The organism is Corallococcus sicarius (genome assembly GCF_003611735.1).
Taxonomy (GTDB): domain Bacteria; phylum Myxococcota; class Myxococcia; order Myxococcales; family Myxococcaceae; genus Corallococcus; species Corallococcus sicarius.
Genome location: NZ_RAWG01000060.1, coordinates 1 through 41,160 on the forward strand (window position 1 = coordinate 1; position 41,160 = coordinate 41,160).

Below are 41,160 nucleotides of genomic sequence, written 5' to 3' on the forward strand. Positions count from 1 at the left end.
GTGAGGGTCCGGGCTCGTGGGCTCGGAGATGTGTATAAGAGGCAGGGCCAGGGGCGGCGGGCCGCGCTCACGCAGGCGCTGGCCTTCGTGGGGGTGGCGCTGCCGCTCGCGGCGCTGTTCCTCGCGTGCAACCAGGCCCAGACGGGCTCGCCCTGGGTGACGGGCTACCACGCGGCGATCCGGTACGCGCGGGACAACGACTTCCGCTACTTCTTCTTCGCGCCCGAGTACACGAAGGGCGAGGGCTTCCTGTACTTCTTCGTGGACCGCAGCCCGCTGCTCGCCGTGGGCCGCGCGGTGATGGCGTTGTTCCGCCTGAACGTGGATGCCTTCGGCTGGCCCCTGGGCCTCCTGCTCGCGTGCCTGGCACGGAGCGCGCCCGCGCGGTGGCTCGCGGCGAGCCTCGCCGGCCTCTGGGTGGTGCACCTGCCGCTGGCCGACGCGGGCATCGACACCTTCGGGCCGGTGCACTACGCGGAGGCGATGCTGCCCCTGGTCCTGCTGACGACGGACGGGCTGCGGACGCTGTGGCGCTGGGCCTGGGCGCTGGGGCGGCCGGGGCTGGTGCCCGGCGCCGTCGGGGGGCTCTTCGTCGTCTGCGCCGCGATGTACCTGCCGCCGCGCTGGGGAACGCTGCTACGGCTCGCGCGGGACATCCGCGGGCCCACGGAGCTGGTCGAGCGGGAGGTGTCCGGCCGGGCCGTCATCTTCACGGGGCGCCCCTTCGCTCCGGCCTGTGGCGGGGCGCCCTCCCGGCACTTCGTGCTGCTCCGGCCGAACAACAGCCCCGACCTGGACGAGGACGTCCTCTGGGTGAACCACGTCAGCCTCGCGCGCGACCGCGAGTTCGCGCGGCGCTACGAGCGCCCCGGCCTGCTGCTGACGGTGTCGCGCAAGGACTGCCAGCTGCGGCTCGTCCCGCTCGAGGAGGCCACGGAGGAGCAGTTCCCCCCGGCGGTGGCGGAGCGGCCCTCGGACTTTCCCCCGCCGTCGCCATGAGCCGCCGTCGCCCCTGCCGAGGTTCCCCATGTTGAAGGCCGAAGCGCGGTGGCTCTCCCGCGCGCTCCAGGCGCTGGACGTGGCACGCGTCTCTCCGCTGCTCAACGTGGGCAGCTCCACGCGCTACTTCCGCGAGGTCCAGCAGCCCTACATCGACCGGGACCTCTTCGCGCCATGGCGCCGCAAGGGCGGCCACGTCGTCCACCAGGACCTGAAGCCGGACGAGGGCGTGGACGTGGTGGGCAGCCTCGTGGACCCGGAGTGCCTGGCGCGCATCGGGGCCCTGGGCGTGAGGTCGGTGTGTTGCACGAGCGTGCTCGAGCACGTCGAGGACCGCGCCGGGTTCGCGCGGCGGCTCTCCTCGCTGGTGGCTCCCGGAGGGGTGCTGCTGGTGACGGTGCCCCGCGCCTTCCCCTGGCACCCGGACCCCATCGACACGATGTTCCGGCCCACCGTGGACGAACTGGCCGCGCTGTTCCCGGACCTGCGGCGGGTCGCGGGAGAGGTGGTGCCCTGCGGAACGCTGGGGCACCTCGTCGCGGCGGACCTGCCCGGTGCGCTGAAGCGGCTGCTGAGGCCGGGCCGGGGCGCCGGGGCGGAGGTGGTGCCGCGCGCCGGAGTGGGCCAGTGGCTCTGGCCCTGGCTGGTGCGTCCGTTCGAGGTCACGTGCGCGGTGTTCGAGCGGCCATGAGTGCCGGGCGTCAGTCCCCGCGCGTCAGGGCCTCCAGCGTCCGCTCGTAGTCGGTGACGAAGCGCTCCAGGCCCCAGCGCTCGCGGCCCCAGCGCGCGACGTGCTCGCGGGGCGGCGGCGAGGCCAGCGTGTCGCGCACGGCCTGCGTCAGGGCGTCCGCGCCTTCCACCAGCGTGACGCCGGGCGCCTGGGCGACATTCGCCACGAAGGATGGATCCGTCGACACCACGGCGGGCAGGCCCGTGAGCATGCCCTCCTGCAGCGTGAGGGGCAGGCCCTCGCCCCGGGAGGGCAGCAGCAGCACGTCCGCGGCGGCGTAGAGTTCGTGCATCCGCGCATGCTCCACCTGGCGAAGGTGCAGCGTGCCGGGCAGGCCGGCGATGTCCGGGGCCAGGGGCCCGTCGCCCGCCACGACGAGCCGCACGCCCTCGGCCGCCAGCCGCTGTTGCACCCGGATCACCAGGTCCACGCCCTTCTTGGGCACGAGCCGCGCGGCGAAGAGGACCAGGGGCCCCGTTGGCGGCAGTCCGAACGACGCGCGGACCCGCGGCCGCTCGGACTCCGGCAGCGGCTGGAAGCGCGGCTCGAAGCCCAGGGGGATGAGGCGCAGCGGACGGCGCACCCCGACCCGCGCGAAGTACGCCTGCACGTGCGGGCTGTACGTCACCACCTCGTCCGCGGACGTCAGCACCGCGCGCCCCAGCGTCCGGTAGGCCACGCCCTGCACGGTGTCGAGCACGCCGCCGTAGGGCACCTCGCCCACGTGCTGGGTGATGAGCAGGGGCTTGCGGTGCACCCGGCACAGCGCCGCCGCCACGCTGGAGGACAGGTAGAGGCAGTCGTGCGCGTGGACGACGTCCACCTCGCGGATGAGCGCGTGCAGTTGCCGCCATCCGGAGGGTGCCCAGACGGGCATGGGGACGTGGAGGTTGCGCTCCAGCCAGTTCCAGGCGGGCACGCGCACCTGGGGGCCGCTGACGCCCGGGGCGGCGGGCGTGGCACCGGCGATCCACCGCACGTCGTGGCCCCGCTGGCGCAGTCCCTGGAACAGCGTGTCCACCATGACCTCGATGCCCCCGGGATGGGGGGGCATGAAGTTCGAGACCTCGAGGATTCGCATCGGAGGTGCTCCTGAAGCGCAGCCCGTCTGCTTCGGGCAGGGCGGGCGACCGTGCGCGCAAGCTCTACCATGGCGGCGAGGACCCGCGAGGCGCGGGACGGCCCATGCTAGTTTTCCGCTCCCAGGTGATGGACTCCCGCTCCCCGCTCCCCGTCCCGCCGCGCCCTGGCCTCCAGTCCCTGCTGGTGGCGCTCGCCGCGTCGCTCGTGTTCGCCGGCACGCTCGCGAACGGCTTCGTCCACGACGACGTGCAGCTCGTGGTGGAGAACCCGTGGCTGCGCTCCCCCTCCGCGATGCGGGAGGTCTTCGGTCAGTCGCTGTTCGGCTTCCTGGAGTCCGCCACGGCGCAGGACGCGCATCACCACTACTACCGGCCCCTGATGCACGTGTTCCTGTTCGTGCTGCGGCAGGGCTTCGGGCTCCAGGCCTGGGCGTACCACCTGGCGCTCCTGCTGGCGCACGCGGCGGTGTCGCTGCTCGTGCTCCAGGTGCTGCGTGCGTGCCTCTCCCAGCGGCGCGGGGCGGTGCGTGGGGCGGCGACCCCGGCCCCGGACGACGCCGCGGCTGCCTGGGCGGCCCTGGGCGGCGCGCTCCTCTTCGCGCTGCACCCCGTCCACACGGAGGCGGTGGCGTGGGTGAGCGGCGCGATGGACGTGGGCATGGCGCTGGCGGTGCTGCTGGCGGCGAGGCTGTGGCTGCCGGCCCCCGCTTCGCCCCTCCGGGCCCTGGCGGCGTCGGGGGTGTGGTTGGGGGGGCTGCTCTTCAAGGAGACGGCGCTCGTCCTGCCCGTGCTGCTGTGGGCCCTGGAGCGCGCCACGACGTCCGCTGAAGCGCGGGGCGGCCTGGGCGCGCAGGTCCGTCGCTACGCGCTCCTCCTGCCCGGCTTCGCGGTGTACGCCGGCCTGCGCTGGGCGGCCCTGGGCAGCGCGCTCCCCGCGAGCAACGCCCCGGGGGGCGCGGCGCGCGTGAGCGGCGTGCTGGCCTTCCCCGCGGACCTGGGGAGCAAGCTTTTCTGGCCCTCGCCCCTGGCCCTGCTGTCGCCCGGCGGGCCGGTGACGTCCCCCTTGGATGTCCGCGTGTGGCTGGGCGCGCTGCTCCTCGCCGTGCTTGTGGCAGGGGCCCTGTGGGCCTGGCGTCGGGGAGACGCGGTCGCGCAGGCCGCCGGGCTCTGGTTGCTGGTGCCCCTGACGCCAGCGCTCGCCCTCCAGGTGCGCGGCGTGGATGCCTACGCCGAGCGCTACCTGTACCTGGCCTCGGTGGGCTTCGTCCTGCTGGTGGCCCTGGGCCTGCACTCGCTGCTGGAGCGGTGGCCCCAGCACGCGCGGCCCATGGGGCTTGCGTCCGGGGGCGTGCTGGCCGTCTGTGCCACGCTGACGCTGGCCTACGTGCCGGTGTGGCATGACAACCTGACGTTCTGGACCTACCTCCAGGAGACGGTGGTGGATCAGCCGGTCATCCACTCCAACCTGGGCAACGTGCACCTCAACGCCGGACGGCTGGACGAAGCGATTCCCCACCTGGAGCTCGCAGCCCGCGCCTTGCCGACGCACTTCCGCGTCCACAACAACCTGGCGGTGGCGTACGCGAAGTCGAACCGGCTGGCGGAGGCGCGGCAGGCGTTGGAGCGCACCGTGCGCCTGATGCCGGACAACCCCGTGGCGTGGCACAACCTGGGGCTCGTGTCCCGCAGGGAGGGCCGCCTCGACGATGCCATCCTCCGCTTCCGCGAGGCGCTCCGCCGCGCCCCGAAGCGGGTGGACTCACACCTGGAGCTCGGGCGGACGCTGCTGCAGGCCGGGCGCCCGGAGCAAGCGGTGGTCGCCTTGGAGGAAGCGCTGCGGCTGGCTCCCGGTCTGGAAGCCGCCCGGCGCTCCCTGGTCGCGGCGCAGGCCGCGGCCCGGGGGCCCTAGCGGAAGTCCCGCCGCTCGAAGATGAAGATGGCCAGCGTGGTGAGCACCAGCGTCCACGCCAGGCTGTAGCCCACGCCGGAGAGGAACGTGGACGCATCCACCGGCAGCGCGTACGTGGCCTGCGGCCGGAAGTTCACCCGCTCCAGGTTGGGCAGCAGGTAGTAGATGGCCTTGCCCACCGAGCGCACCGCGATGCTCTCCGAGCGGCTGGCGAGCTGGTACAGGTCGCCCGTCAGGTGGCCGGTGAAGTACATGCCCGTGGTCGCGATGGCGGACACCGCCGGCCCCGCGAAGCTGGAGAACAGGATGCCCACGCTGCTGATGATGAGCAGCTCGAACCACAGCCCCGCGCTCGCCAACAGCTGCGTCTGGGTGATGGTCGCGCCGAAGAGCAGCAGCTGACTCAGGAACACGAGCGTCATCGCCACCAGCAGCACGCCCAGCGTCAGCATCGTGCCCGCAAGCCGCGCCAGCAGGAACTGCCGGCGGGACACGGGCTTGCTCACCACGAGGAAGATGGTGCGCCGCTCAATCTCCCGGCTCAGCAGGCTGCTGGACAGGAAGATGGTGAGGAAGACGAGGATGATGCTCATCATCCCCAGGCCGAAGTCCGTGAGCACGCGGTCGAAGGTCGCGACCGTGACCTCCGTCACCAGCGTGGACGACAGCAGCACCACCGCGGCGAACACGCCCACCACCACCGTCACCCGGTTGCGGCGCGCCTCGCGAAAGCCATTCCACATCATCGCCGTGAAGGCGCTCACGTGTTGATCTCCCCACCCACGCTGGTCGCGCGGCCTGATTCCTTGAGCGTGTCCATGAACAGCTGCTCCAGCGAGAAGCGCGCCGGCTGCATCCGGTTCACCCGTCCGCCCGCGCCCAGCACCCCGCCCAGCAGCCGCTGACTGTCCACGTCCGCCACCTGCAACATCACGCGTCCGTCGAGCGCCTGCACCGACTCCAGCGGGATGCCCAGCCCCCGCACGTCCTCTGGCTTCATCCCCTCCACCACCATCTCCACCGTGGGCACCTGCGCGGACACCAGCTCCTGCACGCTGCCCTCGCGCACCCGTCGGCCGCCCACCAGCACGGCCAGCCGGTCGCACAGCGCCTCCACGTCCGGGATGATGTGGCTGCAGAACAGCACCGTGGTGCCCTTGTCCCGCTCCGCGAGGATGAGGTCGCGCATCTGCCGGCGGCCCAGCGGATCCAACCCGCTCGTGGGCTCGTCCAGGATGAGCAGCTTCGGGCGGCCCACCAGCGCCTGGGCCAGCGCCACGCGCTGCACCATGCCCTTGGAGTAGCGGCGGATCTGCAGCTTCTCCGCGCCCGCCATCTCCACCGCGCCCATCACCTCCGTGACGCGTCCGTCCAGCTCGTGGCCGCTCAGGCCGGAGAGCTGGCCCGCCAGCGTCACGAACTCCCGGCCCGTGAGGTACTCGTACGGGGCGGGGTTCTCCGGCAGGAAGCCCACCAGCCGCCGCGTCTCCGCGTCCTCCACCGGCTTGCCGAACAGCCGCGCGGTGCCGCCGCTGGGGCGCACCAGGTTCATCAGGATCTTGATGGTCGTGGACTTGCCGGCGCCGTTGGGCCCGAGCAGGCCGTAGATCTGCCCGGAGTCCACCTGGAGGTCCAGCGACTGCAGGGCCCTCACGGTGCGGTTGAACCAGAAGCCCACCTTGTACGTCTTGGCGAGCCCCTGGGCCTGGATGGGCGGGGCGTCAGGGCTGGGATTCGTCATGGGGAGGTCTCTTGGGGCGTGGGGACCAGGCGCTCACCGTCCTCGGCGCGCTCGTCCGTGATGAGTTCCATGCGGAAGCGGACGGCGTCGGAGTACGCCCGGCCATCCTTGCCCAGGTACAGGTGCCCCCCCAGCGGGTCATCGGGGAGCCGGGGCAGGTCGCCGGACGCGACCAGCACGGGCAGGGACGCTGGCAGGTGTCCTTCGCGGGCGCGGTAGCGCTGGATGGCGTCATCCACCGTGCGCAACATGCGCTCCTGGAGGATCTCCCGCACGCGCACCTCGTAGAACTCGCGCGTCTCCGGATCATCCGAACCGTCGCGCAGCGCCATGCTCAGCGACAGGCCACTGTCGAAGTCGCCGGACTGCGCATACAGGCGCGTGGCGAGCGCCACGTACCACGGTGGCGCGTCGGGACGCTGGGACAGCTTCTGGATGATGTCCGCCGCTTCCTTGTACTTCTTCTCGAAGAACATCAGGTTGTACGCGAGCTGGAAGGCGATCCGCTGGTTGTCGGGCAGGTTCTGCATGCCCTTGCGCAACAGGGCGGAGGACTCCGCGACGTTGGTGTACTCGCCCTTGCCCAGGTGGACCGGGATCGTGATGCCACCGTAGAGGTACGGCTGGGGGAAGTGCGGATCCAGGTCCGTGACGAGCTCCGCGTAGTCATGCACGGTGCGGTACTCCTCGGGCCTCGCCGCGCTCCCGATGCGGTTGAGCGTCAGCACCCAGAAGTAGTCGGTGACCAGCCCCAGCTGGGCGCGAAAGAGCGTCTTCAACAAGCCGGGGCGGGGCAGGAGGGCGCCGCCTCCCTGCCTGTGCACGGGACGGGGCGGGGCGGACAGGATCGCCACCAGCACCAGGCCCGGCACGAAGCGCAGCAGGTACAGCTTGTCCATGGCCTCATCCAACGAAAAAGGGGCGCCCGAAATGCCGGGCGCCCCAGGGATTCTGCCATGCTCCACTCCGCCCGTCAGGACGGAAGCGGGGGGTGGCGGAGGCTGCTTACTGGCAGCTCACGTCGTTGTACGCGTTGCCCGGCTCGCCGGCGGCGATCCGGGTCGTGTCGATGCCGCAGTTGAGGGCCAGCGTCTCGCCCGTGGGCGAGGCCGTGATGCCCCACACGTCGCCAGCCGCGTCGTTGTCGACGTTGCCGATGGCGTTCGCGCTGAAGAAGCAGCTGGGGCAGGCCGCGGCGCTGGGCTGCACGCCCAGGGAGGAGATGGCGTTCGCGGCGGTAGGCGCCGTGGGGAACTTGGCCGAGTCCTGGCCGATGCAGCCCTTGTTCGCGTTGGTGCGGGCGTTCGAGGCCGCGATCTCGGAGCAGCCCGCCACCAGGCCGTAGCTGTAGCGGTTCGCGGGCTCCGGATCAAAGCCGATGACCGTGAAGTCGGAGGAGTACTTGTCCTTCTCGCCGAAGTACGACTTCTGGGCCGTGAAGATGGCCTTCAGGTTCGTCTTCGCCTCGGACTGCTTCGACTTCGCCTGGAAGCGGATGAAGTTCGGGATGGCGATGGCGGCGAGGATGCCGATGATGGCAACCACGATCATCAGCTCGATGAGGGTGAAGCCACCCTTCTTCCGGAAGAGACGGTTCATCATGTTTTGGGACTCCGCAGCGTGGGCAGAGGGGGGTTGAACGACGGGAAGACTCTTAGCACGAAGAGTGCCAGCCCAAACATTTGGCCAACCGCCGGGATTCCCTGGGAGGGCATGCCGCCACGGGGATGGCACGGCCGCTGGCCTGCCAATTTTTGTCACTGTCGCTGACGGTTTTCGTCCTCCGACGCGAAGTCGCCAGTCCCGGAAGCGACAGGTAGGATTGCGGGTTCCGTGACGTTCACCTACGCGCCGGGCTGGGCCGAGCCCCTCTTCATCCTCTTCCTGTTCGTCCTCGGCCTGTGCATCGGCTCCTTCCTCAACGTCGTCATCGCGCGCGTGCCGGAAGGGCTGAGCATCGTGCGGCCCGGCTCCCGCTGCCCGAAGTGCGGGCATGTGCTCTCCTGGTACGAGAACATCCCGGTGTTGTCGTGGCTGGGGCTGCGCGGCCGGTGTCGCGGCTGCGGCATGCCCATCTCGCCGCGCTACGTCCTGGTGGAGCTGCTCACGGGGCTGTTGTTCCTCGCGTGCCTCAAGCGCTTCGACTGGACGTACGCGCTGGTGCCCGCGCTGGTGCTCGTCTTCCTGCTGGTGCCGCTCACCTTCATTGATCTGGAGCATTGGATCCTGCCCTTCTCGCTCACGCTGCCGGGCATCGCGGCGGGGGTGCTGCTGGCCATCCCCCGGGGCGGGGACGCGGTGTTGCACGCGGCGCTGGGCGCGGCGGTGGGGTTCCTCGCCTTCCGCTTGATGGAGTACGTGGGCTGGCGCGTCTTCAAGCGCGAGGCGCTGGGAGGCGGGGACAAGTTCCTCGTCGCCCTCCTGGGCGCGTTCCTGGGCTGGCACTCGCTCTTGGGCATCCTCTTCTTCTCGTCCCTGCAGGGCTCCATCGTGGGCGTAGCGCTGCTCGCCCTCACGGGCAGGGCGGGCCCCCGCACGGAAGCGCAGGAGCCGGCCACGTCGGTGCCCCCCACGGGCCCTGAAGCCGACGCCCCGGTCGGACCCTCCGCGGCGCCCGCCACACCGGCCGACGCGGAGGCGCCCGAAGCTGAGTCCACGATGAGGTGGGACTTCACGAAGCCGGGACTGCCCCTGTGGAAGCGGGTGGTGCTGGTGCCCTGGTGCCTGCTCTTCCAGCCCATCCCGGACGCCCCCCTGGACGAGGCGGGCGAGGAGGAGGAGTGGGTCCCCGGTCCCACCAACATCCCCTTCGGTCCCTGGCTGGCGCTGGCGGGCCTGGAGGTGATGCTGCTCGGGCCGTGGCTCGCGCGCGTGCTGCCGTTGGAGGTGGCGATGATGCTCGGGGGGACGCGGTGAGGGGCGTGGCGCCGCCGGTGCGCGGATGAAGTGGCGCATCGCCAGCGTGGCCTTCCTGCTGGGCTCGCTGTCCACGGGAATGTCGTGGCTGACGCTGCAGCCGGTGCTCATCCGCCTGCTGGACGCGGCGCGCCGGCTGGCGCTGCCCGGGACGCCGGACGCGGAAGCGCTGGCGCGGATCCGCACCTTCCTGCCCCTGGCGCTGGGGTTGGACCTCGTGGTGCTGACGGTGCTGGCCTACATCGTCCTGGACCTCACGGTGGGCCGCCCGCTGCGCGCCACCGAGGCCGCCGTGGAGCAGTTGGGCCGGCTGCAACTGGACGTGCCGTTGGCGGGGCAGGGGGGGCCCCTCCTGTCGCGCATCCAGCGCGCGCTGCAGCGGATGGCGGAGGCCCTGCGCCAGGAGCAGGCCGTCACGCGCTCGCAGCTGGAGGCCCTGCGCGAGGCGAACTCGCGGCTTGCGCGAGCGCAGACGGAGCTGGTCGCGTCGGAGCGGCTGGCCACGGTGGGGAAGCTGGCCGCGGGCGTGGCGCACGAGGTGGGCAACCCGCTGGCGGGCATCCTGGGCTACCTCTCCCTGGCGCGCATGAAGGCCGAGGGCCCGGAGGTGAAGGACTTCCTGGAGCGCATCGACCACGAGGTGCAGCGCATCGACCGCATCGTGCGGGGGCTCCTGGACCTGGGGCGCCCTGGCAGCGCCCAGCCCGGGCCGGTGGACGTGGGGCAGGTGGTGGAGACGTGCGTGCGCCTGGTGCGCGCCGGTCCGGAGCTGGACGGCGTGGACGTGACGCTGGACGTGGCGCCCGGCCTGCTCGCCCGCGCGGACCCCGGGCCCCTGTCGCAGATCCTCATCAACCTGCTGCTCAACGCCGCCCAGGCCATGGGCGGACAGGGTCGGGTGCGCGTCTCCATCCGGCAGGAGGCCGCGCTCCTCTACGTGGAGGTGGAGGACAGCGGTCCGGGCCTGTCCCCGGAGGTGCGCGCGCACCTCTTCGAGCCCTTCTTCACCACCAAGGGGCGGCAGGGCACGGGCCTGGGACTCGCGGTGTCGCTCAACCTGGCCCAGGGCATGGGCGGGCGGCTGGACGCGCGCGACGGCACGGGCGGTGGCGCGTGCTTCCGGCTGTCCCTCCCCGCAGCCTGAGGGGGCCGGGTCCGGAAGAGGGCTATGATGGGCGCCAAGCCCATGCCCCTCTTCCGCACCGTCCTCGTCGCCGACGACGAGCCGTCCATCCGTCACATCCTCACCCTGGTGCTCACCGACAAGGGCTACGAGGTGCGCGCCGTCGCCGACGGTGAGGAGGCCCTGCGCGAGCTGTCCGCGCGCGCCTACGACGTCCTCCTGTGCGACGTGCGCATGCCGAAGCGCGACGGGCTGTCGGTGCTGAAGGCGGCGCTCGCGGAGCAGCCGGGCCTCACCGTGGTGGTGATGAGCGCGTACGGCTCCCAGGAGCAGGCGCTGGAGGCGGTGCAGGCGGGGGCCTACGACTTCGTCCAGAAGCCCTTCAAGCCGGAGGAGATCGTCTTCGTCCTGCGCAAGGCGGAGGAGCGCGAGCGGCTCTTGCGCGAGAACCGGCGCCTGCACGAAGCGCAGCTCCCCGGCGCGTCCCTGGGCCACATCCTGGGGCAGAGCGCCGCGCTCCAGGCGGTGCTCAAGCAGGTGGCGCGCGTGGCGCCGGTGGACACCACCGTGCTCATCTCCGGGGAGAGCGGCACCGGCAAGGAGCTCATCGCCCGCGAGCTGCACGGCAAGAGCCGCCGCTCCGCCATGGCCTTCGTGGCCGTCAACTGCGGCGCCATCCCCCACGGCCTCCTGGAGAGCGAGCTGTTCGGCCACGCGAAGGGCGCCTTCACCGACGCGCGCACCGCCCGCCGGGGCCTGTTCGCGGAGGCCGACGGCGGCACGCTCTTCCTGGACGAGGTGGGCGAGCTGCCCCTGGGCGCGCAGGTGAAGCTCCTGCGCGTGCTGCAGGAGGGCGAAATCAGGCCCGTGGGCGAAAGCCGCGTGGAGCGCGTGGACGTGCGCGTGGTGGCCGCCACGCTGCGCGACCTGGGCAAGCTCGTGGAGAAGGGCGAGTTCCGCGAGGACCTCTACTACCGCCTCAACGTCGTGAACCTCACCCTGCCGCCCCTGCGCGAGCGCCGCGAGGACATCCCGCTGCTCGCCCGGTCCTTCCTCGGCCGCTTCAACCGCGAGCTCAACCGCGACCCGCCCGTGGAGGGGTTCTCCCCGGAGGCGGAGGCCCTGATGACGGCCTACGCCTGGCCGGGCAACGTGCGGGAGCTGGAGAACGCCATGGAGCGCGCGGTGCTCCTCGCCGAGGGCACCCTCATCGATCCCGGCAGCCTGCCGGAGAAGCTGTGGGCGGCTTCCGCACCCGTGTCCGCGGGCACCTCCGCGCCGCTACAGGCCGGGGGCGACCTGTCGCTCAAGCGCGCCATCCGGGAGATGGAGGAGTCCTACATCCGCGCGGCGCTGCGCCGTACGAAGGGCAACCGCACCCGGGCCGCCGAGGTGCTGGACATCAGTCACCGAGCGCTTCTGTACAAGATCAAGGAGTACGGCATTGATCCTGACGCGGAGGCGCTTCGCGGCTGAAAAGGAGCGCAAAGGCAGGGGAGGGGGTCGCCTGGCGACCCGACCCTCCAGGAATCAACCCCGGCCATTTGACGGAACGCGGCCGGGGCCGGAAAATCGGGCCTCCGCGGTGGTACGTCGGGGGCGCGGTCGTCGTCGTTCGATACGGCGCTCCCCCGTCCGAAGGGCGGCCGGGCGCCAGGCACTTTTTAGGAGGGGGCATAGGCCGGTGCTACGCTGGCCGCCTCTCCGATGGGGTTACGCATGGCGAAGGGCAAACTGGCACTCGGGCTGGATATCGGGTCGACCTCGATCAAGATGATCATGCTCAAGGAGCAGCGCAAGCGGGGCGAAGTGGGCTACGCGCTGCAGAGCTTCGGAATGAAGCCGCTGCCTCCTGAAGCCATCGTCGACGGCGCCCTCATGAATTCCACGGCCATCGTCCAGGCCGTCCAGGAATTGATGTCGGAGCTGAAGGTGAAGGGCAAGGACGTCGCCATCGGCGTGTCCGGACACTCGGTCATCATCAAGAAGATCCAGATGCCCCGGATGAGCCAGGAAGAGCTCGAGGAGAGCATCCAGTGGGAGGCGGAGCAGTACATCCCCTTCGACGTGAAGGACGTGAACATCGACACGCAGATCCTCGACGGCGGCGGCAACGACGCCACCGGTCAGATGGACGTGCTGCTGGTGGCCGCCAAGAAGGACATGATCAACGACTACACCACCGTGGTCTCCGAAGCGGGGCTGTCGCCGGTGGTCGTGGACGTGGACGCGTTCGCCGTCCAGAACATGTTCTCCACGAACTACGAGCTGCCGGAGAAGGAGACCGTCGTCCTCATCAACGCCGGCGCCTCCGTGGTGAACATCAACATCATCGCCAACGGCGTGACGGTGTTCACCCGCGACGTGACCATCGGTGGCAACCAGTTCACCGAAGAGATCCAGAAGCAGCTCAACGTCTCCTACGAGGAGGCGGAGGCGCTGAAGATCGGCGGCAACCGCGCGGACGCGGACGCCGTGGTGCCCCAGGACGTGGAGCGCGTGCTGTCCAGCGTCGCGGAGCAGGTGGCCGGCGAAATCCAGCGCTCGCTGGACTTCTACGCGGGCACCGCCGCGGACTCGAACTTCACCAAGGTCTACCTGTCCGGCGGCACCGCGAAGATCCCCGCCCTGTTCAAGACCATCGAGGCGCGGACCGGCGTGCCAGTGGAGATCCTCAACCCGTTCCGGAAGATTGAAGTGGACAACCGCAAGTTCGACCCCGCGTTCATCATGGACGTGGCGCCCATGGCCGCGGTGGCAGTGGGACTGGCGCTCCGGCGCCCGGGCGACAAGCTGGGCTGAGCCGCTCTGGCCGCGAGGAGATGACGCACATGATGATTCGAATCAACCTGCTGCCCGTCCGGGCGGTGAAGAAGCGGGAGATGGGCCGGCAGATCCTGGCCCTCTACGCCGCGGTCCTGATCGCCGCGCTCATTGGAAACTACCTCTGGTACTCGGACCGCGACGGTGACCTGACGCGGGCCAACCAGGGCATCGCCCAGACGCGCGCGAAGATCGCGGAGCTGGAGAAGGTCATTGGCGAGGTGAAGAACATCAACGCCCGCAAGGCGGAGGTGGAGAAGAAGCTCGCCGTGCTGGACACGCTGCGCAAGGGCCGCAACGGCCCGGTGCGCATGCTGGACGCGCTGTCGTCCGCCATGCCCAAGAAGGTCTGGCTCAAGGACTTCGTGGAGGCGTCCAACAGCGTCACCATCAACGGCTCCGCGGTCAGCCACGACGAGGTCGCGGAGCTGATGCGCGGCCTGGGCGGCATGGTGTGGACGCCCAAGGGCATGGGACGCCTGGTGGAGCAGCGCCGTGACGGCAAGACGTCCCGCGTGGAGCTCTTCAACACGGAGACCGCGCTCGTGGAGGAGTTCTCCGCGGGGGACATCAAGCCCTTCTTCGGCAACATCGAGCTCACCAACGCCGTGCAGACCAAGAGCGGTACGGCGGGGGCCCCGTCGTTCGTCGAATTCAAGCTCACCCTCACCGCCAACTACGCCATCTAGCTGGCGGCGAAGGAGCATCTGTCATGGATAAGTACCTGGATCAGCTCGCGAAGGCCCCCCCGGCGGCGAAGTTCGGTGGCCTGGCGGCACTCGTCGTCCTGTTGACCGTCGCCAACTTCTTCCTCGTCATCCAGCCCACGGAAGAGGACATCGCCCGGCGCGCGTCGGAGCGCAGGACGCTCGACCTGGAGCTCGCGGAGAAGAGCGAGATCGCCCAGAACCTCAACGAGCGCCGTCGTGAGATGGACGTGCTCGAGCAGAAGCTGGCGGAGGCCCTCACGGAGCTGCCGGAGCGGCGCGACATGGAGGAGCTGCTCGCGCAGATCAACGACATCGGCAAGAAGTCCGGCCTGGAGATCTCCCGCGTGGAGCCCGACAGGGAGTACGTCGAGGGCACGGAGTTCTTCGCGCGCATCCCCATCAGGATGACGGTGAGCGGCAACTACCACGAGATCGCCATGTTCCTGCAGGAGATGGCGAACATGCGGCGCATCGTGAACGTCAACAACATCAAGCTCGATGGCGCGACGCTGAAGAACGAGAAGGTGGTCCTCCAGAGCAGCTTCCTGGCGACGACGTTCCGGTTCATCGAGACGAAGAACAACTAGAAACTTGATCCGCCCGGCAACTGGGGCGACAAGGGATGACGCGGATGAAGACGTTCAAGTCCACGATGACTGCTGCGGTGCTGGCGCTGACCTTGTCTGCCTGTGAGGAGACTCCCATGGCCAGTCCGGCTCCCGCTCCACCCCCGGCCGCCCCCGCGGCGGCACCGGTGGAAGCGAAGACCGAAGCGTCGGCGCTGCCAGCGTTCGTCTATACCTACAGCCCGGTGGGCAAGCGGGATCCGTTCAGGAGTCCGCTGGAAGAGCTGGGCCCGGTGGCGCGTGACGCACCGGAACGCGCATGCAATGAACCCCTGTGCGTGTTCGACCTCGACCAGCTCAAGCTGGTGGCGGTCGTCACCGGGGACGCCAGTCCGCTGGCGATGGTCGAGGATCCGCTGGGCCGGGGCCACATCGTCCGGCGAAATACCCGGGTGGGGCGCCAGGGCGGCAAGGTGACCCAGATCCTCCGGGACTCGGTTACCGTCACCGAGGTTTTCACGGGTGCCAAGGGCGAGCTCATCAGCAATCCGGTGAGCCTGCAGCTCAAGGCAGATGGCGTAAAGGACCCCGCCTACAACCTGATGACGGGCAAGAACTGGGAGTAGCGCCCCACGGCGCGCCCGCGGGCAGTGCAGTCGCCCGCTACCAACTTGTTGAGGGGACGCATGCTCGAGCAGAGCGCTGTGACGAGGGGCAAGTGGATCATGGCGACCGCATGGGCGGTCGTCCTTGCAAGCGCCAAGGTGTATGGCGCGGATCTGAATACGCTGCGGGACCTTCAGGTGTCCCGGACGGGAGCCGGTGCCCAGGTCGTGGTGACCGGGACCCGGCCGCCCACCTTCACCGTCTTCCGGCTCAGTGGGCCGGAGCGGCTGGTGGTGGACCTGTCGTCCGCGGATGCCACCGGCATCAAGGGCCATCATGACGGCACGGGCCCCGTGTCCGGCGTCGTGGCCGCCCAGTTCTCCGATGCGCGGGCCAGCGTGGGCCGCGTGCTGGTGGCGCTCGACCAGGCGTCCCAGTACGACGTGCGCGCCGAGGGCAACCGCGTCGTCATCTCCGTGGACGGCTCGCCGGTGGCCCCCGCCGCCGCGACCGCCCAGGCTCCCGCCGCCGCGCCGAAGCCCGCGGAGCCGGTGGCCGTCGCCGCAGCTCCGGTGAAGGCCGCGCCCGCCCCGGTGGCCGCCGCCGCGCCGGTGAAGGCCGCGCCCGCGCCTGCTCCCGTCGTTGAAGCGATGGTGGCCCTGGTGCCGGAGGAGGGTGCCTCCTCCAAGTCCGCCCCGTCCCAGACGCCGGGCCGCGAGAACGTGGTCGCCACGGAGGCGGATGAGCGCGAGGTGGCCCACCCGGCGCAGCGCATCACCCGCCTGTCCCTGGATGGCGACGCGCTGCGCGTCGGCGCCGACGGCGACATCGCCCGCTACGAGGTCCTGGAGCTGGTGGATCCCCCCCGGCTCGCCGTGGACGTCTACGGCGTGGGCCTGAGCGCCAAGGCGCCCAAGGTGAAGGGCAACCTGCTGAAGGACGTGCGCGTGGGCGCGCACGACGACAAGGTGCGCCTGGTCCTCGTCGCGAAGGGCGACATGCCGGCCTACCGCGTGGACCGCTCCGAGCGCGGCCTGGAGGTGGTGCTGGGCGCCGCGGTGGCGCGCAAGCCCAAGCCCGGCCAGCCCCGCGACGCGGTGGCGGAGACCGAACCCCTGCGCCCGCAGCCCCTGCCCGTGGAGCCGCCGGCCCCGGTGAAGCCGCAGCCCGCGGCGGCCGTGGCCCAGGCGCCCGCGCAGCCCCAGGCGGTGGAGATCAAGGACCTGTCCTTCGACGAGAGCCCCTCGGGCGGCCGCATCCAGCTCAAGCTGTCCGGCGCGGCGGTGTGGAAGGTGGACCGTCCGGACCCGCGCAGCGCGGTGCTGACGCTGGAGAACGCGCGGCTGCCCAAGAAGCTGGAGCGCAGCCTGGACACCAGCGCGCTCGACACGCCGGTGAAGATGATCAGCGCCTTCAGCGTGCAGGGTGAGGGCCGCAAGGTGCGCGTGGTGGTCGCCGCGGACGGCGCCATCGAGGAGAACGTCACCCAGGGTGCCAACAGCCTGAGCTGGCGGCTGGACGTGCAGGGCGTGAAGACGGAGGAGGTGGCCGTCACCCAGCGCACCGCCGGCTTCACGGCCGAGGCGCCGGCGTACGCGGCGGAAGGCGCGCCCCAGCAGGCGCGCTACCGCGGCAAGCGCGTGTCCTTCGAGTTCAAGGACATCGACATCCAGAACCTGCTGCGCGTCATCGCGGAGATCTCCAAGCGCAACATCGTCGTCGCCGACGACGTGGCCGGCCGCGTGACCATCCGCCTGCGCAACGTTCCCTGGGACCAGGCGTTGGATCTCATCCTGCGCACCAAGCAGCTGGGCCAGGAGCAGGTGGGCAACATCATCCGCATCGCGCCGCTGAAGACGCTGGAAGAGGAGGCGCGGCTGCGCCAGGAGCGCAAGAAGTCCCTGATGCAGCAGGAGGACCTGCTGGTCAGCCTGGTGCCGGTGAACTACGCGGTGGCCGCGGAGATGTCGTCGCGGGTGAAGGACGTGCTCAGCGAACGCGGCTCGGTGACGGTGGACACGCGCACCAACGTGCTCATCATCAAGGACATCCGCTCCAACACGGAGAAGGCGCGCGCCCTGGTGCGCAGCCTGGACACCCAGACGCCGCAGGTCCTCATCGAGAGCCGCATCGTGGAGGCGAGCACCACCTTCAGCCGCCAGCTGGGCGTGCAGTGGGGCGGTCAGGCGCGCCTGTCGCAGGCCTCCGGCAACCCCACCGGCCTCATCTTCCCCAGCACCGTGGGCGTCACGGGCGGTTCGCCGGGCGGCGCGCAGGGTGTCCCCGCGGTCCCCAACTTCGCGGTCAACCTGCCGGCGGCCGTGGGCGAGGGCCTCGGTGGCGCCATGGGCTTCGCCTTCGGCTCCGCGGGCGGTGCGCTGCAGCTGAACCTGCGCCTGTCGGCGGCGGAGACGGAGGGCACGGTGAAGACCATCTCGTCGCCCAAGGTCACCACGCTGGACAACAACACGGCCCGCATCAGCCAGGGTCTGTCCATCCCGTTCAGCCAGACGTCGGCGGGCGGCGTGAACACCACCTTCGTCGAAGCGCGCCTGTCGCTGGAAGTCACGCCGCACATCACCCAGGACGGCAGCATCCTCATGTCCATCGCGGCGCAGAACAACCAGCCGGACCCGTCCAACACCGGCGCCAACGGCCAGCCCTCCATCCAGCGCAAGGAGGCCAACACCCAGGTCCTGGTGAAGGATGGGGACACCACGGTCATCGGCGGCATCTACGTGCGCCGGGGCAGCACCTCGCGCGACTCGGTGCCCTTCCTGTCGAAGATCCCCGTGCTGGGCTTCTTCTTCAAGAGCACCACGGAGACGGATGAGCGTCAGGAACTGCTCATCTTCATCACGCCTCGCATCCTCAACCGGCAGACCATCGCGCAGAGCCTCTAGAGGCGTCGCGCCCTGATTGGGAGACTCATTCCAATGAAGCCCTTGTTTGTCGCGGCGTCCCTGGCCCTGGGCCTGTGTGCGTGCACCGAAAGTCCGCCCGTCGTCCAGATCCTCCAGTCCAAGCAGCCGAACGCTGAATGTGTGATCGCCACGGATGGCATTGGCATCGCGAGGGGCGGGCTCAACCTGGCCTATGCCCGCAGCTACCGGCTGGGACTCGTCGTCAACTCCGTCTACGCCAACACCCCGATCGAGGTGAGTGGCGTGCCCCTGGATCCGGCCCCCCCCTCGGGCGGGCAGGCCACCCTCATCGTGGACACGCTGAAGCTGTCCTACGAAGTGAGCTCGGGCGCGAGCATCCCCTCCCAGGACGTGCCCTTCTCGGCGGGCCTCAACGGCGCCTCCGAGGGGAACCTGATGCTCATCAACCTGTTCACCGCCGAGTCCTCTTCCGCCCTGCGGGATGCCGTGCCGTCGAACGGGGAGCCGGTCCAGGTGAAGGTCACCCTGCAGTTCACCGGCAAGGCCGCCTCGGGCGGCGCCGCCTTCGAGTCCAACGAGTTCGTCTACGCCATCGACGTGGAGAACACGCCCCTGCCGATTCCTGCCTGTGGAGCCGCGGAGGAGCCGGAGGTCGATGCACCGTGCGGCGCCATCGGGCAGGACGGGGCGTACCCCTCCTGCTTGCCCACTTGAGTCGCGGGCACCAGCCACCCTCCCGGGAAGACCATGTCCTTTCGCACGCACCTTGAAGCGGTGGTGAACCAGGTGGACGGAGCCCTCGCGTGCAGCGTGATGGGCTTCGACGGCATCTCCGTGGACACGTTCCAGAAGGACGAGGCCACGGAGCTGGACGTCACGGGCACCTGGGTGGAGTACGCCAACCTGCTGACCCAGCTGCGCAACGCCGCCGAATCCCTCAAGACGGGGACGGTGACGGAGGTGAGCGTCAACAGCGAGAAGGTGCTCACCGTGATGCGCCTGTTGACGCCGGAATACTTCCTGGTGCTGGCGATGCGCGCGGACGGCAACTTCGGCAAGGGCCGCTACGTGCTGCGCGTCACCGCGCCCAACGTGAAGGCGGAGCTGTAGCGCAAGGCCGCCCGGGCAGGGGCTTGTCGAGCCTGCCCGGCGACGCACCTTGTCGCTGATTTCCCCTTTGCAGGAATGGGGGCATGGGCTAGACACCCCGGACTTTTCATCGTTTTCGTCTGTCCGAAGGAGTCGGTCCGCATGGCCGGTTTTATCGATACGTCCGAGTTCCGCAATGGCTTGAAGATCGAGATCGACGGCGAGCCGTTCGTGATCGAGTACTTCCAGCACGTCAAGCCGGGCAAGGGCTCCGCCTTCGTGCGGACCAAGATTCGCAGCCTGCTCAGCGGTCGCATGCTGGAGCCCACCATGAAGTCCGGTGACAAGGTGGGCGTCCCCGACATCGAGCAGAAGGACATGGAGTTCCTCTACGCCTCCGGCGACGAGTACCACTTCATGGAGAAGAAGTCGTACGAGCAGACCTTCATCACCGCGGCCGCGCTCGGGGAGTCGAAGAACTTCCTGAAGGAGAACACCCAGGTCGAGGTGCTCTACTGGAATGGCAAGGCCATCTCCGTGACGCTGCCGAACTCCGTGGACCTCAAGGTCATCAAGTGTGACCCGGGCGTGCGCGGCGACACGGTGTCCGGCGCGCTGAAGCCCGCCACGCTGGAGACCGGCTACTCCATCAACGTGCCCCTGTTCATCAACGAGGGCGACGTGCTGAAGATCGACACGCGCGAAGGCGGCAAGTACCTCACCCGCGTCTCCAGCGCGGGCTAGGGCAGCGGCCTTCACCTGGCGACTCCGGGAGGGATCTCAATGGCAACGAAGCGCAAGGCAACCCGGGCGGCAGCGCCCGCGAGCACGTCCTCCGGACGCGACGCGGGAGCCACGTCCCTGGACGTGGAGGCCCTCCGGCAGATCGTGGAGATCCTCGAGGCCTCGGACGTCACCCGGCTGGTGTGGACGCGGGGCCCGGAGAAGCTCTACATCCGCCGCGGGCACGCGCCGGAGACCACCATCGTGCACCACACCGGCTCCTCGGGGCCCGGCGTGACGGTGTCGCCGCCGGTGGATTACGCCGCGTCCGCCTCGCCCCGTGCATCCTCGCCCTCGGCACCCGTGTCCGCCGCCCCGGCGGCCCCGGAGAAGCCGGCGGAGAAGCCGGGTCACTCGGTGACCAGCCCCTTCGTGGGGACGTTCTACCGGACCCCCGCGCCGGACCAGCCCCCGTTCGTGGAGGTGGGCTCGATGGTGCGCAAGGGGCAGGTGCTCTGCATTGTCGAAGCAATGAAGTTGATGAACGAAATCGAATCCGAGGTCTCCGGCCGGATCGCCGAGGTCCTCGTGGAGAACGGTCGCCCGGTGGAGTTTGGCCAGGCGCTGTTCCGCATCGAGCAGGCCTGAGCCCGCTGTGCGCGTCCGGCCCGCCTGGGCCGGATGCGTCCCAGGCCCTCTCAAGGAGCACGGACGTGTTCAAGAAGGTACTGGTCGCCAACCGCGGGGAGATTGCCCTGCGGGTCATCCGCGCATGCCGTGAGCTGGGCATCGCCACCGTGGCGGTGCACTCCACCGCCGACGCCAACGCGCTGCACGTGCGCTTCGCCGACGAGGCGGTCTGCATCGGGCCGCCGTCGTCGAAGGAGAGCTACCTCAACGTGCCGCAGCTGCTCTCCGCGGCCGAAATCACGCGCGCGGACGCCATCCACCCCGGCTACGGCTTCCTGTCGGAGAACGCCGAGTTCGCGGAGGTCTGCGAGAACTGCAAGATCCGCTTCATCGGTCCGCGCCCGGAGATGCTGCGGCTGATGGGCAACAAGGTGAGTGCGCGCCGTGCGGCCCGGGAGGCGGGCATGCCGCTGCTGCCCGGCAGCCCCGGCGTGGTGAAGGATCCGCGCGAGGCGGAGGCCTTCGCCAAGGAGATCGGCTTCCCGGTCATCCTCAAGGCGGCCGCGGGCGGCGGCGGCAAGGGCATGAAGATCGTCCGCGAGCCGGGTGTGCTCGCGCAGGCGTTCTCCACCGCGCAGGCGGAGGCCCTGGCCAGCTTCTCCAACGGCGACCTCTACATCGAGCGGTACGTGGAGAAGCCGCGCCACATCGAGATCCAAATCGTCGCCGACGAGCACGGCAACGTCATCCACCTCAATGAGCGCGAGTGTTCGGTGCAGCGCCGGCACCAGAAGCTCATCGAGGAGTGCCCGTCGCCCGCGCTCACGCCGGAGCTGCGCCAGCGGATGGGCGAGGTGTCCGTCAACGCGATGAAGGCCCTGCGCTACAACAACGTGGGCACCATCGAGTACCTGCTCGACGAGCACGGGCAGTTCTACTTCATGGAGATGAACACCCGCATCCAGGTGGAGCACCCCGTGACGGAGATGGTCATGGGCGTGGACCTGGTGCGCGAGCAGATCCGCATGGCCTACGGGCACCCCCTGCGCTTCAAGCAGGAGGACGTGCAGATCCGCGGGCACGCCATCGAGTGCCGCGTGAACGCGGAGGACCCCGTCACCTTCGCGCCGTGGCCGGGGAAGATCACCGGCTACAGCGTGCCGGGCGGCTACGGCGTGCGCGTGGACTCGGCGGCCTACGAGAACTACACGGTGCTGCCGCACTACGACAGCCTGCTGTCGAAGCTCATCGTCCACGCGGAGGACCGCGAGACGGCCATCCGGCGCATGCAGCGCGCACTCTCCGAGTACGTGGTGGAGGGCATCCGCACCAACATCCCGTTCCACCGGGCCGCGCTGGCGGAGGAGTCCTTCCAGGAGGGCAACTACGACACGCGCTTCGTGGAGCGCCTGCTGGCGAGCGAGACGGGCTCCCGCCGGCTGAAGAAGGCCATGGAAGAGACGCCGTAGCACGCCGGCGTGTCGCACCCAGCAGCCCCCCGGGCGGACGAGCGTCCGGGCGGGTGATCCGTTCTGGGGGGATGGCAGGCTGTTTCTTGACCCGCATCGGAGGATTCCGTTAGCCTCCGAACCTCCCCCTCAGAGAAGGACTGAAACCCGCGAAGTTCCTCGGGGTTTCTGCCTGCCGGAAGCGCACGCTCGATGGACAAGAACAAGATCATCGAAGCCGCCGCGAAGCTGGTCGCGAAGGGCGCGTACGACAAGGCCATCAAGGAGTACCAGAAGGTCCTGGAGGTCGACCCGAAGGACATCCGGGTCCTCCAGAAGATGGGGGAGCTGTACCAGAAGAAGAACGACAACGCCCAGGCGGCGCACTTCTTCACCAAGGTCGCGGAGAGCTACTCCTCGGACGGCTTCTTCCTCAAGGCCGTCGCGCTCTACAAGCAGGTCCTCAAGCTCAACCCGAACCTGCTGGAGGTGAACCTCAAGCTGGCGGAGCTGCACCAGCAGCTGGGGCTGATGTCGGAGGCGATGGCGTACTTCCAGATCGTCGCCAATCACTACGACAAGGCGGGCGACACCCGCTCCAGCCTCGACACCCTCAAGAAGATGGTGGATCTCGACCCGGAGAACGTGGCGTCGAAGATCAAGCTCGCGGAGCTGTACGCGCGCGAGAACATGACGAAGGAAGCGGCGCAGGAGTTCAAGCGCGCCGCGGAGTACCTCAAGCGCAACAGCCGCGCGGACGACTGGCTTCGTGTCGCCGAGCGGCTCTCCGCGCTGGAGCCGGAGAACCTGCCGCTCGCGAAGGAGCTGGCCGCGTCCTACCTGCAGCGCGGCGACCAGAAGCGCGCGCTCGCCAAGCTCCAGGTGTGCTTCAAGGCGGACGGCCGCGACGTGGAGACGCTGACGCTCCTGGCGCAGGCGTTCCAGGGGCTCGGCCAGGTCTCCAAGACGGTGTCCGTCTACAAGGAACTCGCGAAGATCCACCAGGAGCGCGGCCGCACCGCCGAAGCCGACGGCGTGTGGACGCAGATTGAGCTGCTGGATCCGCAGGACCCGGATCTGCTCGCGCGCCGGGGCCCTGTCGCGGAGCCGGAGCCGGAGCCGGAGCCCGCGCAGGAGCCCAGCGCGCCCGCGTGGAGCGCGCCCGCTTCCTCCGCGCCCTCTCGTCCCGCGCCTGCCGCGCAGCCCGTGGCCGTCGTGCCGCCGCCTCCCGCTGGGATGAGCCGCGAGCAGCTGGCCAAGCTGCTGACGGAGACGGACGTCTACGTGAAGTACGGGCTCCACGACAAAGCGCTCGAGCACCTTCGCAAGGTGTTCGCGGTGGATCCGGAGAACCTGGACGCGCACGAAAAGGCGTACCACATCTACGTGGCGGCCAATAACGGCGCGCAGGCGTCGGAGCAGCTGCTCAACGTGCTGCGCCTGTGCACGCGCCGCGCGGACGTGACGCGCGCGCAGCCGTACCTGGCGACCATCCTCCAGGAGAACCCGGCGCACCCGGAGGTGCCGGCCTTCCTGTCCGTGCTGCGCTCGGAGGGTGGGGTGGTGGCGCCGGTGGCCGCCCCAAGCGTGGAGTCGTTGGAGGAGGACGCCATCCTGGTGGACTCCAACGAGGACGAGATCCTCGTCGCGGAGCCGCCGGACGACGCGCTCGCGCAGCCCGAGGGTGACGAGCTGGCGCTGGCGGCGCTGAGCCACGGGGCGGACTCGGACGAGATCGTCGACGACGAGGTCGCCGAGACGACCCTGAGCGGCGAGGAGGCGGTGATGGGGGAGCCCATCAGCTCCTCCGAAAACGCCATCTACGACCTGCCGCCGCAGGACGACCTGGTCGTGGGCTCCGACGACGAGGCGCTGGTGCTGGCGGACGAGCCGGGCCTGGCCGACGCCGACGACGAACCGCTGGTGGCCCCGGACGACGCGCTGTCGTATCCGGCCGACTCCGCCGACTCTTTCGACGACCTGGGCGGCGACGAGCCCATGGTGCTCGCGGACGACGAAGGCGGCATGTCGCTGGGCGACGAGGAGGAGCCGCCGCCCACGCGCATCCTGTCCCCGTCGCGCGCGCTGCTCAACGAGGCCGCGCCGGACACGCTGCAGCTCCCGTCCCTGGACGCCGACGCGGACGCGGCCGGCCTGTCGCTGGGCGCGGACGACGACGCGCCCACGCGCGTGGGCCTCGCGCCCCTGGACGCGTCCTCGCTCGACGAGTCGCTGGACGACGCGGCGTTCTCGGAGCCCGTCTCCGAGCCGGAGCCGGAGTACGAAGCGGGCGCGCAGTTGGGCGACGAGGACGACGAGCCCACCGCCGCGCACCTCGTGCTCGCGCCGGCGGAGGCGCAGGCCTATTCCGAGCTGGAGCCGGAGCCCGAGCCCGAGGAGACGCCGGAGCCCGAGGCCCTGGAGGAGACGCCGGAGCCCGAGCCTGAAGACGAGCCCGCCGCCGAGGAGTGCGACGAGGCGTCGTTCTTCCTCGACCAGGGCCTGCTCGAAGAGGCGCGGGAGATCCTGGAGACGATCGCCATCGCCTTCCCCGGCCACGTGCGCGCCGGGGAGCTGATGGCGCGGCTGGAGGAGATGGAGGCCGGCGGTGCCGCGGCCCCCGAGCTCGAGGCTCCGGTGGAGCCCCTGTCCGTGCCGTCCGTGCAGCCGGTGACGGAGGGGTTCCAGGACGAGCCCACCGGTGAGCGTGACGCGTTCGACCTGGCGGCGGAGCTGGCCGGGGAGATCGACGACCTGGGCGGCGACTCGCTGGCGGCGGTGCCCCCGGCGGACGAGGACTTCCAGTACTCGGTGGACGAAGTGTTCGCCGAGTTCAAGAAGGGCCTCGCCAAGGTGGTGAAGCCCGAGGACGTGGACACGCACTACGACCTGGGCATCGCCTACAAGGAAATGGGCCTGCTCGACGACGCCGTTCACGAGTTCGAGGTGGCCCGCCAGGGCTGCCTGGGCACGAAGCGCGAGCTGGACTGCCTGACGATGATTGGCATGCTGCACACGCTGCGCGGCCGGCCGGACGAGTCCGTGGAGGTCTTCAAGGAAGGCCTGGCCAACGTGCTCGCGGTGGGTGAGGTGGCGAAGGCCCTGGGCTTCGAACTGGCGAGCGCCTACGACGCGCTCAACGAGTCGGGCAAGGCGCTCTTCCACTTCCAGCGCGTGGCCGCCATGGACGCGAAGTACCGCGATGTGGGTTCGCAGGTGACGCGGCTTTCGGCGGTGACGCAGCCCGAGGACGACCCGCTGCCCCACGCTGGAAGCCAGGTGCCCGCCGCCACGCCGACGCCGGTGCCCGCAGCGGGCGCCCCCAAGGCGCGCAAGGTAGGCTACGTGTAGCGCATTGCCGAGAGGACCGGCGAGCCCATGACGACCTACCTCGACTACTTCGAACTCACCCAGGAGCCGTTCTCCAACGCTCCGGTGAGCCGCTTCTATTACAACTCCGCGCAGCACTCGCAGGCCCTCACCCGGCTGATGCACGCCGTGGGCTACATGAAGGGCCTGTCCATCCTCGTGGGTGACATCGGCGCGGGCAAGACGACGCTCGCCCGGCGCATGCTCGACTCGCTTCCCGAGTCCGAGTACGAGGCCGCGCTGCTCGTCATCATCCACTCGGGCATCACCGCCCAGTGGCTGCTGCGCCGCATCGCGCTGCAGCTGGGCGTGGAGAACCCGGCGCAGGAGAAGCTGGCGCTCCTGTCCCAGCTCTACCAGCGCCTGCTGCAAATCTATGAGTCCGGCAAGAAGGCCGTCGTCCTCATCGACGAGGCGCAGATGCTGGAGACGCGGGAGATCATGGAGGAGTTCCGGGGGCTGCTGAACCTGGAGGTCCCCGAGCGCAAGCTCATCTCCTTCGTCTTCTTCGGCCTGCCGGAGATTGAGAAGAACCTGAAGCTGGACCCGCCGCTCGCCCAGCGCGTGGCGCTCCGCTACAAGCTGGAGCCCTTCACGGCGGAGTCCACGGAGGCCTACGTGAAGCACCGGCTGCGGCTGGCCGGGTGCCCGCGGATGCCCTTCACGCCGGAGGCGCTGCTGGCCGTCCACCAGCACTCGGGTGGCACGCCGCGCGTCATCAACACCCTGTGCGACAACGCCCTCTTCGAGGCGTTCCTCGTGCGCCAGGAGTCCATCGACGCGGAGCTGGTGCACCGCATCGGGACGAACCTGGGCCTCCAGGGCGGCTCGGCTGCTCCCCTGGCAGGCGAGCGGGCGAGCGCTCCCGCCACGTCGCTGCCTCGGACGGCGAACACGAAAATCGATCTGGCGGAGATCGACCGCTACCTCGAGGGACTCGGTAAGCTCTAGGGGCGTGTCTCCCCCCAGCCGCAACGGTGCGCGCAAGGCGCTCTTGTTGGTGCTCCTCGTGGTGTCGGGGAGCATCCTGCTGTTGCGTCAGCCGTTCACCTGGGAAGCGGCCTGCACGCTGGCGCGCAGGAACCTGCCGGCCGTGCTGGGGATGGACGTCGGCATTGGCCGGTGCGAGCTGGATCCGCTGGGCTCGCGCGTGGTGCTGCACGGCGTCTCTCTGTTCGCGCCCGGTTCGGACACGCCGCTGTTCGCCGCGGACGAGGCGGAGGTGGCGCTGGGCTTCATGTCGCCCCTGTCCCGCCGCTTCATGCTGGGTCAGGTGCGCGTGCGCCACCCGCGCGTGGTGTTGGACCTGTCCCGCCCCTCACCCACGAAGCCCTCCGAGGACGGGACGTGCCCGCTCACGCCGCTGGAGCACGTGGGCGTGGGACGGCTGGACATCACCGGCGCGGAGGTGCGGCTCGCGCTGCCTGAAGGCCGCAGCGTGGAGGTGTCGCAGCTGAACGTGGGGTGGGTGGAGCGCTGGGGCGTGATGGAGCTGGAGCTGGGTGCGCGGCGGGGCGTGCTGCGCCTGGGCGAGGGCAGCGGCGAGCTGGCGCTGGGGCAGTTGGCCTTCACCGGCGCGTTGGATCCGGACGAGGGGTTGCTGGACGTGGAGCGCGCGGAGGTGACGCTGGATGACGTCACCGCGACGGTGTCCGGCCGCGTGGAGACGCTGTGCCACCCCACGCTCGCGCTGGACGCGCAGGTGTTCCTGCCGCTGCGCACGCTGTCGCAGGCGAAGCTCTTGCCGCGCCCCGCCACCGGCCACCTGTGGACGCGCCTGTCCCTCGCCGGGAAGCCCTCGGCGCTGGTGGTGGGCGCGGACGTGTCCGCGAGCAACCTGGCCTATGAGCGCTACGGCCCGCTGAGCCTCACCGCGCGCCTGTCCTACGCGGGCAACCGCGTGCGCGTGGAGTCGCTGGAGGCCCCGCTGGGTGGGGGGAAGGTGAAGCTGTCCGGCGCGCTCACGCTCACGCCGGAGCTGCCGGTGGAGCTGTCGCTCCAGACGGAGGAGGCGTCCTTCGGGCGCATCCTGGAGCGCGCGGGCGTGGCGGGCTCCTGGGTGGACTTCCCCGCGACGGCGAGCGCGCACCTCACCGGGATGCTGCTGCCCCGGCCGTCCCTGTCCGGTCCGTTGGACCTGCGCACGGGCCGCTTCGTGCTGGCCACGCGCGCGTTCGACGCGCCGGTGCACGCGGGCAAGACGCTGCTCACGTTCGAGCGGGGCCGCGCGCAGACGGCGGTGAAGCTGCAGGGCGACCGCGTGTCCTTCTCCCGCCTCACGGTGGAGTCCGGACGCTCGCGCGTGCACGGAGAGGTGACGCTCTACTTCGACACCGCGCGCGGCCTGGACATCCAGGGCAACGGCGACCTGGAGCTGTCGGACTTCGGCCACATCGCGGAGCTGCCGTGGTCCGGGCGCGGGTCGGCGAACTACTCCATCGTCGGGCCGTACTCGGACGTGAAGGTGGACGCGAGCCTGTCGCTGCGCGACTTCGTCTTCTGGGGCTTCGGCCTGGGCGTGACGCAGGGGAAGCTGTCGTACTCGGACGGCGTGCTGTCGTTCCCGTCGCTCACCGGCCAGAAGGGGCGCACGCAGTACTTCGGCAAGGGGGCGCTCACCTTCGCGCGGCTGCTGCACCTGCGCCTGGATCTCACCGTGCCGCAGGGCCGCACGGAGGACCTGGTGGACCTGGTGGCGGGCCTGAGCCCGTCCATCGCAGTGCTTCAGGGCCAGTTTGGCGGCGCGGCGTCCGGGCGCGTGGAGATCGACAGTCCGCTGGAGAAGCTGGAGGGGCTGGTGGCCTTCGACCTGAAGGACACCACGTACCTGGGGCGCCGGCTGGGCGCGGGCGCGGCGCGGCTGCGCTTCGTGGACGGCAAGGCGATGGTGCTGGAGCGCACCGTGCTGGACGGCCGGCTGGGACGCACCTGGGCGGAGGGCACCTTCCTCTTCGCGGGCGGCCTGGACTACCGCTTCGGCGGGGAGAACCTGTCGCTCGCGGAGGCCGTGGGCCCGGAGACCGCGGAGGAGATGGGCATCCAGGGCACGCTCGCGCTCGCGGGCACCGTGGCGGGCACGGCGGACGCCCCCGACATCCAGGCCACGCTGAAGGGGCCGCGCATCACCTTCGCCTCGCGCGACCTGGGCGCCATGGACCTGACGCTGCGCCAGCAGGGCAAGGCGCTGCGCATCACCGGGCACCCGTTCCGCGACGCGCAGGGCTCGCTGTCCATGACGGTGAAGGAGCCCTACCTCTTCGAGTCCACGCTGGACCTGCTGCTGCCGGAAATCAGGCCGCTGCTGCCCCAGGTGCCGGCGCTGGCGGGCGTCACCGGGATGATTGCCGGGCGGGTGACGGCGCAGGGGCCGCTGTTGCAGCCGGACGCGTACCAGGTGGCGGCGACGCTGCGGGAGCTGTCGCTGGCCCGGGGCGACCTGCGCGGACGCAACCAGGCGCCCATCGTGCTGGCCTATGCCGGCGGGCGGCTGGACGTGCAGCCCTTCCGCTTCAGCGGCGCGTCGGTGGACGTGACGCTGGGCGGGTGGATGGGCCGGCGCGGGATGAACATGAGCCTGCGCGAGGGGCGCATGGACGTGCGGCTGCTGGAGCCCCTCCTGCCGGGCATGGAGCGCGTGGGCGGCGAGCTGCGCGTGGACGCGGAGGCCACCGGCACGCTGGAGGCGCCGTCGGTGGTGGGCACCGCGGAGTTCTCCGACGTGCGGCTGTCCATGCGCGAGCTGCCCTTGAGCGTGCGCGCCATGTCCGGGCGCCTGGAGATGACGGGCCAGCGCGTGCTCCTGGAGCACCTGCAGGCGCAGGTGAACGAAGGGCAGGTGTCCGCGCGCGGCGACATCCGGCTGGAGCGCTTCGTGCCCAAGCGGCTGGCGCTGACGCTGCAACTGGACGCCGTCCCGTACCGGATGACGGAGGACCTGCCGCTCACGGTGTCCGGCCTGTTGCAGGTGGTGGGGCCGCCCACCGGACCCACCGTCACGGGCGGGCTGGACATCGTGAAGCTGCGCTACCAGAAGCCGCTCGACATCGAATCGCTGCTCAAGGCGATGCAGAAGAAGCCGTCGCTCGCCATGGGCGGCGGGGGCGAGCGCGCGCGGGACGCGTTCTTCACCTGGGACGTCAACGTGCACTTCGGCGACGTGCGGGTGGACAACAACCTGGCGAAGGCGCGGCTGTTGGGCGACGTGCGGCTCACCGGCACGGACGTGAAGCCGGGCCTGTTGGGGCGGGTGGAGGCGGCCGAGGGCAGTCAGGCGTTCTTCCGCAACAACCTCTTCACCATCGAGCAGGGGCAGCTGGAGTTCCGCGACGCGTCCGGCATCGACCCGGTGTTCGAGGTGCAGGCGCAGACGCAGGTGCGCGAGTTCGTGGTGAAGTTGCATGCGTTCGGCCGGCCGGCCAACCCCCTCATCGTCCTGTCGTCGGAGCCGGTGCTCACCGAGGGTGACATCCTGTCGCTGCTGACACTGGGCGTGACGAGCGCGGACAAGGACACGGCGGCGTCGGCGAGCTACGGTCTGGCGGCGGAGGCCCTCTTCAACGTGTCGGGCCTGGACCGGCAGGTGCGCCGCTTCCTGCCCAGCAACCCCGTGCTCAGGGATTTGTCCCTGCAGATCGCCACCACCTACAACGACGCCACCCGACAAGCGGAGCCCACCGCACAACTTGAGTCGAAGTTCCTCTCCGAGCAGCTTAAAATCGGGATGACCCAACCGGTGAGTGGGCGTGGCACCCGGGCACGCGCTGAGTATCGCTTCGACGACCGTCTTTCCGCACAGGCCCAGTGGGACAACGAGAACAGCCAGGCGTCGTTCGGAAACCTCGGGCTCGAGCTGAAGCTGGGCTGGGAGGTCGAGTAGCCGCGCTGACCGCGGTGCTGCTCCTCGTGTGCGCGCAGCCCGCCTTCGCGCAGTCCACCCGCGCGGGAGATGACGACGCGGCCCCGGACGTGGTGGCGGTGGAGCTGCACCTGCCGGAAGGGGTGGCGTCCGAGGGGCTCTCGGGGCTCGTCACGGTGCGCAAGGGGCAGGCGCTGACGCCGGGCGCGGTGCGCAGGTCCGTGGAGCAGCTGTTCGCCACGGGGCGCTTCGCGGACGTGGTGGCGCTGACGGAGGACGTGCCCGGCGGGGTGCGGCTCGTCTTCCAGCTCACGCCGCTGCCGCTGCTGTCGCACGTGGCGGTGCGCGGCAACCGCGTGCTCACGGCCGGTGAGTTGCTGGAGGCGAGCGGCCTCCTGGAGGGCGGGCCGTTGGATCCAGAGGAGCTGGACACGGCGGCGGCCTCCGTGCGCGAGGCCTACCAGCGCAAGGGCTACGACGCCGTCTCCGTGCAGGTGGAGGAGCAGCCGGTGCCCGCGGGCGGCGTGGCGGTGACGCTGGTGGTGGAGGAGGGCAAGCCCACGCGCGTGCGGCAGGTGACGTTCTCCGGCAGCCCCGCGCTGCCCCTGCCGACGCTCGTGGAGGCGCTGGGGATGAAGCCCGGTGAGGTGTTCGACCGGGCGAAGCTGGACGGCGGCCTGGACCGGCTCCGGGTGCTGCTGCGCGAGGGCCAGCACTGGCGCGCGTGGGTGGGGCCGCCCACCGTCGTCGTGAAGGACAGCGAGGCGTCCGTGGCGGTGCCCCTGGCGGCGGGACCGGCCTTCCACCTGCGCTTCACGGGCAACCGCCGCTTCCCGGACTCGCTGCTGACGCGCGTGGTGGCGTACGACGGGGAGGAGACGCTGGACGAGGCCCTGGCGGACCGGCTCGCGCGGCGGCTGGAGGCGTTCTACCGGCGGCGGGGCTTCCACGACGCGCGCGTGCGTGCGCTGGAGGCGGTGCGGCCGGACGGGGACGCGGCGGTGCTGGGCTTCCAGGTGGACGAGGGACACCCGCTGCGCGTGACGGAGGTGCGCTTCCACGGGAACGTGGCGCTGTCGTCGGAGGCGCTGCGCGCGGCGCTCACGGGCCAGGTGGCGGTGCAGGAGACGTGGCCGGAGCTGGACCTGCCCATGCGCGAGGACCCGCTGGAGCTGGAGGGGCGCGAGCGGCGCTTCGACACGAGCGTGGTGTCCCCGCCGGACCCGTCCACGGTGTACGTGGAGGACGCGTGGCTGGAGGCCGTGGACGCGATGACGACGGCCTACCGCGAGCAGGGCTTCGCGTCCGCGCTGGTGACCTTCCGCGGCCTCACCGTGGACGCGGTCCACCACACGGCGGAGGCGGACTTCGACGTGGAGGAGGGGCCCCGGGCGCTGATGCTCGCGCCGCGCTTCGAGGGCATGCCGAAGGAGGTGGACCCCACGTGGGTGACGCTGCTGCTGCCCACCGGTGAGCCGCTGAGCTTCGAGCGGGTGGAAGCGGCGCAGGCGACGCTGGAGCGTGGGCTGGGCCGCGAGGGCTACCTCTTCGCGAACGTGAGCAACGCCGTGTCGGTGGACGGGGAGGGCACGTCCGCGCAGGTGGTGTTCCGCGTGGACTCCGGGCCCCGGGTGCACGTGGGGCAGGTGCTGCTCCAGGGGCTCAAGCGCACCGACCCCGACGTGGTGCTGGCGCAGCTGGATTTGAAGCCGGGAGAGCCCCTGTCGGTGGAGGAGCTGGCGGACGCGCAGCGCCGGCTGTCGCGGCTGGGGCTGTTCCGTCAGGCGGAGGTGTCGCTGGCGGACCCCAACCGGCGCGAGGCCTCCAAGGACGTGCTGGTGACGGTGCAGGAGCGTCCGCGCATCGACGGCGAGGTGTCCGGCGGCTACTTCCTGGTGGACGGTCCGCGCATCACGCTGGATACGGCCTGGCGCAACCTGGATGGCCGGGGCCTGAACCTGCTGGCGCGCGGCAAGGTGAACTACGCGGGCGCGAGCGCGGAGGCGCTGTCGTCCTCGCGGCTCCCCGTGGGCTGCGACACCGGGGAGCTGTCCGGCGAGGCATGTGAGACGGACCTGGATGGCTTCAGCGGCCTGGGCGGACGCGGCAACCTGGCGCTGTCGCAGCCCCGGCTGTCCTTCCTGGCGCCGCAGGAGATTGGCGCGCGCTTGGACCTGATTGGCGAGCGCGTGCACCGGCCCTCGTACCTGTCCACGCGGTTCGCGGCGGTGGTGGGCGCGGACTGGGCGCTGGCGTCGTGGGTGAACGTGTCGCTCCAGTACGAAGTGGAGAACAACCGGCTGCGCTCGCGCGCGGGCGTGCTGGAGCTGGTGAACCGCGCGGACCAGGAGCGGCTGCGCTACCCGTACGGGGACTTCGCGCTGCACTCGCTGCGGCCGTCCGCGACGCTGGACTTCCGCGATGATCCGGCCAACCCGCGGCGGGGCATGGTGCTGAGCACCAGCGCGGAGTTCATGCGCGGCATCAGCGTGCACCCCACGGACGTGGCGGGCAACCGCGTGCCGGAGTTCCCCATCGACGGCGTGAAGCTGTCGGGCAGCGTCAGCGCGTACGCGCCGCTGGGGCGCCGCGCGAGCGTGGCGGTGAGCGCGCGGGCGGGCACCATCGTGCCGCTGACGCAGGGCTCGCAGAACATCGGCTCCAAGCTGTTCTACCTGGGCGGCTCGTCCAGCTTGCGCGGCTTCCGCGAGGACGGCGTGCTGCCGCAGGACGTGCGCGAGGTGCTGCACCAGCGGCTGGCGGCGTGCCGCGCGGTGATTACTCCCGCGGGCTGCCCGGATGATTTGAAGGCGGTGCTCTCCGGCCAGGTGCCCGCGAGCCAGGGCGGCGAGCTCTACACGCTGGGCAAGGCGGAGCTGCGCGTGCCCGCGGTGGCGGCGGTGGACCTGGGCCTGTTCTTCGAGGTGGGCAACCTCTGGCAGGACCGCACGCTCTTTGACTTGAAGGTGCTGCGCTACGCGGCCGGCGTGGGCCTGCGCTACGTGACGCCCGTGGGTCCGCTGGCCTTCGACGTGGGCTTCAACCTGGACCGCGACGAGGCCCTCAACGAAGCCCCCACGCAGTTCCACTTCAGCATCGGCACGTTCTGACCGGAGGTCCCGCTGTGAGCTTCGCGCGTACGCGCCGAGGGATGACTGGAGGATGGGCGCTGCTGGGGCTGCTCGCGCTCGCGTGTCAGCACGGGCCGGACGCGTCCGCGAAGCCGCCGCGCCCCAAGTGGATGCCTCCGGAGGGGAGCTGTCCTCGCGGCGCGCAGCTCCAGATGGAGCGGCTGGGGCTGAAGCCCGGCGACCGCATCCCCGTCATCGTGGACAGCATCCAGGACCACCCGGGGCCGGCCCGGTACAACTACAGCTTCGTCATCGCGCTGCCGCAGGGGGTGGGGGAGGCGAAGCTGCCGGGGGCGCGCATCGGCGGGCGGCTCTTCGTGACGAAGCACCGCGTGTTCGGCCGGTATGACCGCATCTTCACGCCGGAGAGCGGTGCCACGTCGGTGCCCTTCTGCGGCGTGCTGCTGGACTCGCGCTGGGACCGCGACGGCGAGGGGCTCATCGCGTATCCCAGCCCGATGAAGGGCTTCTCCGTGGTGCAGGACAACACCGGCATCATCCTGGTGGTGGACCACTACCCGTGAGGCACGCCGGGTGACCCTGGCGCTGTCAGTACGGGGTGCAGAGGACGCCTACGCAGTCACCCGTGCCGTTGTCCCGCGCGACGTTGCCGCCTCCGTCGAAGGCGGTGGGCGCGTAGATGCCCCAGCCCGTGTTGCCCAGGGCGACGTTGCTGATCAGCGTGGGGGTGCTGGGCGGCAGGACCCGCAGGCCGTCACCGTCGTTGCGCAGGAAGCGGTTGTCGCGGACGATGCCCGTGAGCGGGGTGGGGACGGCCTCCGGCAGGTCGGACAGGGTCAGTCCGCCCCCGTTGTCCCAGAGGGTATTGCCGTCGAGGTAGACGGTGTTGGCCGCGGCCTGGAGGCCACTGCCGTTGTTGACGACCCACGTGTCGAGCATCGACAGGCGGACTGTCTCCCAGACGGGATCGGTCGGAGGGGCGAGCGCGGTGTTGTTCGCGATGAGCGAGTCTTCGAACCGCATCTCATCGCAGGTGTAGGGGCCGCCGAAGTCCAACCGCATCGTGCCCACGGCGGTGTTCTCCACGAGCGTGCTCGAGCGGAAGCGGGCGCGGCCACCGAAGCAGTAGACGGCGAGCCCGTTCGACGTGAAGGTCGAATCGAGCACGTCCACACCGTGGGAGCCCGTGAAGATCGCGCGCCCGTTGTGGGAGAACACCGTCGAGCGGATGTCGAACTCACCATTCGATGCGGCGAACTCGCTGCTCACCCCCGTGTCGTTGCCGCTGAAGCGGGAGTTCGTGATGAGGAACCTCGTGTAGCTGTTCCGGTTGTAGACGCCGATCCTGTTGTCGACGAGCGCGAGCTGGTGCAGCCGCACGTTCGTGCCGTTGTCGACCACGTACCCCAGGTCGAAGCCCTGGAGGGTTCCGTTGCGCACCATGCTGCTGGCCTCGATGACGATGCCCTGGGAGCCGTCCGTCTCCGGGCCGGTGCGGTACACGCGATGGCCGCCGAGATCGAGCACGACGCCTTCACCGGCGACCTTGAGCGCGAAGGGCGCCGTGCCCGGGCAGGCGAGGTCGTGCGTGAGCATCGTGTGCTGGGTGATGACGTCACCGCACTGGACGTTGCAACCCGAGGTGTTCACCACCTTGGCTTCCGCGTCGAACTCCACCACGCCGCCAGCCTGCGCGGCGGGTGTCCCCGCGAGCAACGCCGCCATGGTCCCCACGATGATGAAACCCCGTGCTTGCCGCATGCTGCCTCCCTCGGCCGGAGGTGCCCGACCCGTGGCAGGGAGGCTAGGCACCCCCACCCAGGAGGCTTCCCCCCCACGGGTGGCAGCGCGCTGCCTGGGGGGAGACACCCTGGGGGCACGGGGGGCTGGCCCAAGAATCGCGGTCAGTCGACCTTGAGGGAGAGGGTCTGCTGGTCGCTGGTGAGCAGGTCACCGATGCCGATGACGAAGGTGAACGTGTCCGCGCGCGTGGGCGTACCTGAGAGGATGCCCTGCTGGGTGTCCAGCACGACGCCCGGCGGCAGCTCTCCGCTCTTCACGCTCCAGGAGAACGTGCCAGAGCCACCGACCGTCTTGAGGGTGTAGCTGTACTCCGTGCCCACGCGGCCATCCGGCACCGCGCGCGAGAGGCATTTGACGATCCCGGACGCATCCACGGTGGTGAGGCTGAGCCGGCGCGAGGCGGTCTGCGGCGGCGTGGCGCTGTCCGTCACGTCCACCCAGAACTCCTGCATGCCCTGCTGCGTCGTCGTCCCGGTGACGCTGCCGTCGGCGGACAGCGTGAGCCCGGTGGGCAGCGCCTGTCCGGAGGCGAGGGCGAAGCGGTACGGAGGCTGGCCGCCGGTGGCGGAGAGGCGCTCCGTGTAGGCGCGGTTCTGGGGCACGTCCGCGAGCGGCCCCGGGCCCGCGAGTCGCAGCAGGGGCCGGACGCGCAGGAGCAGGTTGCCGCTGGCGCGCTTCTTCGGGGTGCCCTGGTCGGTCACCTCCACCGGGAGGAACGCATCCCCCGCGCGCGTGGGCGTGCCGGTGAGCCGGCCCTCGGTGTCGAGCGAGAAGCCCGCCGGGAGCTGCCCCGTGGCGTTGAAGGTGTACGGCGGCGTTCCGCCCCGGGCCTGGAGCGAGGCGGAGTAGGGCAGGGTCTCGATGCCCTCCGTCAGGAGGGTGGACTCCAGCGAGAGCGCGGTGGGGCCCGCGTCGGCCGGCTCGCCCGCGTCCGTCGTGCCCGCGTCGGGCGTCGTACCGGCATCCACGTCCGTGCCCGCGTCCGTGCCTGCGTCCGTGCCGGAGTCCTCGGAGCCCGGGGCGTCGCACGTATGGCCCTCGCCACAGGCCGGCAGACAACGGTTCTCCGAGGCGAGGCAGGTGGTGCCCGAGGGACATGCTCCCGACGCATCGCACTCGGCGAAGCGTGAGAGGTCCGGCGCGAACGAGCAGGCCCCTACCATGAGGAGCAAGGCGCTCGCCCATGCGGTCCGGCGCACGCTCACGGCAGCTCCCAGACGAAGGGCACCGAGCCCGCGAGGACGAGCCGCGCGCTCGCGCTTCGCAGCGCGTGAGACATGCGCGCCATCCGCAGGGAGGTGCTCGCCCAGGCGGTCCGGCGCACGCTCATGGCAGCTCCCAGACGAACGACAGCGCACCGCTGACGCCGAGCAGCGCGCCCAGCCCCAGCAACACATTCGAGGTCCGCGCCTGCCGCCGTCCGTGGTCGAGCCGCGAGGCGAAGCAGTTCGTGAAGTCCTCACCGGCCGTGGCGCACTCGCCGCCGCTCTTCGACACCTTCGACTCCGTGCTCCGCGCCGCGAGCCCGAAGCCCACGCCCACCGCGAGCGCCACGCCGCCCGTGCCCAGCAACACCTTGGGCAGCAGCCGCGAACCGCGAGGCGCCGCCCGCGCGGTTCCCAGCGGAGACCAGACCTCCTGGAGCGCCTGCTTCGCCCGGGCCTCCGTCTCACCCGGAGTCGTGGCCGGTGCCTCGAAATGTGCCCGCGTCTCCGGGCCTCGCGCGTCCGTCACCGTCAGCGCCACGCTGCGCCTGCCTCCCACGCCCAGCGCGACACCGCGCACCATCCTGCGCGCGCCCAGCGCCCCGACCTGGGCGCTCCGGCACTCCGCGTTGCCACATGCGGACAACGACGCGCCCGAAGCGCGCAGCCTCGCCACCGTGTCGTCGCGCGACTCCAGACACGCGTCCGGCAGGGCGGCCACCGCGCGCCGCGTGGCGTCTTCCAGCGCGCGCGCCTCCGCGGACGGCAGCGCCACGCGCTCGAAGGGCACGAGCACCACGCGCGTGTTCGCGTCGCACGGGACGGCACCCTGCGCGAGCCAGAGCAGGAGGGACACGGCGGACAGACTCATGGCGCGCGGGCCACGTCCGCCTCGTCCGCGTCTCCCGGCGCCGGCGTCAGCCCGAGGCTCGCCATGTAGCCCCGGTAGAAGCGCGGCCCGAAGGGCACGGCGAACAGCTTGTCGCGAAGCGCATCCTCCACCGCGCCCCGCGCCGCCACGCTCGTCTCACGCCAGCGCAGCCCGCCCGCATCCACCACCTCGCTCGCGCGGGTGATGGCGAACGCCGCCTCCCGGCCCGTCGCGCGCAGGTAGTAGCCCCGGCCCACGGGCAGCGACAGCACCAGCGGGCGCTCGCGCTCCTTGTGCAGCTCCACCACGCGGATGCCGCGCGCGTCCTCCACCCACAGCCGGCCCTCCAGGCCCGTGGGCACCAGCAGGTAGCCCAGCGACGCGGCCTCCCCCAGGTCCGTCAGCGCGAACGCGCGATCCAACGCGGGCGGCTGGATGAACACGCGCGGCTGGCCGCGCACGTCGTCCATGCCGTGGCTCGCGGCCGCCACGAAGCCCCGCAGCTCCGCGTAGTCCACCCGTCCATCCCCGTTCACGTCCCCCGCGCCCGACAGCGCCGAGCGCACCATGTGGCTGAAGACGCCGGAGCGGATGGCGCTCCACTCGTGGCTCTCCTGCTCCGACGACGTGGACAGCACCACGCCCACCTGGGGAAAGCGCTCCAGCTCGCGGCCGCCCAGGAGCCCCTTCACCGCCTCCGCGTACGCGGGCCCCACCGGCAGCGAGCCCCGCGAGTGGACGAAGAAGTACGAATCGCACGCGTCCACGATGAGCTGGAGGAAGGACGCCTTGCTCGGCGCGAGCACGCGCGAGAACAGCTCCGTGCGCGTCAGGGGGCCGTCCAGCAGGCTCACGGTGCCCTCACCCGCGGCGCCGCGCTTGCCGTGGCCCACGAAGACGAAGGACAGCACCGGCACCGCGCCCCGGGCCCGGTCTCCGGCCATGCGGGCGTTCAGGCGGGCGAGCGCATCCCACAGCGCGGCGTGCGTGGGGGGCCGCGTCTTCGCGGCGAGCCCCGGGTGCAGGACCTGCGTGTCGGCGTCCAGCACGCTCAGCAGCACCACCTCGCGCGAGCGGGGGGCGAACAGCTCGTAGTACCGGGCGCCGTCGTCGTCGGCGTAGCGCAGGGGGGCCTGGGACGGCTCGGTGCCGGTGTTGCTGGCCACGATGAGCGCGTAGTGGACCTGTTCGGGGGCGGCGCTCGCGGCGGTTCCCACCAGGAGGAGCACACCCAGGGCCAGGGTCCTGTGGGAGGGCGATCGCATGGGGAGATGGCGCAGTGCGCGGTGGAAAAGGATGCCACGGAAAACGTCCGACAATCCACCTGAGGCTGCTCGCGACAACATGGGAGTGACGGGACCGCGACGGTCGCGGTAAGCCCCTGAGGGATGGAGTGGGATGACGACACGCTGCGCCGCTTTCGCGAAGGCACCCCGGAGGTGTTGGCGGAGGTGTATCGCGCGCACGCGGAGCCGCTCGCTCGCCTGCTCAAGGCGGCCGCCTGGCGGGGGACGTTCACCCGCTTGAGGAACGCGATGGAGCTGGAGAACACACTGCTGGAGACCTTCGCTCGCGCCTTCGAGCCGCGCACGCGCACGGCCTACAACGGCTCGCGTCCCTACGCGCACTTCCTGATGGGCATCGCGCGCAACGTGCTGCTGGAGCAGTCGCGCGAGCGCGAAGTCGTAGGCAGGGACGAGCCCTTCGAGGGGCTCACCGAGGCGTCGGGCGAGGACGGCGGGCTCGCGGAGTTGGTGGAGGACCGCGAGGTGGAGGCGCTGCTCGCGGCGTTCAAGGAAGGGCTGACGCGCGAGGAGCACCGGCTGTTCGAGCTGCGCTTCGGCGAGGGCGTGGCCCAGGAAGAGGCCGCCACGGCGCTGGGCCTCACGCGCATCCAGGTGCGGCGGCGCGAGTTCGGGTTGAAGTCCAGGCTGCTCGGGTTCCTCCAGTCGAAGGGGTACCTGGAGGACCTGGAGACGCAGGGCTGGAGCTTCTTCAAGCGGCGGAGTGCACGATGAGCGGATGTGACGACCGTCAGGCGAAGAAGGCGATGGCGGCCCTCTTCCAGAAGGGGACGGACGGAGGGCTGGACGCCGCGGGCTTCGGGCGCCTGCGCGCGCACCTGGCGACGTGCCCGGAGTGCCAGCAGACCTACGACAAGCTCTCCCGCGTGGAGTCGGTGCTGGAGCTGCGCGCGCTGCCGAAGGCCCACGGCGCGCTGCTGGAACAGGCGCTGTTCGCGAAGCTGGCGCAGGCCGCCGGGCCCGCCCCAAGGCCGGTGGCGCGGCCTGAGCGCCGGTGGTTCACATCCCCCTTGCTCGTCCCCCTGTCGCTGGGCGCCGCGGCGGCCACGGTGGCGCTGGTCGTCGTCGGACCCTCGCTCCAGCGCCCCGACGTGACGGGGACGCAGGAGTGGCAGGCGCGCTCGTCAGCGCCGGGTGTCGGGGCCTGGGGTGTGCGGGCCTTCTGCGTCGCGCCCACGGGCACGGTGCTCGCGGAGGCCCGGCCGGGCGGGACGCTCGCGTGCGCGGAGGGCAACGCGGTGCAATTCAGCTACACCGCGCCGGAGCGCGTGCGCCTGTCGCTGGAGGGCGTGTCGAAGACGGGTGAGCCCCTGCGCTTCTTCCCGAGCGAGGGCGCGGCCCCGGAGGTCGCGGCCGGCGTGGATGTGCCGCTGCCGTTCAGCACCCCGGTGCAGGGCGGTTGGCTGACGGACGCCGTGCGGGTCCGCGCCAGCTTCACCGATGCGCAGGGCCGCACGCTCGCGGACACGCAGGTGACGCTCACGCCGTAGCACCCTGAACCGGCGGGAGGGTGTGGTCGTCGGAGCCCCGCCGGTGACAGTGTCCGTGGCCGGAGCGGGCCTGGATTCGTGCGCCGGTATACAGTCCGCACCGTGTTCTACGCGTGTGTTCGGGCGGTGGTGGCGCTGGCCCTGCGTCTCTTCTATCGGTTGAAGGTGAATGCTCCGGCGGAGCAGCCTTCCGGGCCGGTGCTCTTCGTGGGCAACCATCCGAACGGGCTCATCGACCCGGCGCTGGTGTTCATCCTCACGCGGCGCCAGGTGACGTTCCTGGCCAAGGCGCCGCTGTTCAAGCTGCCCGTCATCGGCTGGCTGCTGAAGGGGCTGGACGCGCTGCCGGTGTACCGCAAGCAGGACGACCCGGCGCAGATGGGCCGCAACGAGGGGACGCTGGACGCGGCGAAGGGCGCGCTCGTGAAGGGGCGCGCCATCACCATCTTCCCGGAGGGCAAGAGCCATTCGGAGCCGGGGCTCGCGGAGCTGAAGACGGGCGCGGCGCGCATCGCGCTCAACGCCGCGCGCGAGGGGGCTCCGGTGCGCATCGTTCCGGTGGGGCTCACCTACGCGCAGAAGAACGTCTTCCGCAGCGAGGTGCTCATCGACCAGGGAGCGTCCATCGACGTGACGGCCTTCCTGCCGAAGGACGCGGAGGCCACGTCGGAGCAGGAGGCGGTGCGCGCGCTGACGGAGCGGGTGGCGGAGGGCCTGCGCGCGGTGACGCTGAACCTGGAGCAGTGGGAGGACCTGCCGGTGGTGCAGGTGGCGGAGCAGCTCTACGCCTTCCGTCAGGGCAGCAAGCTGGATCCGGAGCGGCTGCGGCTGTGGGCGCGCGGCGTGCGGCTGTTCCGCGCGCAGGAGCCGGACCGCTACGAGCGCCTGCGGCTGCACCTGGCGGCGTTCCGCAACCGGATGGCGTTGGTGCAGGCCACGCGGCCGGAGGACCTGTCCGTGGAGTACCGGCCGGGGAACGTGGCGCCCTTCGTGGTGAAGACGCTGCTGACGCTGGTGTTCGGACTGCCGCTGTTCGCGGTGGGGCTGGTGCTGTTCGGGCTGCCGTACCCGGTGCCCCGGATGGCGGCGAAGAGCGCGGAGCTGGATGTCCAGGCCACGGTGAAGTTCCTCACCGCGCTGGTGGTGTCCGTCGCGTGGTGGTGGGGGCTCACCGCCGTGGCGGCGGTGAGC

The 41,160-nt window shown here is 70.8% G+C and carries 34 protein-coding genes; 24 read left to right on the forward strand and 10 right to left on the reverse strand.

Annotated elements, in window-relative coordinates; all coding sequences use genetic code 11:
* Both D7X12_RS12105 and D7X12_RS12110 read left to right on the forward strand, forming a co-directional pair.
* Positions 1–999 (forward strand): hypothetical protein (locus D7X12_RS12105; protein ID WP_208718972.1); only part of this gene is annotated, 999 nt, incomplete at its 5' end.
* A gap of 28 nt (positions 1,000–1,027) precedes the next feature.
* Positions 1,028–1,690 carry a class I SAM-dependent methyltransferase gene (locus D7X12_RS12110; protein ID WP_120625428.1) on the forward strand — a complete coding sequence of 221 codons (663 nt, stop codon included), beginning with the start codon at positions 1,028–1,030 and terminating at the stop codon, positions 1,688–1,690.
* A gap of 10 nt (positions 1,691–1,700) precedes the next feature.
* On the opposite strand, the gene D7X12_RS12115 is transcribed toward D7X12_RS12110, so the two are convergent.
* On the reverse strand, positions 1,701–2,810 hold the full coding sequence (locus D7X12_RS12115; RefSeq protein WP_120625429.1) for a glycosyltransferase family 4 protein: 1,110 nt from the start codon (positions 2,808–2,810) through the stop codon (positions 1,701–1,703).
* A 104-nt stretch (positions 2,811–2,914) separates the two neighbouring features.
* Between D7X12_RS12115 and D7X12_RS12120 the strand changes: the two genes are divergently transcribed.
* Positions 2,915–4,720 carry a tetratricopeptide repeat protein gene (locus D7X12_RS12120; RefSeq protein WP_147443618.1) on the forward strand — a complete coding sequence of 602 codons (1,806 nt, stop codon included), beginning with the start codon at positions 2,915–2,917 and terminating at the stop codon, positions 4,718–4,720.
* Here D7X12_RS12120 and D7X12_RS12125 read toward each other — a convergent pair.
* From D7X12_RS12125 to D7X12_RS12140, 4 genes are all read right to left on the reverse strand, one after another.
* Positions 4,717–5,484, reverse strand: a complete 768-nt coding sequence (locus D7X12_RS12125; RefSeq protein ID WP_120625431.1) for an ABC transporter permease — start codon at positions 5,482–5,484, stop codon at positions 4,717–4,719. The two genes, D7X12_RS12120 and D7X12_RS12125, sit on opposite strands and share 4 nt — an antisense overlap.
* Entirely contained in the window at positions 5,481–6,461 is a 981-nt protein-coding gene (locus D7X12_RS12130) for an ABC transporter ATP-binding protein (protein WP_120625432.1), read from the reverse strand. The genes D7X12_RS12125 and D7X12_RS12130 overlap by 4 nt, the downstream gene beginning before the upstream one ends.
* A complete protein-coding gene (locus D7X12_RS12135; RefSeq protein WP_120625433.1) occupies positions 6,458–7,360 on the reverse strand; it encodes a tetratricopeptide repeat protein in 903 nt (300 codons plus the stop codon). Before D7X12_RS12135 ends, D7X12_RS12130 begins: the two co-directional genes overlap by 4 nt.
* A 106-nt stretch (positions 7,361–7,466) precedes the next feature.
* Entirely contained in the window at positions 7,467–8,063 is a 597-nt protein-coding gene (locus D7X12_RS12140) for a prepilin-type N-terminal cleavage/methylation domain-containing protein (RefSeq protein ID WP_120625434.1), read from the reverse strand.
* 231 nt (positions 8,064–8,294) lie between these two features.
* Between D7X12_RS12140 and D7X12_RS12145 the strand changes: the two genes are divergently transcribed.
* From D7X12_RS12145 to D7X12_RS12230, 18 genes are all read left to right on the forward strand, one after another.
* Positions 8,295–9,377, forward strand: coding sequence for a prepilin peptidase (locus tag D7X12_RS12145; RefSeq protein WP_120625435.1), 1,083 nt, complete (start codon positions 8,295–8,297; stop codon positions 9,375–9,377).
* Between the two features lie 25 nt (positions 9,378–9,402).
* A complete protein-coding gene (locus tag D7X12_RS12150) occupies positions 9,403–10,521 on the forward strand; it encodes a sensor histidine kinase (protein ID WP_120625436.1) in 1,119 nt (372 codons plus the stop codon).
* 42 nt (positions 10,522–10,563) lie between these two features.
* The gene (locus D7X12_RS12155; RefSeq protein ID WP_120625458.1) at positions 10,564–11,976 is read left to right on the forward strand and encodes a sigma-54-dependent transcriptional regulator; all 1,413 of its coding nucleotides are present in this window, start codon (positions 10,564–10,566) and stop codon (positions 11,974–11,976) included.
* A gap of 243 nt (positions 11,977–12,219) precedes the next feature.
* Positions 12,220–13,302, forward strand: coding sequence for a type IV pilus assembly protein PilM (pilM, locus tag D7X12_RS12160; RefSeq protein WP_120610766.1), 1,083 nt, complete (start codon positions 12,220–12,222; stop codon positions 13,300–13,302).
* Between the two features lie 29 nt (positions 13,303–13,331).
* A complete protein-coding gene (locus tag D7X12_RS12165; protein ID WP_120625437.1) occupies positions 13,332–14,012 on the forward strand; it encodes a PilN domain-containing protein in 681 nt (226 codons plus the stop codon).
* Between the two features lie 23 nt (positions 14,013–14,035).
* The gene (locus D7X12_RS12170; protein ID WP_120625438.1) at positions 14,036–14,620 is read left to right on the forward strand and encodes a type IV pilus inner membrane component PilO; all 585 of its coding nucleotides are present in this window, start codon (positions 14,036–14,038) and stop codon (positions 14,618–14,620) included.
* Between the two features lie 44 nt (positions 14,621–14,664).
* On the forward strand, positions 14,665–15,225 hold the full coding sequence (locus D7X12_RS12175) for a pilus assembly protein PilP (RefSeq protein ID WP_167508997.1): 561 nt from the start codon (positions 14,665–14,667) through the stop codon (positions 15,223–15,225).
* 60 nt (positions 15,226–15,285) lie between these two features.
* Positions 15,286–18,108, forward strand: coding sequence for a type IV pilus secretin PilQ (locus D7X12_RS12180; RefSeq protein ID WP_120625440.1), 2,823 nt, complete (start codon positions 15,286–15,288; stop codon positions 18,106–18,108).
* A gap of 33 nt (positions 18,109–18,141) precedes the next feature.
* The gene (locus tag D7X12_RS12185) at positions 18,142–18,804 is read left to right on the forward strand and encodes a hypothetical protein (protein WP_120625441.1); all 663 of its coding nucleotides are present in this window, start codon (positions 18,142–18,144) and stop codon (positions 18,802–18,804) included.
* Positions 18,805–18,837: 33 nt separating this feature from the next.
* Entirely contained in the window at positions 18,838–19,200 is a 363-nt protein-coding gene (locus tag D7X12_RS12190) for a roadblock/LC7 domain-containing protein (RefSeq protein WP_120625442.1), read from the forward strand.
* A gap of 141 nt (positions 19,201–19,341) precedes the next feature.
* Positions 19,342–19,923 carry an elongation factor P gene (gene efp, locus D7X12_RS12195; protein ID WP_120625443.1) on the forward strand — a complete coding sequence of 194 codons (582 nt, stop codon included), beginning with the start codon at positions 19,342–19,344 and terminating at the stop codon, positions 19,921–19,923.
* 39 nt (positions 19,924–19,962) lie between these two features.
* Positions 19,963–20,550 carry an acetyl-CoA carboxylase biotin carboxyl carrier protein gene (gene accB, locus D7X12_RS12200; RefSeq protein ID WP_120625444.1) on the forward strand — a complete coding sequence of 196 codons (588 nt, stop codon included), beginning with the start codon at positions 19,963–19,965 and terminating at the stop codon, positions 20,548–20,550.
* 65 nt (positions 20,551–20,615) lie between these two features.
* The gene (gene accC, locus D7X12_RS12205; RefSeq protein WP_120625445.1) at positions 20,616–22,001 is read left to right on the forward strand and encodes an acetyl-CoA carboxylase biotin carboxylase subunit; all 1,386 of its coding nucleotides are present in this window, start codon (positions 20,616–20,618) and stop codon (positions 21,999–22,001) included.
* 192 nt (positions 22,002–22,193) lie between these two features.
* Complete coding sequence (gene sgmX / locus D7X12_RS12210; protein WP_120625446.1) at positions 22,194–25,331, forward strand: type IV pili formation protein SgmX; 3,138 nt, start codon at positions 22,194–22,196, stop codon at positions 25,329–25,331.
* 27 nt (positions 25,332–25,358) lie between these two features.
* Entirely contained in the window at positions 25,359–26,300 is a 942-nt protein-coding gene (locus D7X12_RS12215; protein ID WP_120625447.1) for an ExeA family protein, read from the forward strand.
* A gap of 4 nt (positions 26,301–26,304) precedes the next feature.
* The gene (locus tag D7X12_RS12220; RefSeq protein WP_120625448.1) at positions 26,305–30,225 is read left to right on the forward strand and encodes a translocation/assembly module TamB domain-containing protein; all 3,921 of its coding nucleotides are present in this window, start codon (positions 26,305–26,307) and stop codon (positions 30,223–30,225) included.
* Positions 30,226–30,239: 14 nt separating this feature from the next.
* A complete protein-coding gene (locus D7X12_RS12225) occupies positions 30,240–33,314 on the forward strand; it encodes a POTRA domain-containing protein (protein ID WP_120625449.1) in 3,075 nt (1,024 codons plus the stop codon).
* A gap of 41 nt (positions 33,315–33,355) precedes the next feature.
* The gene (locus D7X12_RS12230; protein ID WP_120625450.1) at positions 33,356–33,859 is read left to right on the forward strand and encodes a hypothetical protein; all 504 of its coding nucleotides are present in this window, start codon (positions 33,356–33,358) and stop codon (positions 33,857–33,859) included.
* A gap of 25 nt (positions 33,860–33,884) precedes the next feature.
* On the opposite strand, the gene D7X12_RS12235 is transcribed toward D7X12_RS12230, so the two are convergent.
* The 5 genes from D7X12_RS12235 to D7X12_RS12250 all read right to left on the reverse strand — a co-directional run bounded on the left by D7X12_RS12235 (position 33,885) and on the right by D7X12_RS12250 (position 38,440).
* Positions 33,885–35,057 (reverse strand): NosD domain-containing protein, encoded by a 1,173-nt coding sequence (locus D7X12_RS12235; protein WP_120625451.1) that lies wholly within the window; start codon positions 35,055–35,057, stop codon positions 33,885–33,887.
* 143 nt (positions 35,058–35,200) lie between these two features.
* Positions 35,201–36,262 (reverse strand): putative Ig domain-containing protein, encoded by a 1,062-nt coding sequence (locus D7X12_RS12240; RefSeq protein WP_244224506.1) that lies wholly within the window; start codon positions 36,260–36,262, stop codon positions 35,201–35,203.
* Between the two features lie 38 nt (positions 36,263–36,300).
* On the reverse strand, positions 36,301–36,429 hold the full coding sequence (locus D7X12_RS45000; protein WP_279637170.1) for a hypothetical protein: 129 nt from the start codon (positions 36,427–36,429) through the stop codon (positions 36,301–36,303).
* Positions 36,426–37,175: a hypothetical protein gene (locus D7X12_RS12245; protein ID WP_120625453.1), complete on the reverse strand. Its 750-nt coding sequence runs from the start codon at positions 37,173–37,175 to the stop codon at positions 36,426–36,428. Before D7X12_RS12245 ends, D7X12_RS45000 begins: the two co-directional genes overlap by 4 nt.
* Positions 37,172–38,440 carry a hypothetical protein gene (locus D7X12_RS12250; protein ID WP_120625454.1) on the reverse strand — a complete coding sequence of 423 codons (1,269 nt, stop codon included), beginning with the start codon at positions 38,438–38,440 and terminating at the stop codon, positions 37,172–37,174. The genes D7X12_RS12245 and D7X12_RS12250 overlap by 4 nt, the downstream gene beginning before the upstream one ends.
* A 123-nt stretch (positions 38,441–38,563) precedes the next feature.
* Here D7X12_RS12250 and D7X12_RS12255 point away from each other — a divergent pair, with 123 nt between their 5' ends.
* From D7X12_RS12255 to D7X12_RS12265, 3 genes are all read left to right on the forward strand, one after another.
* Positions 38,564–39,193, forward strand: a complete 630-nt coding sequence (locus D7X12_RS12255) for an RNA polymerase sigma factor (RefSeq protein ID WP_120625455.1) — start codon at positions 38,564–38,566, stop codon at positions 39,191–39,193.
* A complete protein-coding gene (locus D7X12_RS12260) occupies positions 39,190–39,969 on the forward strand; it encodes an anti-sigma factor family protein (RefSeq protein WP_120625456.1) in 780 nt (259 codons plus the stop codon). The genes D7X12_RS12255 and D7X12_RS12260 overlap by 4 nt, the downstream gene beginning before the upstream one ends.
* A 102-nt stretch (positions 39,970–40,071) precedes the next feature.
* Positions 40,072–41,160 (forward strand): lysophospholipid acyltransferase family protein (locus D7X12_RS12265; RefSeq protein ID WP_120625457.1); only part of this gene is annotated, 1,089 nt, incomplete at its 3' end.

What these genes read in the sequence shown, in the direction of transcription:
- D7X12_RS12110 (WP_120625428.1), top strand. Translation starts at nt 1,028, where the DNA reads ATGTTGAAGGCCGAAGCGCGGTGGCTCTCCCGCGCGCTCCAGGCGCTG.
- D7X12_RS12115 (WP_120625429.1), bottom strand. Translation starts at nt 2,810, where the DNA reads ATGCGAATCCTCGAGGTCTCGAACTTCATGCCCCCCCATCCCGGGGGC.
- D7X12_RS12120 (WP_147443618.1), top strand. Translation starts at nt 2,915, where the DNA reads ATGCTAGTTTTCCGCTCCCAGGTGATGGACTCCCGCTCCCCGCTCCCC.
- D7X12_RS12130 (WP_120625432.1), bottom strand. Translation starts at nt 6,461, where the DNA reads ATGACGAATCCCAGCCCTGACGCCCCGCCCATCCAGGCCCAGGGGCTC.
- D7X12_RS12135 (WP_120625433.1), bottom strand. Translation starts at nt 7,360, where the DNA reads ATGGACAAGCTGTACCTGCTGCGCTTCGTGCCGGGCCTGGTGCTGGTG.
- D7X12_RS12140 (WP_120625434.1), bottom strand. Translation starts at nt 8,063, where the DNA reads ATGATGAACCGTCTCTTCCGGAAGAAGGGTGGCTTCACCCTCATCGAG.
- D7X12_RS12150 (WP_120625436.1), top strand. Translation starts at nt 9,403, where the DNA reads ATGAAGTGGCGCATCGCCAGCGTGGCCTTCCTGCTGGGCTCGCTGTCC.
- D7X12_RS12155 (WP_120625458.1), top strand. Translation starts at nt 10,564, where the DNA reads ATGCCCCTCTTCCGCACCGTCCTCGTCGCCGACGACGAGCCGTCCATC.
- pilM (WP_120610766.1), top strand. Translation starts at nt 12,220, where the DNA reads ATGGCGAAGGGCAAACTGGCACTCGGGCTGGATATCGGGTCGACCTCG.
- D7X12_RS12165 (WP_120625437.1), top strand. Translation starts at nt 13,332, where the DNA reads ATGATGATTCGAATCAACCTGCTGCCCGTCCGGGCGGTGAAGAAGCGG.
- D7X12_RS12170 (WP_120625438.1), top strand. Translation starts at nt 14,036, where the DNA reads ATGGATAAGTACCTGGATCAGCTCGCGAAGGCCCCCCCGGCGGCGAAG.
- D7X12_RS12175 (WP_167508997.1), top strand. Translation starts at nt 14,665, where the DNA reads ATGAAGACGTTCAAGTCCACGATGACTGCTGCGGTGCTGGCGCTGACC.
- D7X12_RS12180 (WP_120625440.1), top strand. Translation starts at nt 15,286, where the DNA reads ATGCTCGAGCAGAGCGCTGTGACGAGGGGCAAGTGGATCATGGCGACC.
- D7X12_RS12185 (WP_120625441.1), top strand. Translation starts at nt 18,142, where the DNA reads ATGAAGCCCTTGTTTGTCGCGGCGTCCCTGGCCCTGGGCCTGTGTGCG.
- D7X12_RS12190 (WP_120625442.1), top strand. Translation starts at nt 18,838, where the DNA reads ATGTCCTTTCGCACGCACCTTGAAGCGGTGGTGAACCAGGTGGACGGA.
- efp (WP_120625443.1), top strand. Translation starts at nt 19,342, where the DNA reads ATGGCCGGTTTTATCGATACGTCCGAGTTCCGCAATGGCTTGAAGATC.
- accB (WP_120625444.1), top strand. Translation starts at nt 19,963, where the DNA reads ATGGCAACGAAGCGCAAGGCAACCCGGGCGGCAGCGCCCGCGAGCACG.
- sgmX (WP_120625446.1), top strand. Translation starts at nt 22,194, where the DNA reads ATGGACAAGAACAAGATCATCGAAGCCGCCGCGAAGCTGGTCGCGAAG.
- D7X12_RS12215 (WP_120625447.1), top strand. Translation starts at nt 25,359, where the DNA reads ATGACGACCTACCTCGACTACTTCGAACTCACCCAGGAGCCGTTCTCC.
- D7X12_RS12230 (WP_120625450.1), top strand. Translation starts at nt 33,356, where the DNA reads ATGACTGGAGGATGGGCGCTGCTGGGGCTGCTCGCGCTCGCGTGTCAG.
- D7X12_RS12235 (WP_120625451.1), bottom strand. Translation starts at nt 35,057, where the DNA reads ATGCGGCAAGCACGGGGTTTCATCATCGTGGGGACCATGGCGGCGTTG.
- D7X12_RS12240 (WP_244224506.1), bottom strand. Translation starts at nt 36,262, where the DNA reads ATGGTAGGGGCCTGCTCGTTCGCGCCGGACCTCTCACGCTTCGCCGAG.
- D7X12_RS45000 (WP_279637170.1), bottom strand. Translation starts at nt 36,429, where the DNA reads ATGAGCGTGCGCCGGACCGCCTGGGCGAGCACCTCCCTGCGGATGGCG.
- D7X12_RS12245 (WP_120625453.1), bottom strand. Translation starts at nt 37,175, where the DNA reads ATGAGTCTGTCCGCCGTGTCCCTCCTGCTCTGGCTCGCGCAGGGTGCC.
- D7X12_RS12250 (WP_120625454.1), bottom strand. Translation starts at nt 38,440, where the DNA reads ATGCGATCGCCCTCCCACAGGACCCTGGCCCTGGGTGTGCTCCTCCTG.
- D7X12_RS12255 (WP_120625455.1), top strand. Translation starts at nt 38,564, where the DNA reads ATGGAGTGGGATGACGACACGCTGCGCCGCTTTCGCGAAGGCACCCCG.
- D7X12_RS12260 (WP_120625456.1), top strand. Translation starts at nt 39,190, where the DNA reads ATGAGCGGATGTGACGACCGTCAGGCGAAGAAGGCGATGGCGGCCCTC.